At 38.9% G+C, this 57,671-nt stretch carries 51 protein-coding genes, 4 tRNA genes and 1 other annotated feature (1 of these 56 cut by a window edge); of the genes, 48 read left to right on the forward strand and 7 right to left on the reverse strand.

Translation table 11 applies throughout. The annotated features are described in order from the left end of the window. The first annotated feature begins 119 nt into the window (after positions 1-119). From ftsA to ACFSTH_RS09085, 32 genes are all read left to right on the forward strand, one after another. Positions 120-1,370 (forward strand): cell division protein FtsA, encoded by a 1,251-nt coding sequence (ftsA, locus tag ACFSTH_RS08930; protein ID WP_377772183.1) that lies wholly within the window; start codon positions 120-122, stop codon positions 1,368-1,370. Positions 1,371-1,387: 17 nt separating this feature from the next. Next, positions 1,388-2,503: a cell division protein FtsZ gene (gene ftsZ, locus ACFSTH_RS08935; RefSeq protein ID WP_377772181.1), complete on the forward strand. Its 1,116-nt coding sequence runs from the start codon at positions 1,388-1,390 to the stop codon at positions 2,501-2,503. Between the two features lie 267 nt (positions 2,504-2,770). Next, positions 2,771-3,706 (forward strand): sigma-E processing peptidase SpoIIGA, encoded by a 936-nt coding sequence (gene spoIIGA, locus ACFSTH_RS08940; protein ID WP_377772179.1) that lies wholly within the window; start codon positions 2,771-2,773, stop codon positions 3,704-3,706. Positions 3,707-3,741: 35 nt separating this feature from the next. After that, on the forward strand, positions 3,742-4,464 hold the full coding sequence (sigE, locus tag ACFSTH_RS08945) for an RNA polymerase sporulation sigma factor SigE (protein ID WP_377772177.1): 723 nt from the start codon (positions 3,742-3,744) through the stop codon (positions 4,462-4,464). Positions 4,465-4,612: 148 nt separating this feature from the next. Beyond that, a complete protein-coding gene (gene sigG / locus ACFSTH_RS08950) occupies positions 4,613-5,395 on the forward strand; it encodes an RNA polymerase sporulation sigma factor SigG (RefSeq protein WP_377772175.1) in 783 nt (260 codons plus the stop codon). Positions 5,396-5,546: 151 nt separating this feature from the next. Next, the gene (locus tag ACFSTH_RS08955; RefSeq protein WP_377772173.1) at positions 5,547-5,831 is read left to right on the forward strand and encodes a PRC-barrel domain-containing protein; all 285 of its coding nucleotides are present in this window, start codon (positions 5,547-5,549) and stop codon (positions 5,829-5,831) included. A 66-nt stretch (positions 5,832-5,897) separates the two neighbouring features. Continuing rightward, positions 5,898-6,752, forward strand: coding sequence for a peptidoglycan editing factor PgeF (gene pgeF, locus ACFSTH_RS08960; RefSeq protein ID WP_377772171.1), 855 nt, complete (start codon positions 5,898-5,900; stop codon positions 6,750-6,752). A gap of 3 nt (positions 6,753-6,755) precedes the next feature. Continuing rightward, the gene (locus ACFSTH_RS08965; protein WP_377772169.1) at positions 6,756-7,466 is read left to right on the forward strand and encodes a YggS family pyridoxal phosphate-dependent enzyme; all 711 of its coding nucleotides are present in this window, start codon (positions 6,756-6,758) and stop codon (positions 7,464-7,466) included. A 2-nt stretch (positions 7,467-7,468) separates the two neighbouring features. Then, entirely contained in the window at positions 7,469-7,954 is a 486-nt protein-coding gene (locus ACFSTH_RS08970; RefSeq protein WP_377772167.1) for a cell division protein SepF, read from the forward strand. 10 nt (positions 7,955-7,964) lie between these two features. Next, on the forward strand, positions 7,965-8,246 hold the full coding sequence (locus tag ACFSTH_RS08975; RefSeq protein WP_377772165.1) for a YggT family protein: 282 nt from the start codon (positions 7,965-7,967) through the stop codon (positions 8,244-8,246). 21 nt (positions 8,247-8,267) lie between these two features. Continuing rightward, positions 8,268-9,050 carry a YlmH family RNA-binding protein gene (locus tag ACFSTH_RS08980; protein WP_377772163.1) on the forward strand — a complete coding sequence of 261 codons (783 nt, stop codon included), beginning with the start codon at positions 8,268-8,270 and terminating at the stop codon, positions 9,048-9,050. Positions 9,051-9,148: 98 nt separating this feature from the next. Then, positions 9,149-9,652: a DivIVA domain-containing protein gene (locus ACFSTH_RS08985; protein WP_377772161.1), complete on the forward strand. Its 504-nt coding sequence runs from the start codon at positions 9,149-9,151 to the stop codon at positions 9,650-9,652. 59 nt (positions 9,653-9,711) lie between these two features. Then, positions 9,712-9,990, forward strand: a binding site (T-box leader). Between the two features lie 45 nt (positions 9,991-10,035). After that, complete coding sequence (gene ileS, locus ACFSTH_RS08990) at positions 10,036-13,122, forward strand: isoleucine--tRNA ligase (protein ID WP_377772159.1); 3,087 nt, start codon at positions 10,036-10,038, stop codon at positions 13,120-13,122. Between the two features lie 156 nt (positions 13,123-13,278). After that, complete coding sequence (locus ACFSTH_RS08995) at positions 13,279-13,581, forward strand: DUF5665 domain-containing protein (protein WP_377772861.1); 303 nt, start codon at positions 13,279-13,281, stop codon at positions 13,579-13,581. 88 nt (positions 13,582-13,669) lie between these two features. Next, positions 13,670-14,182, forward strand: coding sequence for a signal peptidase II (lspA, locus tag ACFSTH_RS09000; RefSeq protein WP_377772157.1), 513 nt, complete (start codon positions 13,670-13,672; stop codon positions 14,180-14,182). After that, complete coding sequence (locus tag ACFSTH_RS09005; protein ID WP_377772155.1) at positions 14,175-15,119, forward strand: RluA family pseudouridine synthase; 945 nt, start codon at positions 14,175-14,177, stop codon at positions 15,117-15,119. The genes lspA and ACFSTH_RS09005 overlap by 8 nt, the downstream gene beginning before the upstream one ends. Before the next feature lie 276 nt (positions 15,120-15,395). After that, positions 15,396-15,953 (forward strand): bifunctional pyr operon transcriptional regulator/uracil phosphoribosyltransferase PyrR, encoded by a 558-nt coding sequence (pyrR, locus tag ACFSTH_RS09010; protein ID WP_377772859.1) that lies wholly within the window; start codon positions 15,396-15,398, stop codon positions 15,951-15,953. Next, the gene (locus ACFSTH_RS09015) at positions 15,950-16,849 is read left to right on the forward strand and encodes an aspartate carbamoyltransferase catalytic subunit (RefSeq protein ID WP_377772153.1); all 900 of its coding nucleotides are present in this window, start codon (positions 15,950-15,952) and stop codon (positions 16,847-16,849) included. The genes pyrR and ACFSTH_RS09015 overlap by 4 nt, the downstream gene beginning before the upstream one ends. 66 nt (positions 16,850-16,915) lie before the next feature. Then, positions 16,916-18,202 carry a dihydroorotase gene (locus tag ACFSTH_RS09020; protein WP_377772151.1) on the forward strand — a complete coding sequence of 429 codons (1,287 nt, stop codon included), beginning with the start codon at positions 16,916-16,918 and terminating at the stop codon, positions 18,200-18,202. A 26-nt stretch (positions 18,203-18,228) separates the two neighbouring features. Next, a complete protein-coding gene (locus tag ACFSTH_RS09025; RefSeq protein ID WP_377772149.1) occupies positions 18,229-19,374 on the forward strand; it encodes a carbamoyl phosphate synthase small subunit in 1,146 nt (381 codons plus the stop codon). Next, complete coding sequence (gene carB, locus ACFSTH_RS09030) at positions 19,361-22,576, forward strand: carbamoyl-phosphate synthase large subunit (protein WP_377772147.1); 3,216 nt, start codon at positions 19,361-19,363, stop codon at positions 22,574-22,576. The genes ACFSTH_RS09025 and carB overlap by 14 nt, the downstream gene beginning before the upstream one ends. Positions 22,577-22,624: 48 nt before the next feature. After that, positions 22,625-23,350 carry an orotidine-5'-phosphate decarboxylase gene (pyrF, locus tag ACFSTH_RS09035; protein WP_377772145.1) on the forward strand — a complete coding sequence of 242 codons (726 nt, stop codon included), beginning with the start codon at positions 22,625-22,627 and terminating at the stop codon, positions 23,348-23,350. Beyond that, positions 23,340-23,981 carry an orotate phosphoribosyltransferase gene (gene pyrE, locus ACFSTH_RS09040; protein ID WP_377772857.1) on the forward strand — a complete coding sequence of 214 codons (642 nt, stop codon included), beginning with the start codon at positions 23,340-23,342 and terminating at the stop codon, positions 23,979-23,981. The genes pyrF and pyrE overlap by 11 nt, the downstream gene beginning before the upstream one ends. A 214-nt stretch (positions 23,982-24,195) precedes the next feature. Further along, entirely contained in the window at positions 24,196-24,933 is a 738-nt protein-coding gene (locus ACFSTH_RS09045) for an ABC transporter ATP-binding protein (protein WP_377772143.1), read from the forward strand. Further along, positions 24,899-25,972 carry an efflux RND transporter periplasmic adaptor subunit gene (locus ACFSTH_RS09050; protein ID WP_377772141.1) on the forward strand — a complete coding sequence of 358 codons (1,074 nt, stop codon included), beginning with the start codon at positions 24,899-24,901 and terminating at the stop codon, positions 25,970-25,972. The genes ACFSTH_RS09045 and ACFSTH_RS09050 overlap by 35 nt, the downstream gene beginning before the upstream one ends. A gap of 3 nt (positions 25,973-25,975) precedes the next feature. Then, entirely contained in the window at positions 25,976-28,873 is a 2,898-nt protein-coding gene (locus ACFSTH_RS09055; RefSeq protein ID WP_377772139.1) for an ABC transporter permease, read from the forward strand. A gap of 5 nt (positions 28,874-28,878) precedes the next feature. Then, positions 28,879-29,790: an ABC transporter ATP-binding protein gene (locus ACFSTH_RS09060; protein WP_377772137.1), complete on the forward strand. Its 912-nt coding sequence runs from the start codon at positions 28,879-28,881 to the stop codon at positions 29,788-29,790. Further along, positions 29,765-31,291 carry an ABC transporter substrate-binding protein gene (locus ACFSTH_RS09065; RefSeq protein ID WP_377772135.1) on the forward strand — a complete coding sequence of 509 codons (1,527 nt, stop codon included), beginning with the start codon at positions 29,765-29,767 and terminating at the stop codon, positions 31,289-31,291. The genes ACFSTH_RS09060 and ACFSTH_RS09065 overlap by 26 nt, the downstream gene beginning before the upstream one ends. Positions 31,292-31,627: 336 nt before the next feature. Continuing rightward, positions 31,628-31,704, forward strand: a tRNA-Met gene (locus tag ACFSTH_RS09070). Between the two features lie 41 nt (positions 31,705-31,745). Continuing rightward, positions 31,746-31,822 (forward strand) — tRNA-Ile (locus tag ACFSTH_RS09075). A 21-nt stretch (positions 31,823-31,843) separates the two neighbouring features. Continuing rightward, positions 31,844-31,932: transfer RNA gene (locus tag ACFSTH_RS09080), tRNA-Leu, on the forward strand. Between the two features lie 429 nt (positions 31,933-32,361). Continuing rightward, positions 32,362-34,233: an S-layer homology domain-containing protein gene (locus tag ACFSTH_RS09085; protein ID WP_377772133.1), complete on the forward strand. Its 1,872-nt coding sequence runs from the start codon at positions 32,362-32,364 to the stop codon at positions 34,231-34,233. A 429-nt stretch (positions 34,234-34,662) separates the two neighbouring features. Here the strand turns inward: ACFSTH_RS09085 and ACFSTH_RS09090 are convergent. After that, positions 34,663-34,738, reverse strand: a tRNA-Val gene (locus ACFSTH_RS09090). A gap of 318 nt (positions 34,739-35,056) precedes the next feature. On the opposite strand from ACFSTH_RS09090, the gene ACFSTH_RS09095 reads away from it, so the two are divergent. Then, positions 35,057-35,320, forward strand: a complete 264-nt coding sequence (locus tag ACFSTH_RS09095) for a DUF3892 domain-containing protein (RefSeq protein ID WP_377772131.1) — start codon at positions 35,057-35,059, stop codon at positions 35,318-35,320. 144 nt (positions 35,321-35,464) lie between these two features. On the opposite strand, the gene ACFSTH_RS09100 is transcribed toward ACFSTH_RS09095, so the two are convergent. Further along, positions 35,465-36,196, reverse strand: coding sequence for an MBL fold metallo-hydrolase (locus ACFSTH_RS09100; RefSeq protein ID WP_377772855.1), 732 nt, complete (start codon positions 36,194-36,196; stop codon positions 35,465-35,467). A 266-nt stretch (positions 36,197-36,462) separates the two neighbouring features. On the opposite strand from ACFSTH_RS09100, the gene ACFSTH_RS09105 reads away from it, so the two are divergent. Beyond that, the gene (locus ACFSTH_RS09105; RefSeq protein ID WP_377772129.1) at positions 36,463-37,032 is read left to right on the forward strand and encodes a copper amine oxidase; all 570 of its coding nucleotides are present in this window, start codon (positions 36,463-36,465) and stop codon (positions 37,030-37,032) included. A gap of 103 nt (positions 37,033-37,135) precedes the next feature. Further along, positions 37,136-37,444, forward strand: coding sequence for a DUF1292 domain-containing protein (locus tag ACFSTH_RS09110; RefSeq protein ID WP_377772127.1), 309 nt, complete (start codon positions 37,136-37,138; stop codon positions 37,442-37,444). Between the two features lie 65 nt (positions 37,445-37,509). Here ACFSTH_RS09110 and ACFSTH_RS09115 read toward each other — a convergent pair whose 3' ends face one another. Further along, a complete protein-coding gene (locus ACFSTH_RS09115; protein ID WP_377772125.1) occupies positions 37,510-38,979 on the reverse strand; it encodes an aminotransferase class I/II-fold pyridoxal phosphate-dependent enzyme in 1,470 nt (489 codons plus the stop codon). Between the two features lie 167 nt (positions 38,980-39,146). Here ACFSTH_RS09115 and ACFSTH_RS09120 point away from each other — a divergent pair, with 167 nt between their 5' ends. Next, a complete protein-coding gene (locus tag ACFSTH_RS09120; RefSeq protein WP_377772123.1) occupies positions 39,147-40,337 on the forward strand; it encodes an MFS transporter in 1,191 nt (396 codons plus the stop codon). Positions 40,338-40,416: 79 nt separating this feature from the next. Here the strand turns inward: ACFSTH_RS09120 and ACFSTH_RS09125 are convergent, their stop codons facing one another. After that, positions 40,417-41,043 (reverse strand): DUF1054 domain-containing protein, encoded by a 627-nt coding sequence (locus tag ACFSTH_RS09125; protein WP_377772121.1) that lies wholly within the window; start codon positions 41,041-41,043, stop codon positions 40,417-40,419. Positions 41,044-41,273: 230 nt separating this feature from the next. Between ACFSTH_RS09125 and ACFSTH_RS09130 the strand changes: the two genes are divergently transcribed. The 7 genes from ACFSTH_RS09130 to ptsP all read left to right on the forward strand — a co-directional run bounded on the left by ACFSTH_RS09130 (position 41,274) and on the right by ptsP (position 49,669). Then, on the forward strand, positions 41,274-41,870 hold the full coding sequence (locus ACFSTH_RS09130; protein ID WP_377772119.1) for a hypothetical protein: 597 nt from the start codon (positions 41,274-41,276) through the stop codon (positions 41,868-41,870). A 148-nt stretch (positions 41,871-42,018) separates the two neighbouring features. Continuing rightward, a complete protein-coding gene (gene gndA, locus ACFSTH_RS09135) occupies positions 42,019-43,431 on the forward strand; it encodes an NADP-dependent phosphogluconate dehydrogenase (RefSeq protein WP_377772117.1) in 1,413 nt (470 codons plus the stop codon). A 230-nt stretch (positions 43,432-43,661) separates the two neighbouring features. Continuing rightward, positions 43,662-44,189 carry a shikimate kinase gene (locus ACFSTH_RS09140; protein WP_377772115.1) on the forward strand — a complete coding sequence of 176 codons (528 nt, stop codon included), beginning with the start codon at positions 43,662-43,664 and terminating at the stop codon, positions 44,187-44,189. Positions 44,190-44,214: 25 nt separating this feature from the next. Beyond that, positions 44,215-45,507 carry a 3-phosphoshikimate 1-carboxyvinyltransferase gene (gene aroA / locus ACFSTH_RS09145; protein ID WP_377772113.1) on the forward strand — a complete coding sequence of 431 codons (1,293 nt, stop codon included), beginning with the start codon at positions 44,215-44,217 and terminating at the stop codon, positions 45,505-45,507. Between the two features lie 20 nt (positions 45,508-45,527). Beyond that, on the forward strand, positions 45,528-45,953 hold the full coding sequence (locus tag ACFSTH_RS09150) for a CoA-binding protein (protein WP_377772111.1): 426 nt from the start codon (positions 45,528-45,530) through the stop codon (positions 45,951-45,953). A 96-nt stretch (positions 45,954-46,049) separates the two neighbouring features. Then, positions 46,050-47,936, forward strand: a complete 1,887-nt coding sequence (locus ACFSTH_RS09155; RefSeq protein ID WP_377772109.1) for a glucose PTS transporter subunit IIA — start codon at positions 46,050-46,052, stop codon at positions 47,934-47,936. Continuing rightward, the gene (ptsP, locus tag ACFSTH_RS09160) at positions 47,933-49,669 is read left to right on the forward strand and encodes a phosphoenolpyruvate--protein phosphotransferase (RefSeq protein ID WP_377772107.1); all 1,737 of its coding nucleotides are present in this window, start codon (positions 47,933-47,935) and stop codon (positions 49,667-49,669) included. Before ACFSTH_RS09155 ends, ptsP begins: the two co-directional genes overlap by 4 nt. A 59-nt stretch (positions 49,670-49,728) precedes the next feature. On the opposite strand, the gene ACFSTH_RS09165 is transcribed toward ptsP, so the two are convergent. Next, entirely contained in the window at positions 49,729-50,259 is a 531-nt protein-coding gene (locus ACFSTH_RS09165) for a type 1 glutamine amidotransferase domain-containing protein (protein ID WP_377772105.1), read from the reverse strand. Between the two features lie 64 nt (positions 50,260-50,323). Here ACFSTH_RS09165 and ACFSTH_RS09170 point away from each other — a divergent pair, with 64 nt between their 5' ends. The 4 genes from ACFSTH_RS09170 to ACFSTH_RS09185 all read left to right on the forward strand — a co-directional run bounded on the left by ACFSTH_RS09170 (position 50,324) and on the right by ACFSTH_RS09185 (position 54,168). Beyond that, on the forward strand, positions 50,324-50,773 hold the full coding sequence (locus ACFSTH_RS09170; RefSeq protein WP_377772103.1) for a VanZ family protein: 450 nt from the start codon (positions 50,324-50,326) through the stop codon (positions 50,771-50,773). Positions 50,774-51,059: 286 nt separating this feature from the next. Further along, positions 51,060-51,437 (forward strand): hypothetical protein, encoded by a 378-nt coding sequence (locus ACFSTH_RS09175; RefSeq protein WP_377772101.1) that lies wholly within the window; start codon positions 51,060-51,062, stop codon positions 51,435-51,437. 127 nt (positions 51,438-51,564) lie between these two features. Next, positions 51,565-52,575 (forward strand): catabolite control protein A, encoded by a 1,011-nt coding sequence (ccpA, locus tag ACFSTH_RS09180; protein WP_377772099.1) that lies wholly within the window; start codon positions 51,565-51,567, stop codon positions 52,573-52,575. A gap of 168 nt (positions 52,576-52,743) precedes the next feature. Continuing rightward, the gene (locus ACFSTH_RS09185) at positions 52,744-54,168 is read left to right on the forward strand and encodes an alpha-L-fucosidase (RefSeq protein ID WP_377772097.1); all 1,425 of its coding nucleotides are present in this window, start codon (positions 52,744-52,746) and stop codon (positions 54,166-54,168) included. A 68-nt stretch (positions 54,169-54,236) separates the two neighbouring features. Here the strand turns inward: ACFSTH_RS09185 and ACFSTH_RS09190 are convergent, their stop codons facing one another. After that, positions 54,237-55,505, reverse strand: a complete 1,269-nt coding sequence (locus tag ACFSTH_RS09190) for an acetoin utilization protein AcuC (RefSeq protein WP_377772095.1) — start codon at positions 55,503-55,505, stop codon at positions 54,237-54,239. Positions 55,506-55,531: 26 nt separating this feature from the next. Beyond that, positions 55,532-56,167 (reverse strand): GNAT family N-acetyltransferase, encoded by a 636-nt coding sequence (locus ACFSTH_RS09195; RefSeq protein ID WP_377772092.1) that lies wholly within the window; start codon positions 56,165-56,167, stop codon positions 55,532-55,534. A 173-nt stretch (positions 56,168-56,340) separates the two neighbouring features. Here ACFSTH_RS09195 and acsA point away from each other — a divergent pair, with 173 nt between their 5' ends. Next, positions 56,341-57,671, forward strand: the 5' portion of a protein-coding gene (acsA, locus tag ACFSTH_RS09200; RefSeq protein ID WP_377772090.1) for an acetate--CoA ligase. The gene runs 394 nt beyond the window's last position; 1,331 of the gene's 1,725 nt are visible here — the first part of the coding sequence; the start codon lies at positions 56,341-56,343; the stop codon falls past the right edge of the window.

Here is a 57,671-nt window from a genome sequence, read left to right on the forward strand (position 1 = left end):
CATATTCATGTACAATATGGTGCAAACAAAACTATCAAACACAAACTTGTATATCAGCCACTATTCGTAGAGGTTGATTATAAATTGTGATAAAAAATGGGAAATGGAGGTGCCGCAAGTTGAGCAACAATGACATAATCGTCAGTTTGGACATCGGTACATCCAAAGTTCGAGCTATTATTGGTGAATTGAATGATGGAGCCATTAATATTATTGGAGTTGGATCAGCTGACTCAGAAGGTATCCGTAAAGGTGCAATCGTAGATATTGATCAAACGGTAAAGTCAATTCGCAATGCTATCGAACATGCGGAACGAATGGTCGATATACAAATATCCGAGGTTTATGTGGGCATTCAAGGTAATCATATTGCTTTGCAGACGAACCATGGTGTTGTAGCGGTATCGAATGAGGATCGTGAAATAGGGGAAGAAGATATAGAAAGAGTACTACAAGCGGCGAAAGTGGTAGCTCTACCACCAGAGCGGGAAATTATTAATCTTGTTCCAAAACAGTATTTGGTAGATGGATTAGAAGGTATTGCAGATCCACGTGGTATGATTGGTGTAAGATTAGAAGTAGAAGCGACTATCGTAACCGGTACGAAAACAGCCATCCATAATCTAATGAGATGTGTAGAGAAGGCCGGACTTCGTATATCGGGCGTTATTTTGCTGTCATTAGCTTCTGGTATGATGACTCTATCGAAAGATGAAAGAATGGTAGGCACTGTACTTGCTGATATTGGGGCAGGATCTACAACGGTTGCTATCTTCGATCAAGGAGGGTTATCTGCTATTTCTACGATACCAATCGGTGGTGAATATGTAACGAATGATATTGCATACGGATTACGAACACATACAGACCATGCAGAACGATTGAAAATTAAGTTTGGCGGTGCATCTGTAGAAGAAGCGGATGAAAGTATTACTTTCAAAGTAACGAGAATGGGTAGTAATTTGGAAAAAGAATTTACACAACAAGATTTAGTTAGTATTATAGAACCGCGTATGCAAGAAATATTCCATTTAATTCGACAAGAAGTAGATCGACTTGGATACGGAGAAAAAGAAACTGGTTATGTACTTACGGGAGGAACGGTATCTCTGCCTGGAACTGCCCAGCTTGCCCAGCGAGAGTTAGATGCGTCGGTGCGCATTGCTTTGCCGAATTACATAGGCGTGAAGGATCCGGCATATAGCAGCGGAGTCGGTATGATCCAGTATGTTTCGAAGTATATGGGAGCAGGTAGCGGTAGTGGCGGAACGGAGAAAAAAGCTGCTCCTAGCCGGAAAGCTAGTCCCGCAGCATCATCTAAACCCGGTATGATTGAGCGATTAAAAAATATGTTTAATGAATTTATTTGACTGGGGGACAAGGAAAGATGTTAGAATTCGATCTAGAGCTGGAACAACTAGCTCAAATAAAAGTAATCGGCGTAGGTGGCGGCGGTAGCAACGCTGTTAATCGAATGATAGAGAATGGTGTTAAGGGTGTAGAGTTTATTACAGTAAATACAGATGCTCAAGCACTTCACTTAGCAAAATCAGAACATAAATTACAAATTGGTGATAAACTAACTCGCGGCTTAGGAGCCGGAGCAAATCCAGATGTAGGTAAAAAAGCAGCAGAAGAATCCCGAGAAATCATTATGAATCAATTAAAAGGTTCTGATATGGTTTTTGTTACTGCTGGTATGGGCGGTGGAACAGGAACAGGAGCTGCTCCCGTTATAGCAGAAATTGCTCGTGAGTGTGGTGCGCTAACTGTTGGTGTTGTCACTAGACCGTTTACATTTGAAGGTCGCAAACGTTCTAGCCATGCCGAGCTTGGAATAGAAGCGTTAAAAGAAAAAGTAGACACGCTTATCGTTATTCCTAATGATAGATTGCTTGAAATTGTAGATAAGAAAACACCAATGCTAGAAGCTTTCCGTGAAGCAGATAACGTACTAAGACAAGCTGTACAAGGTATATCTGATCTTATTGCAGTGCCAGGGCTTATTAACCTTGACTTTGCTGACGTAAAAACAATTATGACAGAGCGTGGTTCAGCATTGATGGGAATTGGTGTTGCAAGTGGCGAGAGCCGAGCGGCAGAAGCAGCACGCAAAGCAATTATGAGCCCATTACTAGAAACATCTATCGATGGAGCTCGTGGTGTTATTATGAATATTACGGGTGGAAGCAACTTATCACTTTACGAAGTAAATGAAGCTGCTGAAATCGTTATTTCAGCTTCTGATCCTGAAGTGAACATGATTTTTGGTGCAATTATTGATGAAGATATGAAAGAAGATATTAAAGTTACTGTTATTGCGACTGGATTCGAACATAAAGCGCCAACACCAGCACGCAAACCATCATCGGGGCAACAAGATGGCGGCGAGTCAGGCGGTACATCTTCACAATCTAGCGTCCGACCTTTTGGATCTAGCCCATCCAGTGATCAACTGGAAATTCCAGCATTTTTACGTAAACAACCGCGTAATGATCGTTAATAGAAGGATAAGTGAAAAAAGCAATTCGTTTAGACGATATCTAAGCGAATTGCTTTTTTTGTGTTTTAAAGCTGTAATTTTCTTTTAAACAAATACTGTTTACAACAATCGTCGTTTCTTATTTGTTCACTCGACAAAACTAGAGGAATTGAGTCGCCAAATTAAGACAGACTTTGAATTCATAGTTTACTATACTGTATGCAGTTGCTTTATTTAAGACGTTATTATTACTTATGTCTAAGACCGATAGACAGGTAGGTGAATGAATTGGCGGTCTACATAGACATCTTGTTTTTACGAGAATTGTTAGTAGATATTGCGGTACTATGGACAACAGCTTGGGTACGGCAGCAAAAAATAAATCGCTGGCGTTTACTTGCTGCCGCACTTCTTGGAGCATGTTACACCATTGTTATGCTATTTCCAACATTATCGTTTTTATTTTCGTTTTTAATTAAAGTTGTATTCTCATTAGTTATGTTATTCATAGCATTTGGTTTTCATTCATTACAACATTATTTGCGCACAATAGCTGCTTTTTATGCCGTCAATTTTGTAGCTGCGGGTGCGATTATTGGGATTTATTATATGTTATTGAAACAATCAGATCAGGTTTGGCGATCGATCATTAGTACAGGAAATAGTTGGAGTGTGGAATTAAAGTTTGGTTTATTTTATTTTTTTGTAGCTTTTTTTATCGGTATTTATTTATATCGAGCAGTATTAGTCCAAAAAAGAGAACGGGAGATGATAGAAACTCATTTGGCAACAGTAGAAATTGTAATTAAAAATCAACAATGGAAATGTACTGGATTGATCGATACCGGTAATCAACTGTATGATCCATTAACTCGCACACCAGTAATGGTAACAGAAATATCGCTTTGGAAAGAAGATTTGCCGGCAAATTGGGTTGCAACGATTGTAAATGGCAATGTGGATCAACTGGTGATGAAGATGAATGATGAAGATACTGTACATCAATTTTCCGATCGATTACGATTTGTTCCTTACCGCGGTATTAATCGGAATGGACAATTTATGTTAGCTTTAAAACCAGATTACGCTGTAGTCAATATCAATGGACAACTGATTCAAACGGACAAAATACTAATTGGTTTGGACGGTGGGAAACTGGCACAAGACGGTAGTTATCAAGCGATTATCCATCCTGCAATGGTGCAATCAGCTACAGCAGGTTAATGGAATTAAAACAATTACTAGGAGGATTAAACAACATGCTCGTGAAATATAGATTATCATTGCAACTATTTTACTATCGCATTTTATTTTTATTTGGACTGAAAAGTGAAGAAATATATTACATAGGTGGCAGTGAAGCACTCCCTCCTCCATTAACGAGAGAAGAGGAGCAGTATTTGCTAGATCGATTGCCATCTGGTGATTCTGCAATACGAGCAATGTTAATTGAACGAAATTTACGACTTGTTGTTTACATTGCACGAAAATTTGAAAACACTGGCATTAATATTGAGGATTTAGTTTCTATTGGGGCGATTGGGTTAATTAAAGCGGTTAATACGTTTGATCCAGAAAAAAAGATTAAATTGGCAACCTATGCATCGCGGTGTATTGAAAATGAAATTTTAATGTATTTGCGTCGTAATAATAAAACTAGATCAGAAGTATCTTTTGACGAGCCACTTAATATTGATTGGGATGGTAATGAATTGTTATTATCTGATGTATTAGGAACAGAAAACGATACTATTTATCGTAATATTGAAGAGCAAGTGGATCGCAAATTGCTTCATAAAGCGTTGGATAAGCTGACGGAACGTGAGCGAGTCATTATGGAGCTCCGTTTTGGTCTTAGTGATGGGGAGGAAAAAACACAAAAGGACGTAGCTGATATGTTAGGTATTTCACAATCGTATATTTCACGTCTAGAAAAAAGAATTATTAAAAGATTACGAAAAGAATTTAACAAAATGGTGTAACGCTTACAGCTATAATTGGTAACGGAATTTTTGTTTTTTGACGTTGGATAGTACTCTGAATTTGGTCGATGCTTACTTTATTTCAGGAATAAAATACTTCTTCGGGGAAATAATGAACTTTAATGTTTCTCCTTAGGAGGTAGTCACGTTGACCCGAAATAAAGTAGAGATCTGTGGAGTGGATACCGCTAAGCTGCCTGTACTCACTAACGTTGAAATGCGTGAATTGTTCACTGCATTACAAACTCGTAATGAATTGGCGGCTAGAGAAAAATTGGTAAATGGCAATTTGCGGTTAGTATTAAGTGTAATTCAACGATTTAACAACAGGGGGGAGTTTGTCGACGACCTATTTCAAGTCGGGTGTATTGGGCTGATGAAAGCTATCGATAATTTTGACCTTGGTCAAAATGTCAAGTTTTCAACTTATGCCGTACCGATGATTATAGGTGAAATAAGACGATACTTACGCGATAATAATCCGATTAGAGTGTCTCGAAGCTTACGAGATATTGCTTATAAAGCGTTACAGGTAAGAGATAGTTTAACGAATCGCTATTCTCGAGAACCGACGATATTTGAAATATCAGAAGCACTTAATGTTCCGAAAGAAGATGTTGTATTTGCACTTGATGCTATCCAGGACCCTGTTTCGTTATTTGAACCAATATACCACGATGGTGGAGATCCGATATATGTGATGGACCAAATTGGTGATGAGCGAAATAAAGATGTCACATGGATTGAAGAAATTGCACTGCGTGAAGCGATGCAACGATTGAATGATCGTGAAAAAATGATTCTATCTATGCGTTTCTTTGAAGGTAAAACACAGATGGAAGTGGCGGACGAAATTGGTATTTCGCAAGCTCAAGTTTCACGTTTAGAGAAATCAGCCATTAATCAAATGCAAAAATATGTAAAATCGTAATAATTGACAAAATTAAATAACAGTAAAAAAGTTGAGCGAAAAGAAATCTCTTTTTCTGCTCAACTTTTTTGTTTTTGTAGCGTACATAATGGGCAAATATCTCATATAGTATAGAGAGGTGGAGTAGAAGTTTGTGAAATGAGGTGCTTTTATGAAAATATCGGATTTCCAGACGAAGGATGTTATTAATATTGTAGATGGAAAGCGGCTTGGTCAAGTTACTGATTTGGAATTAGATTTAAGGCAGGGGAGAATAGAAGCTATCGTTGTGCCACAAATGACCAAGTTTTTAGGTATCTTTGGAAATGGTGGTACAGAAATAATTATTCCTTGGCGTAATATAGTGAAAATTGGTACGGATGTTGTGCTTGTTCGGTTAGATGAACAAAAAACGATTCGCGATGAACAAGAAGAAGATTTGCATGCACGCACATAACAAGGTAAAATTAAGGTTGAAACCAGTTTATAGCAATAATGATAGGTAAATAAGGAGCTGACATGTGTGGAGCCTTTTGTGCCAATGGAATCTGCAGAGCGAATTTCGCTTTTTAATATTGATAAATGGATGCAGCATAATAAGCGGCTTACTGTAGGTTTTACAGGACGGCAAGGCGGTAGTAGCAGTGGAGAGTACAGATCACTCAATATGGGATTACATGTTGGAGATGATGCTCCGGATGTTATTGCTAACCGGAAATTAGTAAGTCAAGCAATAATGTGGCCCTTTACTGCATGGACATGTACAGAGCAAGTGCATAGTAATCGTGTTTGTGTTATTGATCAAGCGTTACGGGGGAAGGGGAAAGACAGTCATCATGACGCAATTAAAAAGTGTGATGCGTTAATAACGAATGAAGTTGGCACATTACTTGTATCCTATTATGCGGACTGTGTGCCTTTGTTTTTTTATGATAAAGTACATAGTGCCATCGGTCTTGCTCATGCAGGCTGGCGAGGTACGGTACAAGAAATAGCGAAAGAAACGATTGAGGCGATGACGAAACATTACGGGACTGATCCGGCACAATTACAAGTTGCTATCGGACCTTCCATCGGACAATGTTGTTATGAAGTAGATCAGTCGGTCATTAGTGAGGTGGAGCGGTTAGCAAACCGTTACCAAGTGAATCCAGCGGAACAAAAGTGGATCGAAACGACTAATTCAAGTGGAAAAGCGCAAATAGACTTGAAAGAAATAAACCGACAGATTATGATGGAAGCAGGAATTTTGCCGATCCATATCGAATTAACAACATATTGCACAGGATGCAGAACGGATTTGTTTTTCTCACATCGTATGGAAAATGGTAAAACTGGTCGAATGGCTAGCTGGATCGGACTTACAGAGGGAGAGTAAACTATGTTAATTGCTGCTAAGCTCGAACAAGTGAGTAAACGTATTGCAGATGCTTGTGAGCGAGCCCATCGTCATCCATCAGAAATTAATGTCATTGCTGTAACAAAGTATGTAGCTTTAACAAGGGCGCAAGAAGCATTAGATAATGGCATTGTACATTTGGGCGAAAATCGTTGGCAAGATGCAAAAGAGAAGTGGGAGCAGTTACCACTTTCTTCAGCAGTCTCATCGGACAAGCCAATATGGCATTTTATCGGATCGCTTCAAAGTAATAAAGCGAAAGATGTTGTAGGTAAGTTTGATTATATTCATTCATTGGATCGTCTTTCACTTGCGAAAGCTATTGATAAACAAGCGGAGCAGCTTGATATCGTTGTTCCTTGTTTTATCCAAGTCAATGTTTCGCAAGAACTAACCAAACAAGGAATAATGGAAGGTCAAGTCTATGATTTTTTAAACGAACTGAAAAATTATCGACATATTAAACCAATTGGTTTAATGACAATGGCACCATTTGAAGTTGAACCAGAAGCGACAAGACCTGTGTTTCGTAAACTAAGACAATGGCGAGATGATATTCAAAATCGAAGCGATGGGACAAGTTCAATTACGGAATTATCGATGGGAATGTCTAATGATTTTGAAGTTGCGATTGAAGAAGGAGCGACATGGATTAGATTAGGCACGATATTGGTTGGGGAAAAGGAGGAATAACGATGAGTGTTATGAATAAGTTTATGAATTTATTAGGTTTGCATGAAGAGGAAGAAGTGGTTGAGCGGGAAAAGATTAACGATTCTACAGACGAGTCTGAACAAGAACAAAGTATATTTGAATCGCGCAGACAAGCGAAAGCTACGCAGGTGCATAGTGGTAGTACTGCTGCCGCTAATAATGTTGTAAGTATTCATTCGCAAAAAAATATGCGAGTTGTTCTTAACGAACCACGTTCGTATGATGAAGCGCAAGAAATTGCCGATCATTTGCGAGCAAGAAAATCGGTTATCGTCAACTTGCAACGAGTACGTGGTGACCTAGCACTAAGGATTGTTGATTTTTTAAGTGGTACGGTGTACGCTTTAAATGGCAGCATATCGAAGCTTGGACCTAATATCTTTCTGTGTACCCCGGATTCAGTAGAAATTCAAGGTGCCATTACGGAAATGCTGGCAGAGGATAATGATTACAACAAAATGAGGTGACCTTGAATTTATGCAGGTGCAAATGTTTTTAACGATGATAATGAGTGTTGCGTTAGAGATTTATAGTTATTTAATTATTGGTTATGTGTTGCTATCTTGGTTTCCGAATGCGAGAGAAAGCTCGATAGGACAATTTTTAGGTAAAGTTGTAGAGCCTTATTTAAGTGTTTTCCGCAGGTTTATTCCTCCGATAGGTGGAGTACTTGATTTGTCTCCTATATTAGCATTTATTGCACTACGATATATTAGTGTTGGGATAATATGGATTATACAATTAGTTGTTAAATTTTAGTAGTGGATAGGTGAGACGAAGTTGAAAGAAGGTTTATATGATCATTTTCATGCAGACGAAAAAATTTATGTTGATCGTGTGTTAGATTGGCTAGTTCAATCTAGTGATCAACATAAAATTATTTTGACTGAATTTCTCGATCCACGGCAAGTACAAATATTGCTGAGTCTGTCTAATCGTTATCCAGATGTGCAAGTGAAGGCAGATGGAGGTTTTCCAGCGGCAGAAAGGAAGCGCGTACTACTTGCTCCGGAATATATTGACGTGGAAAGCGAAAGTAGCGAACTTACAGTATTAGAAGTGAAACTTGATAATGGTATGTTGTTTGAAGCCGATCATGGTGACTTTTTAGGATCAGTGCTTGGGCTTGGCATTAAGCGAGATCGAATTGGTGATATTCATGTTCATGATCGATTTGCCCATATCGTCGTTACACAAGAGATTGCGGTTTACTTGGACACCCATTTGCGCCAAGTACACCGACATGCCGTTTTTACTTCCATACTACCAGTTGACCAGTTAGTACCAGCTGTACAAGAAATGCAAACCGTTCATATTACTGTTGCTTCCATGCGACTGGATGGTGTTGCTAGCGACGTATATCGTTTAAGTCGAACGAAAATTATGCCGCCTATTCGAGCGGGCAGGTGCAAAGTGAACTGGAAACCTGTCGAAGATCCATCACACCAGCTTTATGCTGGAGATGTTGTTTCTATGAAAGGTTTTGGACGATTTAAAGTATTAGAAGTAGATGGTGTTACAAAAAAAGGGCGAATTCGGGTACAAGTCGGTACTTATTTGTAAAAAACATGTTATTTTTAAGATTACAAGCAGGATTTTTCTGTTTTTTTGTAGAATACTTAACGTTAACGAAGTAACGAGAGTTTCTAGGAGGTGCTCCGATGCCGCTAACGCCATTGGACATACATAATAAAGAGTTTTCACGCCGATTGCGTGGATATGATGAAGATGAAGTGAATGAGTTTCTGGATCAAGTCATTAAAGATTATGAAACGATCATTCGTGAAAACAAAGAACTTCATAATGAAATGTTATCTTTGCAAGAAAAACTTAATCATTTTGCTAATATAGAAGATACGTTAAGCAAAACGATTATTGTTGCACAGGAAGCAGCGGATGAAGTTCGACACAATGCCAAAAAAGAAGCACAGCTTATTGTCAAAGAAGCAGAAAAAAATGCGGATCGTATAGTTAATGATTCACTTAATAAAGCGCGCAAAGTATCGCTGGAAGTAGAAGAGTTAAAGAAACAAGCTTCGATTTATCGCGCTCGTTTTCGTACACTAGTCGAGGCGCAACTAGAATTATTGAGTCAGGATGGCTGGGAATCACTAGAGCAACCAGGTGCATTAAGTGACATGGAAAAAGAGTTATTGCGTAGCTAGTTGACAATGGCATTTCTTTTTTGTTATAACTGTAGTAATATTCAGATGAAGTAGTTATATTATATTCCTTGACGAGAACAGTACACTATTTAAGTCATAACTTAGAGAGCCGGAAGTAGCTGAAAATCCGGATTATGCCAAATAGTGGAATATCATCTCCGAGAATCTGTACCTAACATGATGTTGTTATTAATGTCATTATTAAGTACCGACGGCAATCCTCCGATAGCAGGATAATGAATAAACTTTATTCATTACCAGAGAGTTGTTTCTTCAAGTCGTGCTGATGCGATAGAAGCAAAAATAGGGTGGTAACGCGAGCATACCTCGTCCCTTTGTTATAGGGATGGGGTTTTTTATTTTTCTTATGGAGGGAATTTGACATGAAGAGAGTCGACGTAAAAGAGCCAGCAAGAACAAGAGAACTACGTGTGTTAAAGCAATGGGAAGTAGAAGATACTTTTAAGCAGTCGATTGCTAATCGAGAGGGGAAGCCTAATTACGTATTTTATGAAGGACCACCAACAGCAAATGGAGCGCCACATATCGGGCACGTGCTTGGGCGAGTCATTAAAGATTTTATCGGACGCTATAAGACGATGGCAGGTTATCGTGTTGTTCGTAAAGCCGGTTGGGATACGCACGGATTGCCGGTAGAGCTAGGAGTAGAAAAACAACTAGGTATATCTGGTAAACAAGAAATTGAGCGATATGGTGTGGAAGCTTTTATTAACAAATGTAAAGATAGCGTGTTTGAATACGAAAAACAGTGGCGCGAGCTTACAGAAGCGATTGGTTACTGGACAGATTTGGACGATCCATACGTAACATTAAACAATCAATATATTGAAAGTGTTTGGAACATACTAGCAACAATTCATCGTAAAGGGCTATTATACCAAGGCCATCGAGTTAGCCCTTATTGTCCTTGTTGTCAAACGACACTGAGTTCACATGAAGTTGCACAAGGGTACGAAGATGTCAAAGATTTAAGTGCTACTGCAAAATTCAAATTGATTGATTCAGGTGAATTTGTTTTAGCTTGGACAACAACTCCGTGGACATTGCCGGCTAACGTGGCACTCGCAGTCCATCAAGATTTGAGCTACGTGCGAGCTACAAAAGATGGAGAAGTCTACATTGTAGCTGAAAATTTAGTAGAAGCGGTATTGCAGACAGATTATGAAATTTTGTCAGTGATGAAAGGTAGCGAGCTGGTAGGTAAAAAATATGAGCCGCCATTTGCTTATGCTACGGTTGACAATGGTCATGTTGTTATATCTGGTGATTTCGTAAGTGATACAAGTGGTACGGGTATTGTCCATATAGCACCTGCACACGGGGAAGATGACTACCGAGTAGCACGTCAACATCATATCGGTATGCTATCTGTCGTTGATAACGCTGGTAAGTATACAGAAGAAGTAACAGACTTTGTAGGTCGCTTTGTGAAAGATTGTGATGTAGACATTGTACGGGCACTTAGTGAAAAAGGATTGTTATTTTCAAAAGAACGGTATGAGCATAGCTATCCATTCTGTTGGCGTTGTAAGTCTCCATTACTATATTATGCTACAGAAAGCTGGTTTATCGAAACAACGGCAGTTAAAGAACAGTTGATTGCTAATAACAACACAGTGGACTGGTACCCTGGTCATTTGCGCGACGGTCGCTTCGGTAAGTTTTTGGAAGATTTAGTGGATTGGAACATTAGTAGAAATCGCTACTGGGGTACGCCGCTTAATGTTTGGATTTGTGAAGCTACGGGCAAACAATATGCACCAGACAGCATAGCTGACTTGCGTGCTAGAGCAGTTGGCGATGTGCCAGAAGATATCGAACTACACAAGCCTTATGTTGATGCTATCCAATTAAAATCACCATTTGCTGAAGGTGCAGTAATGAATCGCACATCGGAGGTAATCGATGTATGGTTTGATAGTGGGGCAATGCCTTTTGCACAATATTTCCACCCATTTGGTGACGAGGCACAATTTAACGATCAATATCCTGCTGATATGATTTGTGAAGGTATCGATCAAACACGTGGTTGGTTTTATAGTTTGTTAGCAATATCAACACTATATAATGGGAAAGCTCCTTATAAAGCTGTTATATCTACAGGGCATATTTTGGATGAGAACGGTCAGAAAATGTCTAAATCCAAAGGGAATGTTATCGATCCATGGGAAATAATTAATGAGTTTGGTACGGATGCTTTCCGTTGGGCATTACTTGCAGATAGTGCGCCATGGAACAGTAAACGGTTTTCTAAAACAATCGTTGCCGAAGCAAAATCAAAAGTAATAGATACAATTGTAAATACCCACGCATTTTTTGCGTTGTATGCTTCCATTGATGGCTATGATCCTAATCAGCATAAAGTTGATGTTTCTGAACATCAATTGGATCGTTGGATTACATCTCGACTGAACAGCTTAATTGAAACGGTAGTCAAAGGGTTAGACCAAAATGATTTCTTGAATCCGGCACGAGCGATAGAATCATTTGTTGATGAACTCAGTAACTGGTATATTCGTAGATCACGTGATCGCTTCTGGGGCAAAGGATTGCCAGTCGATAAAATTGCAGCTTACCAGACACTCCGTTATGTATTATTAACGTTGTCTCGTATCATTGCTCCATATGCACCACTTTTAGCTGAGGATGTATATCGCAACTTAGGTGGCGAAGGAAGTGTACATTTATCTGATTATCCAGTCGCATCGGTTGAAGCAATTGACGTTACTTTGGAGCAAGATATGGACAGTGCAAAACAAATGGTGGAATTAGCTCGAAATGTTCGGAATGAAACAGCGATAAAAACACGTCAACCATTGTCAGAATTAATCGTTTCATTAGATCGCGATTTTGTGCTTGCGCCTTATGAGTCCATTATTAAAGATGAGGTTAATGTGAAGCAAATTATTGTACAATCTGGTGATAGTGGCTTTGTTGACTTTACACTAAAGTTAAACTTGAAGCTAGCTGGGAAAAAGTACGGCAAACGAGTAGCGCCAATTCAAGCAGCATTGAAACAACTGACAGCGGAGCAAACAAGTCAAGTTGTTGCATCAGGTGAATGTCATTTGGAAGTTGATGGTGAGCAGTTGACGATTACAACGGAAGAACTATTGATTGAAAAGCAAGCGAAAAGCGGATTTGCATCAGCATCCAATGGTGGTATAACTGTTGCTCTTAATACAGAAATTACGCCGGAGTTAGAGATGGAAGGTTGGGTGCGAGAAGTTATTCGTGCTATACAAGATACAAGACGGAAACTGGATTTGCCAATTGAAAAGTACATTGATTTAACTGTTGATGTTGATAAGCAACTGCAAGCGGCACTTGTACAGTTTGACAGTCTGTTGCGTGAAAATGTATTGCTTCAATCGATCACTTTTGCCCAAAATGATCAAATGGAAATAGTGACATTAGGTGAGAAGCAAATGGGGATTTTCATCGCTTAATTGGGTCATACTAAGCAATAGACCCGCCTATCTTCTCTACAAAAGAGACAGATAGGCAGGTCTATTTTAAACATATCGTGTAGTAACAGGGCAGGAGGATGAACGATGAAACGACGCACCAAAGAGGAAAAACAGCATTCAGAAACAGAAGCGGATATGCCTGTAGAAACGAGATTGCGTAGACTAGATCAGCAGCTTGAACGAATTGCTTCTGATATGGAGAAGACGAAAATGGCAGAATACGTAGATCTGCTTAATCGACCGATGTCTTTAATATGGCGTAATCTGTTAGCAGGAACAGCTCGTGGTGTTGGAATAGCGATCGGTTTCACTTTCTTTGCTGCTACGATATTATATTTTTTGCAAATATTAGGTGCGTTGAATATACCGATAATTGGAGATTATATTGCGGATATTGTTAGAATTGTTCAAATTCAATTAGAGGGTAAAGCTTATTAATAATTGAATTTCTCGTTGCTGGCTTGCTAGTACATATATGTGTTAAACTATACTGCGTAATGAATATCGCTGAATAGGGAGAGATGAAATGCGTTTTTATTATTATATTATCGCAATTATTGTATTAGTTATTGATTTTATTACAAAATTAGTAATAAAAACACAATTGAATCTTGGCGATGAAATAAGTGTAATTGGCAATTTTTTTCTGATTACTTCTCATCGTAATCGTGGTGCGGCATTTGGCATATTACAAGATCAACGAACATTTTTCATTATTATAACCGTTATCATTGTAGCCGGACTAATTTGGTATACACAAGTAATGCGCAAAACTGGTGCTCACCCTAGATTACTTAGTGGACTTGGGCTTGTCTTAGGAGGAGCAATCGGTAATTTTATCGATCGTGCTCGGTTCGGTGAAGTAGTAGATTTTTTTAAATTTAATTTTGGCAGTTATGGTTTTCCGATATTTAACATTGCCGATTCAGCAATCGTCATTGGTGTAGCTTTAATATTGTTGGATACACTTATTACGACTAGGCAAGAAAGCAAAGATGCAGCAAAGTCAGAACATAAAGGAATGCAAGAGAATGAATAGTGATATTGAAAAAGACGAGCAGTACGGTTGGGTTGTTTCACAGGAAGAAGCAGGGGAAAGACTAGATAAGTGGTTGTTGCAACAACTAGATGATCCCGCTTATTCTCGGACGCAAGTGCAAGAATGGATTAAGAGTGGTGCAGTGACAGTAAATCAAATCACAGTAAAAAGCAATTATAAAACGAATGCATCAGATCAGATCGAGCTTGAGCTTCCAGAACCGGAAAGTTTAGAAATTGAAGCAGAAGATATTCCTTTAGATGTATTGTACGAAGATGCAGATGTTATTGTCATTAACAAAATACGGGGAATGGTCGTTCATCCCGCAGTAGGTCATCGAAGTGGAACAGTAGTTAATGCTTTATTACATCATTGTAAAGATCTATCTGGTATTAATGGTGTTATGCGTCCTGGTATTGTTCATCGGATCGATAAAGATACTTCTGGATTAATGATGGCAGCCAAAAATGATTTGGCTCATCTATCACTTACTAACCAACTAAAAGAACATACCGTAATACGTAAGTACATTGCTATTGTCCATGGTAATATTAGTCATCATACCGGTACTATTGATGCACCAATCGGTCGTGATCAAGCAGATCGTAAAAAGTTTGTAGTGACGGACAAAAATAGTAAACACGCCATTACTCATTTTGCAGTAATAGAACGACTCGGTGATTATAGTGTAGTGGAATTGCAGCTTGAAACGGGAAGAACACATCAAATACGAGTGCATATGAAATATATTGGGCATCCACTTGTCGGCGATCCACAGTATGGACTTGCGAAAGCTAAAGGGCTACAGTTTAAAGGACAGGCACTTCATGCTGTTGCTATTGGATTTGTACATCCACGAAGTGAAGAAAAATTATTGTTTGATTCTGAGTTACCGGCTGATATGAAGTATCTATTACAACAATTGCGCAGTCGTTAATATTTTGTAGAAAAATGTTGACAAGCAACTTTTGACATGGGATAATATCAAAGAATTAAAGCAGTACCTTTAACTCAGTCCAGAGAGGCTGGCAAGGTAGCGTGATAATTGATATTGGTATATTGGCTACGTGTAGGCACGCAATTTAGGCCTATTTCATGGTGCCCATTATTTATCAACTTTCAAGCTCCTTGCAGTTAGCTGCAAGGAGTTTTTTGTTACCTGTACTGCCAAGTTTCAACTACAAAATATTGATGGAGAAAGGAGTTGTATGAATTGCAGGAAGAGAGTCTTGTCATTATGGACGAGCAAGCGATTCGCCGGGCATTAATAAGAATTGCCCATGAAATTGTTGAACGGAATAAAGGCATTGAAAATTGTATTATCGTGGGTATTCGGACGAGAGGTATTTATCTGGCTCGTCGAATTGCAGAGAAGATTAGTGAAATCGAAAGTAAAGCGGTTGACTACGGGGAGCTTGATGTAACAGCATATCGCGATGATCGAGAAACAAATGCAACGAAATCAAATCAACAAGTGAATAATAGCAATTCATTACCGGTGCAAGAGAAGAAAGTCATTTTAGTAGATGATGTACTCTACACTGGTCGGACTATTCGTGCAGCTATGGACGCGATTATGCATATGGGTCGTCCAGAAAATATTCAATTGGCTGTTCTCGTAGATCGAGGACATCGCGAATTGCCGATCAGGCCTGACTTTGTGGGTAAAAACGTTCCTACTTCAAAGCAGGAAGAAATTCATGCAGCTCTAAGCGAAATTGATAATGAGGACAAAGTTACCATCATCCACAATAGGGGGCAGTCGGTATGATTACGACAAAAATAGCTGAACGAAGCTTGCTAGGCTTAAAAGATATAAGTAAAGAGGAAATTGTATCCATTCTGGATCGTGCATTGCATTGGGAATATCATCAAGACAAAGTACACAACGTACTGCATGGTAAATTTGCTGCTAATATGTTTTTTGAAAATAGTACGCGTACTCGCTTTTCATTTGAAATTGCTGAGAAAAGACTTGGTGCAGATGTCGTTAATTTTTCGGCAGCAACTTCAAGTGTAGAAAAAGGGGAGTCCATCTATGATACAGTCAAGACATTGGAATCCACTGGCGTAGATGTTGGTATTATTCGGTTGAAACCGATCGGCGTTCTTGCTGAAATTGCGCCAAAGTTAAATATTCCACTTATTAATGCTGGTGATGGTAATAATGAGCATCCGACACAAGCTTTACTCGATTTGTACACGATGCGAAAACACTTTGGATCACTAGAAGGATTGAATGTTGCTATCGTTGGTGATGTGCTGCATAGTCGTGTCGCTCGCTCTAATGTATTTGCATTACGAAAGTTCGGTTGTAAAGTTAGCTTCTGTACGCCTCCCAATATGCGTATGTCAGATCTTGATGTACCATATATTAGTATGGAAGATGCTTTGAAGGCGGATGTAGTAATGATGCTTCGAGTGCAGCTAGAACGACATGAAAGTGGTATGCTAAGTTCAGCAGAAGGTTATCGCCAAAATTATGGTTTAACGAGTGAACGTGCAGCGCAAATCGGCAAACATGCAATTATTATGCATCCGGCACCTTTCAACCGTAATGTGGAGATTGACGATGCGGTTATCGAATCAGAACAATCCCGTATTTTTCCACAAATGAGCAATGGTGTACCGATTCGGATGGCAGTCGTGGAACGAGCACTTAGTTAGGGAATAGTTAAAGTTATAATATGTTCTTTTAAAATATAATGATGATCTATAATGGAGGGTTTGCAATTGTCACTATGGATAATGAACGGTCAAGTATGGAATGAGACAAAACAAGCACTTGAGGTGAACCATGTCTATGTTGTTGATGGCAAAGTCGCTCGTATAGTTACAAATGGTGAGTCGGTAGATACGGCTGGAGCAGAAGTAATTGATGCTACTGGAAAGCTAGTAGCACCTGGTTTTATTGATATGCACGTCCATTTGCGTGATCCTGGTTTTGAATACAAAGAAGATATTGTGACGGGTGCGTTGTCAGCGGCAAAAGGTGGTTTTACAACAATTGCTTGTATGCCTAACACTCGTCCAGTAACAGATACAAAAGAAACGGTGCAGTATATTGTAGAAAAAGCACAGCAATCAGCTGTTGTGAAAGTATTACCATACGCTGCAATTACTAAAAATGAATTGGGTCGAGAATTAACGAACTTTGAAGAACTAAAAGAAGCAGGTGCCATTGGATTTACGGATGATGGTGTCGGTGTACAAAATGCACAAATGATGAAAGATGCGATGTATTTGGCAAAATCGTTAGATATGCCTGTTATCGCACACTGTGAAGATGATACGCTTGTAAAAGGAGCTTGGGCTTCCGAAGGAGCATTTTCACGTAAGTATGGTTTGAAAGCAATCCCGAATGAGTCGGAGGCGATTCATGTTGGACGAGATGTACTGTTAGCTGAAGCAACAGGTGTTCACTATCATGTCTGCCACGTTAGTACCGAACAATCGGTTCGATTAATTCGTCAAGCAAAGCAAGTAGGAGTTCGTGTTACAGCAGAAGTTTGCCCACATCATTTAATTTTATCTGATGAAGATATTCCAGGGCTTGATGATGCAAATTGGAAAATGAATCCACCGCTGCGTACTCCACGTGATGTACAAGCAATGATCGAAGCTCTTGAAGATGGTACGATCGATATGATCGTGACCGATCACGCACCGCACAGCGCAGAAGAAAAAAATAAAGGCGTTGATTTGGCGCCATTCGGAATTGTTGGTTTAGAGACAGCATTTCCATTATTATATACAAAATTTGTAGCGACAGGTAAATGGACACTAGGATTTTTGCTACAACGGATGACAGCTGATCCAGCAAGAGTGTTCCGCTTGAATACTGGTTTACTAGCTTTAGACGCACCAGCAGATTTGACGATTGTAGATCTAGATCTTGAAAAAGAAGTAGACCCAGAGCAATTTGCCTCCAAAAGCAATAATACGCCTTTTGGTGGCTGGAAGCTGAAAGGATGGCCAACGACAACTATTGTTGACGGGAAGGTCGTTTGGACAGAATAGAGACAATAAGTAAAGGAGCGAGTGGAATGCAGGCAAGACTAATATTAGAAGACGGCACGATATTTACTGGGAAGTCATTCGGCGCACAAACAGAGCATACAGGGGAAGTTATTTTTCATACCGGAGTAACAGGTTACCAAGAACTGATTACGAGCCCGTCCAATGCAGGTCAAATTGTTGTAATGACCTATCCACTAGTAGGAAATTACGGAATAACACGTGAAGATTTCGAAGTGATGATTCCGCAAATTCAAGGGCTAATTGTGAAAAGTTATGAAGCTTACCCTAGTAACTGGAGAGCGCAACACTCGCTGGAACAATTGTTAGTAAAACATGGCATACCTGCCATTAGCAATATTGATACAAGAATGTTAACACGAAAAATTAGAGAATATGGCACAATGCGAGGCATTATTACAACAAGTACGGAAGCGTCAGAGGTGTTAATAGCAAAACTACAGCAATCACAGCAGCTTGATGCGATAGCATTGATCGAACGTGCGGCTACCAAAACAATGTATTTTAATCCTGGTCAACGTGAACGAGTAGTTTTACTTGATTTTGGCACGAAAAAATCATTGTTGCAGCAGCTTGCTAAGCGAGAATGTGATGTTGTTATTGTTCCTTACGATACATCCGCAGCAGAAATTGATCAGCTTGCACCAGATGGGATTGTCTTATCAGATGGACCAGGAAATCCGGAACAATTACTTCATATCGTTGAAACGGTAAAACAATTGTTAGTGAAATATCCGTTGTTCGGCATCGGATTAGGGCATTATTTGTTTGCACTAGCAAGTGGCGCACGTACGGAAAAGATGAAGTATGGTCACCACGGTGGAAATTATCCTGTGAAGCAATTAGCGAATAATCGTTGTTATATTACGAGTCAAAATCATAATTATGTCGTGTACAAAGATTCTGTACAAAGTACTGATTTAGCTATTAGTTACATTAATAACAATGATGGTACAGTTGAAGGATTACAGCATTTGAATTATCCTGCATTCTCTGTACAGTTTCAACCAGGTGCAGGGTCACATGATACATTGTTTTTGTTCGATGAATTTATTGATATGATGAATAATCATAAACAATCTACGAAAGATGCTATGCCACAAGCTAAACTGTTGCAACAATTGAAAGGAGCGCTTCAACATGCCTCGAAATAATAAACTAAAAAAGATACTAGTCATCGGTTCGGGTCCTATCGTTATTGGTCAAGCGGCTGAGTTTGATTACGCTGGCACCCAGGCATGTCAAGCACTAAAAGAAGAAGGATATGAAGTTGTTTTAATAAACAGTAATCCGGCAACGATTATGACCGATACGAATATGGCAGATAAAGTATATATCGAGCCTATCACATTAGAGTTTGTTACACAGATTATTAGACAAGAGAAGCCTGATGGATTGCTTCCGACACTTGGTGGTCAGACGGGGCTTAATATGGCGGTTGAGCTAGCCCGTGCAGGTGTATTAGAGAGAGAAAATGTTCAATTACTTGGTACGCAGTTATCTGCTATCGAAAAAGCGGAAGATCGCGACTTGTTCCGTGAACTAATGCGTGAACTAGATCAACCTGTACCAGAAAGTGATATTGTAACAACAGTTGATGCTGCTGTTTCATTTGCAAGTACAATCGGTTATCCAATTATCGTACGTCCTGCATTTACACTGGGTGGTACTGGTGGCGGAATTTGTCATGATGAAGAAGAGCTAAGAGAAGTTGTTGCCTCAGGTATTCGTTACAGCCCGATCAATCAATGTTTGATTGAAAAGTCGATTGCGGGAATGAAAGAAATTGAATATGAAGTTATGCGAGATGCTAACGATAACTGTATTGTTATTTGTAACATGGAAAATATCGATCCAGTCGGTGTGCATACTGGAGACAGTATTGTAGTGGCACCAGCGCAAACGATGTCTGACCATGAACATCAAATGCTAAGAACTGCTTCGCTAAAAATGATCAGTGCACTTCAAATCGAAGGCGGTTGTAACGTACAATTTGCGCTTGACCCTTTTAGCTTCCAATATTATGTTATTGAAATTAATCCGAGAGTAAGTCGTTCCTCTGCTCTAGCTAGTAAAGCGACTGGTTATCCTATCGCTAAGATGGCTGCAAAAATAGCAGTAGGTTATACGTTGGATGAAATTGTAAATCCTCTAACGGGGAAAAGCTATGCTTACTTTGAACCAGTAATCGATTATATTGTGTCAAAAATTCCACGTTGGCCATTTGATAAATTTGTCAATGCTAATCGCAAGCTTGGCACACAAATGAAAGCAACTGGAGAAGTTATGGCAATAGGACGTACACTGGAAGAATCACTTCATAAAGCAGTTCGTTCTCTAGAGATCGGGACACATCGTATGAACTTGCCTGAAGCGAGCTTATTAGATGAAGAAACGTTAAATTATCGTCTAAAAACTCCTGATGATGAACGATTGTTTCTTGTGTTTGAAGCTTTACGACGGGGCTATGATGTGCAACAGCTATATGATTTGACGCAAATCGATTGGTGGTTTTTAAATAAATTTGAGCATATTGTTCAGTTTGAACGTTTGCTTGCCAGTGAAGAGCAGCTAACAGTTGAACGATTGTATGAAGCGAAACAAATCGGTTTAACCGACCGCTCTATCGCTGAAATTCGTCGAGCTGCTTTCCCACAAGGACAGCTTATTGACGAAGCAACAGTAAGAGCATATCGCTACGAACAAAAGATAATACCTGTTTATAAAATGGTAGATACGTGCGCGGCGGAATTTGAAGCACAAACTCCATATTATTATTCTACGTACGAGCAAGAAAATGAAGTTACCATTTCTGAGAAAGAAAAAATTGTTGTACTCGGTTCAGGACCAATTCGTATCGGTCAAGGGGTAGAATTTGACTATTCAACGGTACATGCGGTGTGGGCTATTCAAAATGCCGGATATGAAGCAGTAATTATTAATAACAATCCAGAGACTGTATCTACAGACTTCAGCACTTCTGATCGACTATACTTTGAACCACTCTTTCTAGAAGATGTTATGCATGTTATTGAACAAGAAAAGCCGAAAGGTGTTATTGTGCAGTTCGGTGGACAAACAGCAATTAATCTTGCTGAACCACTTGCTGAAGCGGGTGTACAAATTCTTGGTTCCAGTTTGGAAAGCATTGATGCAGCGGAAGATCGTAAAAAGTTTGAAGCATTGCTACGTAGTTTAAATATTGCTCAACCAGAAGGAAAAACAGTAACATCTGTTAACGAAGCAGTCGAAACAGCAAGAAAAATTGGTTATCCAGTTCTTGTACGTCCTTCGTACGTACTTGGTGGTCGAGCGATGGAGATTGTTTATTCTGATGAAGAATTGCTAAGTTATATGGAAGTGGCTGTGAAAATTAATCCAGAGCATCCGGTATTGATCGATCGCTACATGTTAGGTCAAGAAGCGGAAGTAGATGCGATCTGTGATGGAGAAACCGTACTTATTCCTGGCATTATGGAGCATATAGAACGAGCGGGCGTTCACTCCGGTGACTCGATAGCGGTCTATCCTCCACAATCATTAACGGAAGCAGTGAAACAAGAAATTGTAGATATGACGATCAAAATATCGAAAGCTCTTGATGTTGTTGGACTAGTGAACATTCAGTTTGTTATTCACCAACAAAAAGTTTATATTATCGAAGTTAATCCAAGATCGTCTAGAACGGTACCGTTTTTGAGCAAAGTAACTACTTTGCCGATGGCGAACTTAGCTACTCAAGTCATTCTTGGTAAAAAGCTTGCTGATCTTGGTTACACCACTGGCTTATGGCCAGAAGATAAATATGTCTCTGTCAAAGTTCCTGTATTTTCCTTCGCTAAGCTACGCCGAGTGGATCCAACGTTAACGCCGGAGATGAAGTCGACTGGGGAAGTAATGGGACGAGATGCATCTTATGCCAAAGCACTGTACAAAGGATTACTTGGAGCAGGTATGAAAATTCCGACTGCGGGATCTATTATTGCAACAGTGGCTGACAAAGATAAGCAAGAAGCTGTCGAATTATTACGAGGGTTTTACAACATAGGCTATACAATTTATGCTACTGGTGGTACAGCAGCTGCGCTGGAAACTGGAGGAATTAACGTTACTCCTATCCACAAATTAAGTGAAGGTTCACCAAATATACTTGACCTGATTCGTGAAGGAAAAGCTCATTTTGTAGTGAATACTTTAACTAGAGGTAAAGCGCCAGAGCGTGATGGATTCCGTATTCGCCGTGAAGCGGTAGAAAATGGGGTAGTTTGTTTAACTTCTTTAGATACAGTACGCGCATTACTAGGCATGCTGCAAACTATTAACTTTGCTTCAGAAGCGATGCCTGCCAACGTGTAATACAAAATACAGTTAAATAAATATAGGATATGGAAGGATGAAATGTAATTGAGCCTAACTAGGGAGCAAGCAGCTAAAAAGGTGATGGTGGCGCTAGATTATGCTAGTGCAGATGAAGCAGAACAATTACTTTCACAACTTTCAGGTATTCCTTGTTATATGAAAGTGGGGATGCAGCTATTTTATGCTGCAGGCCCTGCTTTTGTAACAAAACTTAAAGAAGCTGGTTATGCGGTATTTTTGGATGTAAAAATGCATGATATTCCAAACACTGTCAAAGGTGGAGCGAAAAGTATCGCTTCTCTTGGTGTAGATATGTTTAATGTGCATGCCGCAGGTGGCAAGGCAATGATGGAAGCAGCGAAAGAAGGGGCGGCAATAGTCGGTGGATCTATGCCCGTCATTATTGCAGTAACACAACTGACCAGTACGAATCAACAGGTGATGAATGAAGAAATCGGCATTGCTGGTTCTGTAGAGGATGCTGTTATTCACTATGCGCTGCAAGCAAAACAAGCAGGTCTAGCAGGCGTAGTAGCTTCTCCGGTAGAAGTGAAAAACATTAAAGAGCGTTGTGGCTCGTCATTTGTAACGGTAACACCTGGAATTAGACCGGTTGGAGCTAACCGAGACGATCAATCGCGTATTATGACGCCGAAGGATGCATTGCTAGTAGGAACAGATTATATGGTTATAGGTAGACCAATAACGCAAGCTGAAAATCCGAGAGAAGCAATCGAAACTATTATTGAGGAGATGATTTCTGTTGAATAAAGAAGAGCTAGCAGGACAAATTGCTACAGACTTATTAGATATTGGTGCGGTTGCACTTCGCCCAGAAGAGCCTTTTGTTTGGACATCAGGGATTATATCCCCGATTTATTGTGATAATCGTTTAACGATGGCTTATCCTGCTATTCGTACTAGAATTGCAGCCGGATTTGCTGCTATTATCCGAAAAGAGTATCCAGAAGCAGAAGTGATTGCTGGAACAGCTACTGCTGGCATTCCGCATGCAGCGTTTGTTGCGGAACAACTACAGTTACCGATGGCCTACGTTCGTGATAAAGCAAAAGGACACGGGAAACAAAATTTGATCGAAGGCTTAATTAAGCCAGGTCAAAAAGTAATTGTTATCGAAGATTTGATCTCTACAGGTGGTAGTTCATTAAAAGCAGCGCAAGCTATTGAAGCGGCAGGAGCTACTCCGCTAGCTGTACTAGCTATTTTTTCTTATCAATTTTCCCATGCAGAGGAATTGTTTTCTCAAGCAGGCATTCCGCTTCAAACATTATCTAATTATTCTGCTCTTATTACTACTGCAGTAGAAAAAGGGATAGTAAAAAATAGTGATATTGCTAGTTTACAACAATGGCGAGAAACACCACAAACATACGGAAAATAGTAGTATTGGTATAAAAAATAAAGCATCTCTTCGCAGTTATTGAAGAAGAGATGCTTTATTTTTGTGAAAAATGCGATTTATATCCGAAATTTGTAAAATAAAGTGGTATAATATTAAAAAACTCGTAACTTTTTATACATTTTGTGCGTCTATGGTATAAGATTAGAAATATGAAAATATTACAACGAGAGAATAGGGGGTAATGGTTGCTCTTATGAAAGTAAAAGAGAAACTGTCAGAACAGGTTTCTGATGCTGCCGCTGTAACTTCTGTCGAACAGCCACACAAACTAATGGATGTTCGCCAAGTGGAACGTACATTTCAAGTCGGTGGCAAGCCGCTACACGTTTTAAAAGGAATTAATATGAGTTTAGAACGTGGTCAATTAGTCATGTTACGGGGCCGATCAGGATCGGGAAAAACAACACTGCTCAATTGTTTAGGGGGGTTAGATATACCTAGCAAGGGAGAAGTGTGGTTTAATGGAAAAAAGTTTAGCGGGATGGGTGATGATGAGAGAACTGCTATTCGTCGCTCTCAGCTTGGTTTTATTTTTCAAGCTTACGCGCTGATGCCACTATTATCTGCTTGGGAGAACGTTGAGTTATCACTGCGGATGGCAGGTGTGCCTCGCGGTGAATGGAAAGCTAGAGTAACAGAATGTTTGGAAATGGTTGGGCTCGGGAAACGAATGAAGCATCGACCATTTGAGATGTCTGGTGGAGAGCAGCAGCGGGTAGCAATAGCCAAAGCAATAGCTCACCGCCCTATCTTGCTGCTTGCAGACGAACCTACAGCAGAACTAGACTCGAATATGTCTGCCCAGGTGATGAATTTATTTCAACATATTATTAAAAATGAAAAAGTTACAATCTGTATGACTACACACGATCCTACAATTATGGAGGTTGCCGATCATGTCTATGAAATGGTGGACGGGAAGTTCATTTAAACGTTCATTAGTCGCTACATCAATAGGACTATCAATGATATTAGTTAGTGGCTGTGCATTATTGCCATCGGAAGGGGAAGAAGAAGTATTGCCAACGATTAAGCCGGCAGCTATTTCAAAAAAACCCGAATATCCGGTGACAACTGCTACATTGGAATCAAAAATTCAAGTGATGGGGAAATACATTTCACTAGAAGAAGAAACTCTTTATTTCACTGCTGAAAACCGTCACATTAAAGATATTTTTGTTAAAAACGGAAGTAAAGTGGAGGCAGGTCAGGTTATTGCTGAACTTGACGTAGAAGATTTAGAAAAAACATTGCGTAATGAAAGACTTGCTTTTAAACGTGAAGAAACATTGATGAAAGAAACATTGCGTAATAGTGATGAGATGGACCCGGTGGAATTTGAGGAAAAGCAAATTGCTTTTGAAGAGAAGAGACAAAAATTAGTCGATTTGGAAGAAGAGATAGCGAAATCTGTTTTGACTGCTCCATTTAGTGGTACGGTCGTAACCGTGTCGGTTGAAAAAGGGGCACAAGTAAAAGCATATGATCCTATAGCTATTATTGCCGATACATCGCAGTACGTTCCAGCAGCTAAATTAAGTAAAAATGATTTAGAAAAAGTTGCTGTTGGCTTGGAAGTGGTTGTTAGTATGAATAATGTTGGCAAAGTAAAAGGGAAAATTAAATCATTACCAGAACCAAAAACAGAACAAGAAAACAATAATAACAATCCAGGAAATAATGCGAATAAACCGGAACGACCAGAAGATTTTATGATTATCGAAATTGCTGAAGCGCCTAAAGAAGTAACACGAGGTATGCCGATTGCAGTGGATATCATTACGAGTCGAACTGAAAATGCTATTGTTATTCCGCCGTCTACACTACGTACTATTGGTTCCCGCACCTATGTACAGGTCATTGAAAATGATACGAAACGTGAAGTGGACGTTGAAGTTGGTCAACAAACGCCAACGCAGGTGGAAATTTTGAAGGGGCTTGAGCCTGGTCAGAAAGTAGTAGGTCGCTAAAACATGGGAATGCCATTATTTCGTTTTCTGTTCCGCAAAATGTGGAACACAAGATGGTTAACGCTTAGTACACTAGCTGGTCTAGCACTGGCAGTCGCTTTTGCTACAAGTATACCGATGTATGCGGATGGTGCGTTAAAGCGAGTAGTGTCGGAATCTTTAAAGGAAAATAGTGCGGGACTTCCTGCGGGTTCATTATTGATGCGTTATCAGGCACCTCCAGGAGCTAAGACAGATATTGCTGCAATACAAGATGTGGAGAAATATGTTACGGAAGAAATACCGAATAAAATTGAGTTTCCATATGATAACTTTGTCCAATCCTATTCCTTACGTGGTGCTAACGTCAAGCCGGAAGATCCGAGCAAAGTAGATGCTGGACGTAATCGTCAGTTTTCTATCGCTTCTATGACGGGGATGCAAGACAAAGTAGAGCTAGTACAAGGACAATGGTATAGTGATCAGCTAGCTAGTGATGGAACAGTTGAAGCAGTACTTTTGGAAGAAGCTTTATTTCGTAATGATTTGCATATTGGAGATGTACTGATTTATCCAGTACAAGGGATGCAAAATTTAAAACTGCGCATTAAAATAGTAGGTGCTGTAGAACCATTAGATGAAAATGATCCTTATTGGTATCAAGGTTTAGAAAACTTATTATCAACGTTACAAATTAGTGATCAAGCATTAACCAATGGTCTTCTAACTGAAAAAAAGATACCGCTACATAGTGCAGGTTGGTATTATTCTTTTGATCTTAGTTCTATCCAAACAAGTCAATTGGCTCCACTTAGCAGCACGCTGGATAGAATCGATATAGATTTATATCAAAAGTTGAAAGATGCAAGAATTGAAATATCCTTTGCCGATTTATTGTCAGATTTTAAAAAGCAAAGTATTCAGTTACAAACATTGTTGTTTACTCTAGCAGCACCGATGATTGCGATGGTATTTTTCTTTATTGCAATGAATGCTAGACAAGCACTGGATAAGCAACGGAGCGATATTGCTGTTTTACGTAGTAGAGGAGCGCGCACTAGTCAAATTATTATGATTTATTTGACCGAGAGTGTTATTCTCGGCGGAGCTGCGCTTATAATAGGCCCTATGTTGGGCTGGTTTATGGCGAAAAGTATTGGATCAGCCAACGGTTTCTTATCATTTGTTAACCGTAAATCAATTCCGATAGGTTTTTCAACAGAGGCTATTATAGCAGGCGGAGCAGCAGTTCTTCTAGCGATCTTAGCTACTGTTATTCCGGCAATTATTTATGCGCGGTCGTCTATCGTTAATTATAAGCAAAGCTTGGCTCGTGCTGATCGTAAACCGGTGTGGCAGCGGTGGTTTTTTGACATTATCCTATTAGCAGTAGCGGGATATGGCTGGTACTTATTTGAAGAGAGACAGATGATTACATTTCAAACTGGTATGACTACTGACCAGCTTAATGTGCAGCCATTTTTATTTTTCGTACCAGCGTTAGCAATATTTGCAATGGGACTATTCTTTTTACGTATTTTCCCATGGCTACTGAAATTATTTAATTGGTTAGGTCGTAAGTTTTTACCTGTCCCACTGTATTTAACTTTAACGCAATTATCACGTTCATCTCGCGGTTATTATTCACTGATGATATTGTTAGTTTTGACACTTGGATTAGGCGTTTATAATGCGTCTGCTGCAAGAACAATCGAATTGAACTCTACAGAACGACTTTTGTACAAACATGGAACGGATGTAGTTATTCAAACGGTTTGGGAAGGTACACCAGAGATGCCTAAGCCTGGTGAAGGTGGAAATTCTGGCGGAGGACAAGGCGGTAACAATCCAGGTGGAAACACAGGAGGACCTGGAGGTCCGGGTGGACCAGGGGGCAAGCCTCCACAACCACCATCCAAAATATTGTATAATGAGCCGCCATTTGAAGTCTTCAAAGCAGCTGAAGGTGTGAAAGCTGTTTCTAGAGTATTAAAAACAAAAGGAAATGTTATTATTTCTGGAAAATCAATTGGACAAGGATCTATTTTAGGTATCGAAAACGATAAGTTTTCACAAGTAGCTTGGTTCCGTCCTGATTTATTTCCAGCTCACCCGTACAATTATTTGAACTATTTGGGTTATTATTACGAGCATGGCGCACTTATCTCCTCCAATGTAGCCGAAAAATATCAGTTACAATTAGGAGATAGTATTTCCGTAGGTTTTGCGGATGGAATGGTAGAGTTTGGTATCGTTGGTATACTGCCTTATTGGCCGTCACAATATCCTGATGAAATGCCATTCGTTATTGCCAATCTTGATTACATTTACGATCAATTACCAATTATGCCGTATGAAGTATGGATGAAGATGGAAGATGGCGCCAAATTAGCTCCAGTAGTGGAATACTTACAGGAAAATGGCATTGAACTAGCTTCGGTTACGGATGTCCGTAGTGAACTTTTAATACAATCGAAGCATCCATCTCGTGGTGGAGTGTTCGGTATACTAAGTTTAGGATTTTTAGTATCTGTCGTTATTACACTGGCAGGATATATTTTATATTGGTTCTTCAATTTGTCTGGTCGCGCTGTGCAGTTCGGAGTATTGCGTGCGATGGGCTTGTCTCGTCGACAACTAACAGGAATGCTGTTGCTTGAGCAGTTATTTACAGCGGGTCTGGCGATTGGTTTAGGAGTCCTTATTGGTCGAGTTGTCAGCTTGTTATTTTTACCGTTTTTACAAACGACAGAAAATGTCGCGGAAACTGTTCCACCGTTTAGAGTTATCTTTAATTCGAATGATACAAATCAATTATTTATCGTTGTTGGAGTAATGATGGCGATAGGGGCATTGATATTATTTATGCATATTCGTAGCTTACGAGTCCATCAAGCAGTCAAAATGGGAGAGGAGCGTTAAAACAGATGATTGAATGTGAAGGTCTAGTTAAAATTTTTAAAACGGACGATCTAGAAGTTGTAGCGCTTCAAGGGCTGAACTTGAAGGTAGAAGCAGGAGAACTAATGGCCATTATCGGTAACAGTGGTAGTGGTAAATCTACGCTATTGAACACATTGGGCGGTCTAGACCGTCCTTCAGCTGGAACAGTTAAAGTAGGGGAATGGGATCTGCTCAAAATTACGGAAGAAGACCTAGTTCAATATAAGCGGGCTACTGTAGGGTTTATTTGGCAAAACAATGCTAGAAATCTACTACCGTATTTAACTGCACTTGAAAATGTGGAAATGCCGATGATGCTCTCGGGTAAGGTAGATCGAGATTATGCGAAACAACTTCTGGAATGGGTAGGGCTGAAAGAGCGGATGCACAATAAATTGCACCAGCTCTCTGGTGGTGAGCAACAGCGTGTGGCGATCGCCATATCGCTTTCTAATCGTCCGAAGCTACTGCTGGCTGATGAGCCAACGGGATCTGTCGATACAGCGACATCCGACTTGATTATGGGCATATTTCGCCGCTTGAATCGGGAGTTAGGCGTTACTATCGTCATTGTTACACATGATCTTACACTTGCTAGTAAAGTCGATAGAGTAGTAGCTATTCGAGACGGATTAACTAGTACGGAATTTATTAAACGAAATCCCAATATGGATGCTCAAAAAGGATTTGAAGAGCAAACAGGTGGGCTTCAAGAAATCCATGAAGCTTATGTTGTGGTCGACCGAGTGGGTAGATTACAAGTGCCTAAGGAATATTTGGATGCGCTAGGAATTAGCGACAAAGCATCGATGGAGTTTGATGGCGAGAAGATTACTATTTCTTCACCTAAAAAATTAGGGGGCGGCCAAGATGAGGAACAAAAGCAGAGTATTTAAACTAACTCGTCAAATGACAGTAGTATCGTTAGTTTTAATCTTTTCGATTAGTTTGTTATCCGCTTGTAGTAAAGCTAGCCCAAAAGATAACCAAAATTCCGTTATTCGGATTGGCATGTTATACGGGGATGGTGTAGATAACCATCCTCACTTCCGTCAGCAGTATACAGATGCTTATGAACTGTTGAATAATGGAAAAGTAACATTTGAAATTGTAAGTGCATTGAACGATCCCAATCAGCGATTTGACTATTTAGATCCCAACAAACAAAACGAGCGATTGGATCTGTACGAACAGATGAAGCAGCTAGTGACAGGGGAGAATCCTGTTGATGTTGTAGTGATGGATTACGAAATGCTACCAAAAATGTATCAAGATAATTTATTGCAATCACTAGATCCACTTATCCAGCGAGATAAATTCGATACATCAGCTATAGTGCCTGCTGTAATCGAAGGTATAAAAGCAGTGGGAGATAATAGCTTGTATGCTTTAACACCAACCTTTTCATCCTCTGCTTTGTTTTATAATAAAAAGTTTTTTAGTGATCTTCAGATAGAACCACCAACAGATAATATGACGTGGGAAGAAGTATTTAATCTTGCTCGCCGTATTACGAAGGTAGATTCCGAAGATCCTAGATTTGGTTTTGCCTTTGATATGTGGGCGAATGGTGATTCAGCTAGAAATATGTCCGAATATGTTTCGGCATTACAACTTGCTTATTTCGATGAAACTGCTGATAATATGCTAGTGAATAGTGATCGGTGGGTTAATGCTTGGGAATTAATTGTAAATATGAACAAGGAAAATGTATTCCCAACTCGTGAATATACAGATCAACTTTTTAACTCGGAGCAAAACAATGAAAATACCAATCCCTTTTTGGGAGACTTATTTCTTTCAGGAAAACTGGGCATGGTCATCGGACAATATTATTATGTGAATGAACTACGACTTGCCGCTGATAATGCCTCTAGGGTTGACGGATTCGAAATGATTGACTGGGATGTCGTGACGTTACCAACGGATGCTGCTAATCCTGGAGCGAGCAGTGGCGTTTATTTGCAACAATTAATGGGAATTAATGCGAAAGCACAAAATCCAGATGGTGCGTGGGATTTTATTAAATTTATTAATGGCGAAGATTGGGCAAAAATTAAATCGAGAAGTATTCATGATTTAGTTGCTAGAAAAGATTATATTAAACCAGTAGGTGAAATGCAGTATAATATTGATGCATTTCTAAACATTCGTCCATTAACTCCCCGATCAGAAAATATCGATCAACTATACGAAACAAAACCGGGCATTTGGGAAGCTAGAAATTTTGGGTATGAATTGTTCGAACGCGTAGCGAAAGACGAAATGACAGTCAGAGAAGCTCTTGCAGAGTGGGAAACAAAAGGTAACCAGGCATTACAGGCAACCGCAGAAGAAATTGAGGTTCCAGATATGACGACTAAAGAAGCGTTAAAAGAGGCGGCTGGAATAGAGTAAGATTTTATTACAACCGATGATCTAAATAGTATAGAACCAGTTTATTTGTAGTTTTGAATGAAAGTTAAATAATTTGAACTACAGTAAACTGGTTACTTTTTGACGATAAACATGAGGAAAAATAGCAATTATTCTGTATAAATAAACTATGTTTTATAACTTTTAAAAAAAGATTTTAAATTCTTTTTTAAAAACGCTTGACTCTTTATAGTGATCTGTAGTATATTAATTTATGTCGCCGCAACAAATAAAAAAACTTCTAAAGTAACTAAGCATTTGGTAAGTTACTAAGGAAACAAAAGTTACTTTAAAAAAGATCAACTCAATATTATGTATCGCGGGGTGGAGCAGCTCGGTAGCTCGTCGGGCTCATAACCCGAAGGCCACAGGTTCAAATCCTGTCCCCGCAACCAATTATCAATTCGGTTCTGAGCTGGTAAGATATACATATTGAGGGCCCTTAGCTCAGTTGGTTAGAGCAATCGGCTCATAACCGATTGGTCGGGGGTTCGAGTCCCTCAGGGCCCACCATAAAGTAACAAATCACTCCATGCCGGGGTGGCGGAATTGGCAGACGCACAGGACTTAAAATCCTGCGGTAGGTTACTACCGTACCGGTTCAAGCCCGGTCCTCGGCACCATACTTAATCATTTAAATCCCTTGATAATCAAGGGATTTTTTTCATGTTCAAATACAATTAAATCTTCATCTGACGTTCGATGTTAGTAATGCTAACATTGATTAATGGTAGTGCTACTCCAAGCATTAATGAACGCTAGAACAGCTCGTGTCATCTCGTCTCCTACGTAGAAACATGTTAATCGTAATCTTATGTCATTTTTGATTACGTGCTGTTCTGGGAGCGTTTGAAGACGTTAGAATGAATGGTGTTTACTGACTTTTGACCACCATTTTAATAGTGGTTTTTTTAATCTTAATAGAAAAGGGACGATATCAGATGACTAATTATTCAAAAAATACTGAAATTCAAAATTTAGATATGTTTACCAAAAGATAGTTTGATGATAGACTGTTGCTATTAATAACTATATAAAGGAGATAATTTGTAATGAAAAAGGTTTTGTTTTTTGTAGCAGCATTATTGTTCTTTGTTACTGCGATAGCCAATCCGTCTTTTGCTGATAGTGAATATACTTTTAAAGACGTTAGTGAAACGCATTGGGCGAAAGATGAGATTAGTAGTATGGTTCAATTAGGTGTCATTGAAGGTTATGCTAATAATACATTTCAACCGGATAAAAAAATAACAAGAGAAGAGTTTGCCAAGTTGATTACGAGTTCGTTTTATTTAGATTTACCACCTGCTGACGAGCAGCCAACCTTCGTAGATATATCCGTTGAGAGATGGTCATTTGCCGCGATAGAAGCAGCCAAAGATTTCTTAACTGGTTATTACCCACCATCTGGAAAAGCGTTTTTTGACCCGAAAGGGATGGCTACACGTGAAGATGTTGCTGTTGCACTAGTTAAGATTTTAGGTTATCAACCCAACGACTTAATAAATGAATGGATATTGAATCGTTTTCGAGACGAACATTTAATTTCACCAAATGTAAAAACTTATATTGCACTGGCGGTAGAAAATAAGTTGATGGTAGGCGATCACAACAAGAATTTTAACCCAGAAAAAGGATTAACACGCTCAGAAGCTGCTGTATTGTTGTATCGTGCGATAAAAGGTGCTGTTGGGGATGGACAGCAAGAACTTAAATTAAACGTCAGTGCTCCTGAAACAATATCATCTCCATCTTTTTATATAACGGGAGATACAGCCAACAATGCTAAAGTATATATTAATAATAAAGAAGTTGAAGTTACAAGTGGACAGTTTCGGATTGGCTTTAGATTATCAGAAGAGGGAGCGTACACGTACAAAATTACTGCTCGTATTGCGGGAGGTAAATCAGAGACTATCACCAAAAAAGTGACTTTTCAAAAAGGAGCTCCAAGCTTGGAGGTAACTGGAGTACCGGAAAAAACTTCGAAGCAAGTTATTACCGTTAATTGGAAAGTTAAAGATGATAATGATGCTTATCCGACTGTATATGTTAATGGGAAAAAACAATCCGGCTCCAATAACAGCTCGTCTACACAAATTTCTTTAGAAGAAGGAGTAAATGAAATAACAGTTGAAGCGGAAAATGCTGCGGGAAAAACAACTAAAGTAGTTAAAAAAGTTATATTTACGGGTGAAGGACCACAAATCGTTGTGCAGAATGTTCCTAATAAGACGGATAAAGAATATTTAACTTTAAATTGGACGGTTACAGATGCAAACGATAATAAACCATATGTTTATTTGAATGATCAACTACAATATGGCTCATCATCACAAATAAAGTTAAAAAAAGGCTCTAATGTTGTGACATTCAAAGCAGTAAATAAGTTTGGTAAGGTTACAGAGAAGTCATATACTGTAGTCTTTGAGAACGAAGGACCTACTTTGAAAGTAAATTCCATTGCTGCAACTACGGATAAACAACAACTAACAATAAGCTGGACAGTAAACGATCAAAATGACTATTCTCCGATTGTGACAGTAAACAATAGTAGAATGTATGATACACAAACGAGTATTACTTTAAAGCCCGGTTTAAACACGATTACTGTAAAAGCGACGAATAGTCATGGGGATAGTACGGAAGAGACGTTGACCGTTTCTTTTGAACCACCAGCACCAACTTTAACGCTGAAATATGCTCCAGAGACGACAAATTCAGAATCTATTTCATTATCTTGGACAGTAGACGATCTCAACGATTACTCTCCAATTGTATATGTAAATGATAAAGTGGTATCGTCCAACCAATTATATGTAACATTAGTGTCAGGGAAAAATACCTTTAAATTTGTAGCAAGTAATAAATTCGGCAAAAATACAGAACTAATATATAACGTTACTTATAACCCAGTGCAATGATCTTGTATTAAAATAGAGTTATGAGTGTGTTTTTATTGAAGTCTACCTACATGGTAGGCTTCTTTCTTTGCTAATATTACAATAAAATTAAGGGGGATTCCATGAAAAAACACTTTATTGGTGTACTTAAAGTTATTTATGTAGTCTTGTTGTTGTAACTGCGAGAAAATAATAAACGAATTGGAGAGCGCATGGGGTGGTCGAGTGTGAAAATGCTTAATAGATAAGCCCATATATCTCCTCATATGCAGGAAGATACTGCTGAGACATGGAGAAGTGCTCTATAGCAAGAGCGAAAAGATTGTTTGAAATCGATAAACGAAACGCACCCAATCTACATCATTTAAAAAAAAGGATTCATGGGGATTCCATGAAAACAAAAAAATCCAAAAAACCCAGTGTTCACAAGGCATTCGGCATTATGTTCTATGGTGATCTGAGCAGGGTTCGAACCTGCGACCCCCACCCTGTCAAGATGGTGCTCTCCCAGCTGAGCTATCAGATCAATAAACTATGTATAGCAAAATATAATATATCAAATATATGATTTGCTGTCAAGAGTATATCGTTTCCATTGTTTCCATTCTTGTTTTCAATCTACCATAACGATACTATATGAATCTACTCATTAAGAAGTCTAACAGATAGAATAATGGAAATGCCAATTATTTTGCAATAACTAATAAAGCACTAACATTGTAATAAAATCTCCTTCCTAATTTTGTGTTATTATCCGCAGTATAGAAAAAGAAGGTCGATGGTATAGTAAGGAATACAGCGGAAGTGGCTGTGGAATAAGTGTGAAATGGAAGGAGGGGTTGAAATGGAAACGACAGAACATTATTCGAATGAGGATATGCCAAGAAGAGCGCATTTCGTTGCCGTTCAGAAAAATGGAGATGGAGATTTAACCGCCTTTAAAACTTCTGATGATCGCGTATTAGATTATGAAGCAGCGAAGCAAGAAATTAATGCAGGAAAGATTAGTGGTGTTAATTTGTTTAAAGGTAAGGACGGAGAGCTGTATATTCGTGGGGACGCTGATGGTGATCCAACGAATAATCTTGATCAACTTCCGTTGTTTTAAATAGTTTCAATGTAAATAAACTATGTCTTAATATAAAGTTGTTGCAACAACAACTAAAACGCCTACCAGACATGTGTTGATGGAAGAGCAAATTGCTCATCGATGTCTGGAGGCATTTCTTATGATCCATTAAATTAAATTAAATTAAATTAAATAACGTGTTCCTTGTTCTACGATCTGCATCAGTCCTGTATTTCCTCGGAAGTCGTCCATACTATCGCCATAGTGCATTAGCCACACTTTTCGTTGTATTTCTTCTGGTAAGGTTAACAGCTCGTTTAATGAAGCATGGACAGGCGATGGTTCTTCTAGTTGGCAATCATGAAATATAGTTTGGACACCTTGTTCATGCAGTTGCGTCAGCAAAGGTGCATTGAATTGCATATCAGCTGAATAAAAAAAGTGATCATTAATAATAAAGGAATAGCTTGATTTCCCTGGAATATGTAAAGTTTGCATTGCAGTAACGGTAAATCCAGGAACGATTTCTGTTGGTTCATTAGCAATTAATGGGTGCACGTCAAAGTAATGTTCCAGTTTATGATGTTCTTGTTGGGTCATACTTCCTCGCAAAGTATGTTCCCAAAGTGGTTCTACTAAGTCGCTAGCAATGTATAATTTTGGTTTGCGATTGGTGCGAAATAACATTTGAAAGGCAAGTTCTTCTAGTCCACCGATATGATCTCCGTGAATGTGACTAATAAGTATAGCGTCTAATTGATCAAATTGATAGCCTGCTTGATGGAGAGCTAAAGGTAAAGTAATGCCACAATCGAGCAATATTTTTTTATTAGAAATTTCGATCAATGCGTTGTTGTTGTAATATTTTTTGGCGAAAGCACTACCGGTTCCGAGCATTTGAATATTCAAATAAATTTCCTCCAATATTCGCTTTTGTTTTCTTTAAGTCTAATGTATCAAAATCTAACGTGTATTCAAAGTATTACTTGAAAAATAATGGTGGGAAATGTGAGTAATTATTATCTCTATTTCCCGGGGAAGCGCAGTAAGTAACATTTTGCGACAATCGAAAATGAGCAACTTTATTTTTTTACTAACAAATCTATAGTATGAGCGCAACTTTAGCCGTTATGTGCAGTATATATGTACAACGTGAATATTTGGACGGAGGTTCAAGCTTAATGTCTATGAAGAAAAAAGTTGCTGTCGCACTATTATTGTTAACCGTTTGGGGAGGTAGTATGGCGTTTGCCAACTCAACTGCAACTAAAGTTCAAGTGTGGGTTAATGGTAGTGCAGTAAGTGAATCAGGTATGTTATTAGACCAAAAGTCATATTTGCCATTACGTGAATTAGCGAGTTCGTTTAAAGCGATATTGATTTGGGACGAAAATAATAAGACTGCAAAATTATTTGCTCCAAATGTACATATGTTTGTATATCAAGGCAATAAACCATTTGGAGAAGTTGTTCGTAGTTCGCAAGCGCAAAAGTTTAAAGTTTTTTCACAAATCGACAATTTAAAAACGGACATATCTTCCGTAAAAGTATCTATTGCTGATCCAAAAGGCAAAGAAACGATGATTCAAACGCAATCGGTTACTTCAAAAAGTGATAATTTTTGGTTTGTTACCGAAGAAATTGATTACAAATTTGATACTACAGGAAAATATACGATTCGCTTTTCAATGAAATTATCGGCTAATGATGATTGGACTGTTGTTTCCGAAAAAATGATTAATGCTCGTTAACTATTCTTGAAAATAATTGTTGGTAATTTCATTTGACCTGTTAATTGTATACATGGTAGGATGGACGAGATATTAATTTATGATTGAAATGGGGTAAATTTGCATGAGCGAACATCAACATGGACCAGATTGTGATCACGATCATGATCATGAGCATGAAGAGCACGTTTTTGTTGTAACAGATGATGATGGTCAAGAGCGAGAAATGGTAATGGTATATACTTTCGAATCTGAAGAAAAAACCTATGCTATCTTACTTGATCGTAATGAACCAGAAGAAGATGGCGTAATTTTCCGGATTGAAGAAGAAGGGGAAGAAACGTTCCTTGTAGGTATTGAAGATGACGAAGAATGGGAGCGCGTTGCTGCCATTTACGAAGAAATTGCTCGTCAAGAAAATGAAAGTTTATAATTATGTAAACTACAAAGCAAGGATGCCTTTGGTCATATAAAAAACCGAAGGCATCCTTTTATGTGTTAAAATATAGCGGTTTCTTCTACGATTACTTTTACAAATTCGATGCTACGATCCTCGGGACCTTTGACTGGTAAGCCAACTTCAACGTGATCGATAATATAATCAATATTTTCTTGTGAAATGACTTCACCTGGTAGTAAAATTGGTATACCTGGTGGATAAACGTAAATAAATTCTGCGATAATACGACCTGCCGATTCTTTGAAGGGCACGATTTCTGTTGCTGCATAGAATGCATCCCTTGGAGTCAAAGATAGCTGTGGAATTTCCGGAATTTTAATAACTAGTTCTTTAGTTTGAGCGTCTGGGTAAAATTGATCAGATAATTGTCGCAATGCTGTTATTAATTTCTGCACGGAATCATCTGTATCACCAGGAGTAACCAGACAAAGAATATTGTACATATCGCTTAGTTCAATTTCAATATTGTGATTATCGCGTAACCAGTTTTCTGTTTCATATCCAGTAATACCGAGATGACGTACATGAACCGTTATTTTAGTAGCGTCATAGTCGTAAGTAGCTTCGTCACCAAGAATATCACTACCCAAACAATATAAACCTGGCATTTCGTTAACAGCCATTCGAGTCATATCAGCTAGTCGGAGTACATTTTCCGCAATTTTATAACCGTTTAAAGCGAGATTGCGTCTAGAGGTATCTAGTGATGCTAGTAATACATATGATGTGGAAGTAGATGTCAGCATACTCATAATAGTTTGTACACGTAAAGGGTTGATACGTCCTTTTTTTACATTTAACACAGAGCTTTGTGTCATGGACCCACCTAGTTTGTGCACACTTGTTGCTGCCATATCTGCTCCTGCTTGCATCGCTGACATTGGCAGTTTATCATGGAAATGGATTAATACGCCATGGGCTTCATCTACAAGTACTGGTATATCGTAACTATGTACTAAATCTACAATTTCTTTTAAGTTAGCACAAATTCCATAGTACGTAGGATTAATAACAAGAACTGCTTTGGTATCAGGGTGTCTTTCTAGTGCTCGACGTACAGAGCCTGTAGTGATGCCATGATCAATTCCAAGGTTACTATCGCGAGCTGGAGAGATAAATACTGGTCTTGCGCCAGCGAATATAATGGCAGCCATGATTGATTTGTGAATATTTCGTGGCACGACAATTTTATCGCCTGGAGAACATACTGCCATAATCATTGTCATAATTGCTCCACTAGTACCCTGCACGGAAAAGTACGTGTAGTCCGCACCAAATGCATTTGCAGCTAATTGCTGTGCTTCTTCTATGACACCGGATGGTTGATGAAGATCATCAAGTGGCGCTATATTAATAAGGTCGATAGCTAGTGTATTGTCTCCGATGAAATCACGGAATTCCGGGTCGCTACCGATTCCTTTTTTATGTCCCGGTATATGAAATTGAACCGGATCGTGCTCCGCATGGTTGCGTAAAGCTGTAAAAAGAGGTGTTTTATTATGGTCCATTGCGAGCATTCCTGCCTTTCTTCTGATGTACAAACAATGTAGAGTATAACAAAAAAAAGGGGGAATGCAAGCATCATTTTTTTATGTCTGTGATATTTGTTCTTGAAATGTTCAATACTGTTCTATTCGACTATATGGTAGGATGTAATAATGGAGGGATTTGTCACATGGAAAAGACTCGTATGGTCATAGTTATGGCAATATTGATGATTACATTTGTAGGTTTTGGGATTATCATCCCTGTTATGCCGGAAATTATTAAACAAGCGGATCCGCTTGGAGCAGAAATACATACAGGTCGCATGTTAGCGCTCTACTCAGCAGTATCTTTTATTTTATCTCCACTTTGGGGATCGTTGTCCGATCGTCTTGGACGTAGAAAAATTATTTTGACAGGTTTAGTTGGTTTTTCAGCAAGTTTTATGATGTTTGGTTTAGCAGGTGAAAGTTTAATTTTAATGTATTTATCACGTGCGTTTGGTGGGTTATTTTCCGGAGCCGTTTCATCGGTTATCGTCGCTTATGTTGCAGACATTACGCCACCTGAACGTCGAACGAAAAGTATGGGGCTTGTAGGAATGTCGATCGGTTTAGGGTTTACCTTTGGCCCTGGGTTCGGTGGGCTACTAAGTGACATATCATTGAGCGCACCATTTTTTGCGGCAGGAATATTGGCATTAATTACTTTTACACTAGCGTTTTTTAAATTACAAGAATCGCTTACCCCTGAAGAGAGAGCACAGCGTAAACAAGAGAAACGTGTATCACGTTGGAAAGCTTTTCAAGGTCCGCTTAAATATTTGTATGTATTAGCTTTTTTTGTTACCTTTACACTAGCAAGTATGGAAGGGACATTACAATTTTTTGGTATGAGAAGATTTGATGTCACTCCTAAGCAAGTTGGATATTTATTCTTTATTGTTGGTTTAGTAGGGGCGATCATTCAAGGTGGAGTAGTTCGTCGGTTGATTAAACGAGGACAAGAACCAATGTATATTAGTATTGGACTAATCTTTTCTGCTGTAGGCTTCTTTATGTTATTGAATGCATATACACTTGCATGGACGATTGCATCGTTGGCAGTGTTCGGTATAGGTAATGCTTTAATCCGTCCTTGTGTTACTTCATTAATTACACAGAAAACAACGGTCGGACAAGGGGTCGCTTCAGGATTAAGTTCATCAATGGATAGCTTTGGTCGAATATTAGGACCATTGATGGGTTCTGCACTATTAATGCAGCAAACGGAACTTCCATATTTAGTCGCAGGTATATTATGTGTCGCTGCTTTAATATTCGTTGTTGGTTTTGTGCAGGCAGACAAGCGTGTCACAGCAGCAAGTACTAATGTAGAATAATTGGTTATAAAAAAACACGGGCTCTTACTGAAAAGTAAAGAGATGCCGTGTTTTTTCGTATTTGGAATAGTTAGTTGCACTAGTTCCTTGCATGACGACAACCAAACGTATAGAGAGGTAGTAATTGCTGGTAAGTTTGTTCCGCGAAAGCTAGTAGCGTTTGTTCATTGGTTAAATAGTCACTACTAGGCAATAGTTTTTGTCCAATGAGCAGTTCGCATTTTTTTACATCGCGAAATCGAATCAGTAATTGCTCCCAATCATCTGTCGTTAAATCGGCTACGTGTAGATGATCTTTTTTCATATGATCGAGCGAAATAACATAGTTACTGGGAATTTGCGATACAATATCATCTAACTGATGGAGCATGGTGTCAGCCACTCTGGATTTACCAGGCAACTCATAAATAAAAGCAAGCCAAACGAAAAGATGATCGTCAAACATGCCAAGCTGGAAGTGAGGATGTGCTTTGTAGCCTCGTTTGTTATCACAAATGGCTAGCCACGTATCATTTGGCGGATTTACTGTACGTCTTGCATGTTTAGCAATATGTAAATACATTGGTTTATTTAAGTTTATGGTGAGACCACTGGATAATGATTGACCAATAGAATGAAATTTGGGCTGAATACATTGTTGAATGGCACTCATTCGTTCAGCAAGTCCAGGAATACGAAACACATTAAAATCAGTTTGTGTAAACATATGAAAGTAACTCCTTGTATTTATAATGATAATGTTGTAGCAAAAATTTTATAAAATACTACGGTATATTGTGAACTATTGCACAAATACAGTATAACATATGGTGATATATTCCGGTGAATTAAAGTAAATAAACCAAGTTGCCAGATCATAAGATGAAGTATAAGATAGTAACAAGACCATTATTCTGAACTTTCAGATAACTTGTTTTGTTAAGAGGAGGAATTGCCGTGCAAAAAGGATATGTAGTCGAGTTCTGTAATTTGGAGTTGCGATTCGAACGTCGGCAAATCCAAAGTTTTGTTCGCGAACTTATACAGGAAGGTTATTCATTGTATTGGAATGAGTCAGAAGGAGAATTTTTTATTTCTATCCGCATGGGTCGCAAATTACTTAAACTATATTTTCAAAAATTGCATGATCGCTACAAAATGATAGGTGATTACGTTGTTCGTGATGAAAGACTTACAGGAATGTTGGAAAAGTTAATTAATACTACTCGTGGTCATGCGGTAGTAAAGCGAGTGAAAGAAAGACAAACGGTAATCGAGAATATAATGTTTGGAGAAATTATTCGTTCAGTCGAGGTGATAGGGATGGAACAGAAAATTATTTTTCAAAAAAAACCAACCGTAACGACAGAGGATATGATGCAAGCATTTCAATCCAAACGAGCAGAAGAAAGAGTGATCGCAGTTCGAGAAGAGCTTGATCGTGAATTAATGATACTGCACGAGGCGATGATATTAGGGGACACGAATGCAATCTTACAATCGAAGGGTAAGTTAGAATTACTCCGCATAGAAATGTTGCGTTTGGAAATGTAAGTGTTTTAACGACCTGCTTGTTGCGAAATTATTGCAACAATGGGTCGTTTTTTGATGAATTTGTCTTAAACAGTTTTCATATTGCATTAAAAAGAGTAGAATATTATATAGTATAACTAATTATATTATAGAAGGATGGAATACGCTAATGTCAAAACAACAAATTGGTGTTATCGGTATGGCCGTTATGGGCAGAAATTTGGCGCTTAATATCGAGAGCCGTGGATTTACAGTGTCTGTTTTTAATCGCTCACGAGAAAAAACAGATGATTTGATGAATGAAGCAGCGGGTAAAAATTTAGTCCCGACTTATACAATTGAAGAGTTTGTTCAATCTTTGGAAGTTCCGCGAAAAATATTGATTATGGTACAGGCAGGAAAAGGTACGGACGCTACAATCGATGCACTTGTTCCTCATCTAGACAAAGGAGATATTATTATCGATGGTGGTAATGCTTATTTCCCAGATACGCAACGTCGTAGCAAAGCTCTAGAAGAACAAGGCTTCCGCTTTATCGGAACAGGTGTTTCTGGTGGAGAAGAAGGTGCTCTCAATGGTCCATCTATTATGCCAGGTGGTCAACGCTCTGCTTATGAGTTAGTGGAACCAATTTTAACTGCTATTTCGGCAAAAGTAGGTAATGACGCTTGTAGTACTTATATAGGTCCAGATGGAGCAGGTCATTATGTAAAAATGGTGCATAACGGCATCGAATATGGTGACATGCAACTTATTTGTGAAGCTTACGACTTACTTAAAAATGTACTTGGACTTACAGCGGAACAATTCCACGACATATTTGCAGAGTGGAATAATGGTGAGCTAGATAGCTACTTGATCGAAATTACACGAGATATCTTTGCTAAGTATGATCCAGAGACTGGTAAACCAATGGTTGACGTAATTTTAGACTCTGCTGGTCAAAAAGGTACTGGAAAATGGACAAGCCAAAGTGCACTTGATCTAGGCGTTCCACTTTCCATTATTACAGAATCTGTATTTAGCCGTTTCCTATCAGCAATGAAGGAAGAGCGAGTTGTAGCAAGTAAAGTATTGAATGGTCCAGCTAAGGTTCCATTTACAGGAGATCAAGCAGCATTTATTGAAGCAGTACGTAAAGCGTTGTTTGCAAGTAAAATTTGTTCTTATGCCCAAGGTTTTGCTCAAATGCGCGCGGCTTCCGATGAATATAACTGGGACCTACAATACGGTGAGATAGCGAAAATTTTCCGTGGTGGTTGTATTATTCGTGCTCGTTTCCTACAAAACATTATGGATGCGTACGATCGTGATCCAGCTCTTAAAAATTTATTGCTTGATCCGTATTTCCAAAACGTTGTAGAAACATATCAAGGCGCATGGCGTGATGTTATTACTACGGCAGTTCAACAAGGAGTACCGGTTCCTGCCTTTGCAAGTGCATTAGCATACTTCGATAGCTACCGTACAGAACGTTTGCCAGCGAACTTGTTGCAAGCACAACGTGATTACTTTGGTGCTCATACGTTTGAGCGTTTAGACAAAGAAGGTAGTTTTCACTTTAACTGGATGGACAACTAATCTTAAATACGATATAGTGTTTCGTTATTTGTGCGTTCAAAAGTGAGTAATACAGTTGTGGCTGTGGGAAATCTAGTGACGCTAGAATCCTATTAGCCACATTTTTTTTAACTAGTCGTAATTGTTACTATCATCCAGCCATTATAAATCGCTTTTATATACACTGCTAATAAAAAAAATGCTATGATAGCAATAGTAAAGCTGAAGATATACATAAGGGAGAACAGACTATGAGTCATTCTGTTATGAAAAAAATCGTTTTAATTGGTTTTATGGGTACTGGAAAATCGACTGTAGCTACTATATTGGCTAATCGTCTGGGATGGAATACAATTGATGTTGATTATGAAATTGTCCAAGTAAGCGGCATGCCAATCTCTCAAATATTCGAAGAGCAGGGTGAAGCTGTTTTTCGTCAATATGAATCAGATGTGCTACATCAATTGTTAACTTCAGATGAACGAAGTTTAGTTGTTGCAACAGGCGGTGGAGCAGTATTACAGCAAAAAAATCGACAATTAATGCTGGAGCATAGTTTTGTTGTCTGGTTACAGGCTAGTCAGGAAATTATAATTGAACGAGTAAAACATGATACATCTAGACCTCTATTAGCTGGTGATTTGGAAGAACGGGTAGCGCATTTGCTAGAAGAGAGAAAAGATGTTTATCGCTTTGCTCCTTTTTCTATTGATACGACAGATTTAACTGCTACTGAAGTGGCTGACGCAATTATAAATGAGATAAATATTTCGCAATAAATAAAGTTTAGGGGGATTTTCATTCATGGACGTTATTGTATCACCTACACCCAAATTAAGCGGTACTATTCAAGCACTTTCATCAAAAAATTACACGACACGCTATTTGTTAGTAGCTGCCTTAGCTGAAGGAACGAGTACAATCTATTATCCGGCTCATAGTGAAGATAGTGACGCAATGCGTCGTTGTATACGTGACCTTGGTGCGGTTGTTGAAGAAGATGAAGAGAAAATAGTGATTACTGGATTTGGTAACCAGCCGAAGCCAGTATGTGAACTTGATGTTGGTAATGCTGGTGCTGTTTTGCGTTTTTTGATGGCAGTTGCGGCAATGGGAGAAGAGATAACTTTCATTAATCGCTATCCAGACTCGCTTGGAAAACGACCGCATGATGATTTAATTGAAGCGTTGCAAAGTATAGGTGTGACAGTGGAACATAATGATGGCAAGCTACCTATTACGATCAAAGGTGGACAAGCTAAAGGCGGCAAGATCAAAGTATCGGGTAGTATTAGTTCGCAATATTTGAGTGCGTTGTTATTTTTGACACCGTTGTTAAAAGAAGATAGTGAGATAGAAGTGTTACATGATTTAAAATCAAAAGTTGTAGTTGGTCAAACATTAGAAGTGTTGGCTCAAGCAGGGATTGAAATAGAAGCTTCCGAAGATTACATGTATTATCGAATAAAGGGTGGACAAAGCTATCAAGCCAAAACGTATCATGTACAAGGTGACTATCCTGGGTCGGCGGCAGTACTTGCTGCTGCAGCGGTGACGAATTCTAATATTCGAATTAATGGTTTGACAGAAGATAGTAAACAAGGAGAACGTGCGGTTATTGATGTATTACAAGCGATGCAAGTTCCTATGACACATCAAAATGCGGTAGTGGAAGTAAATGGTAACGGAAAATTGCAAGCTGTGGAATTTGACGGAGATCAGTTTACGGACGGAGTGCTTGCGATGGTCGCAGCAGCAGTTTTTGCAGAAGGCACTTCACGTTTCTACAATGTAGAAAATTTACGTTATAAGGAATGTGACCGAATTACGGATTACCTGAATGAATTGCGCAAAGCAGGAGCTAATGTGGAAGAAAAGCAAAGTGAAATTATTGTACATGGACGACCAGAAGGAGTAGAAGGTGGAGTGGAAATTAATGCTCACTACGATCATCGTGTTATAATGGCACTAACTATCGTGGGATTACGTTCCAAGCAACCACTACGTATTAAAGATGCTCATCATGTAGCAAAATCGTATCCAATCTTTTTTGATCATATGAAGACGCTTGGTGCACTTGTGGAATGGGTAGACTAATACTGTAAGGAGGATGGGACATGACTTTTGAAAATCCAGATCGCTCACAGATTAAACAGGTATTAGAAAGTAGTAAAACGATCGCTGTTGTCGGTTTATCTGACAATCCTGACAGAACTTCCTACATGGTTTCGGAGGCTATGCAAGCAAAAGGGTATCGAATTATACCGGTTAATCCTAATGCATCTTCGATATTAGGTGAAACGAGTTATGCTACTTTGCAAGATATACCGGAACACGTAGATATTGTAAATGTTTTTAGACGCAGTGAATATACGCCGGATATTTCACGTGCTGCGGTAGAAATTAAGGCGAATACGATATGGCTACAGCTTGGCGTATGGAATGATGAAGCAGCCCAAATCGCAATAGACGGTGGTTTAACTGTTATTATGGATCGTTGCATTAAAGTAGAAGATTCTATTTTATTACCTAACAAAGCCTAAAAGAAACAGGATAAGAGCGAGTCAATAATAGCGGCTCGCTCTTATCGGCTTTTCATCTGTTCATAATGCAAAATGTAGTAATAAAGGAGGGCTAGAATGGCATTTGTAGGGAATCTGCAACAACTTGGAAGAGCTTTTATGTTGCCTATGATCGTACTTCCGGGAGCAGCACTTTTTATGAGCTTAAGTAAATTACCTTGGGAAATAATAGGTATTCCTGGGATGTCCGATCACCTACAGGCTGCCAGTGAAGCGATTTTTCTTTTCTTGCCCTATATATTTGCATTAGGAATTTCGCTCGGATTAAGTGGTAACGCCTTAAGTGCAGCAATTGCAGCAATGGCTGGCATGGTCATATACGGAGGGATTACAAGTGCCGTACACCCAGAGATTGAACCTAGTGTACTGATCGGAGTACTAATGGGGATATTGGCGGGATATAGTCATGAACGCTTAAAAGGGTTGAGGTTGCCGGAATACATTCAGTTTTTTGGAGGACCGCGCTTTGTACCATTATTCGTAAGTTTTGTATCCGTGTTATTCTCGATTTTTATCGTAAATTTAGCACCATTTTTGCAAAATTTTTTAATTGATCTAGGGCATATTGTTGCCTCTGGAGAAGGATTCGGCGTTTTCTTATATGGTTTTGTTCATCGTATATTAGTTATATTTGGACTACATCATCTTGTCAGTCATATTTTTTGGTTCCAAATCGGTGGTTATGAACTAGATTCTGGCGCAATCGTCTATGGAGATTTACCACGTTTTTTTGCCGGTGATCCTACAGCGGGCGCTTTTATGGCTGGTTTATATCCGACGATGATGTTCGCATTACCAGCAATAGCTTTTGCTATTATTCATGAGGCTAGAGAAGACTTAAAGCCAAAAATACGCAAAACCTTTTTGTATGCAGCATTAGCTTCATTTTTAACAGGTGTATCCGAACCAGTAGAATTTGCATTTTTATTCGTAGCTCCTTACTTGTATGTCGTTCATGCGCTACTTTCAGGAGTTATTATGTGGGTTACTTTCGAATTAGGTATTAAACATGGTTTTTCTTTTTCAGCGGGTGCGATTGATTTTATTATAAACGAACATTTGGCTACTAAAGGCTGGTTAATTATTCCTATTGGTATTGTGGTGTTTATCGTCTATTACTTTTTGTTTCGTTGGGCCATTCGTAGGTTTAAAATACCGACACCTGGTCGCGATGAAGGATCACAGCTAGAGGATTGGGCAGAGGATATTCCATATCGTGCTCCACTTATATTACAAGCAATTGGTGGCAAACAAAATGTTGTCCGAATGGAATCATGCATTACTAGATTACGGTTAAAATTAGAAAATGAAAAAGAAATTGATGTAAATGCTTTACGAAATTTAGGCGCTGCGGGAGTAATCAATCTCGGTGGAGGACATGTACAAGTTGTGTTTGGTACGTACTCTGAATTAATTCGGGAAGAGATGATTAAAACGATACAAAAGGATCAAGCACAAGTATTGTTTCATTCACCAATGCAAGGTAAAATGATTCCTTTGGATGAAGTGCCAGATCCGATATTTTCAGGAAAACTGGTTGGTGATGGAGTGGCGTTTATTCCAGAGCGAGGGGAGCTTGTGTCTCCTGTACATGGAATTGTTATTCATCTATATCCAACGATGCATGCTATTGGAATTCGTACACCGGAAGGGTTAGAGGTGTTAATCCATATTGGTATTGATACATCGCAATTAAAAGAAGATAATATTTTTCAAGCTTTTGTGGAGGAAGGAGATGAGGTAGTGCCAGGTACATTATTAATTCGTTTTAATTTACAGCGGATTAAACAAGAAGGGAAGTCGCTAGCGACTCCGATGGTAATAACTAACTCTGATCTGATCCGTTCTTGGCGCTATGCTCCATTTAAAGCTGTGAAAAAAGGACAATCATCTGTTATGTCTGTCATACTTAAAGAGAGTAATGTTGGAGGGGAAACAGAATGATTCAAGGGATGGGGGCATCTTCAGGAATCGCTATTGGCAAAACATTTGTATTGCCGAACTGGGAGTGGGAAGTGCCGGATCAAGAAATTGTTGTAGCTGATTTTGCAAAGGAATTCGATCGTGTTTCTGAAGGTATCCGAACTAGTAAGTCCGAAATAGAGCAAATTAAAGATGAATTGCGCGAAGTAGTTGGAACGGAAGAAACAATGATTTTTGATGCACATTTAGCTATATTGGATGATCCGGTATTTATGAACGAAATTCAAGGGATTATACAAAGGCAATACAAAGCAGCTGAAGTAGCGGTGAAAGAAGCAATTGATCATTTTGTAACGATGTTTGACCTGCTTGATGATGAGTATATGAAAGAAAGAGCTATTGATATAAAAGATGTGGGTAATCGATTATTAAAGCATTTACTTGGTGCGCCAGAAATTACATTACCAAAAGACACACAGCCTTTTATACTAGTAGCAAAAGAGTTATCACCATCACAGCTTGTAAATTTAAACCCTGATCATGTACTTGGTATTGTAACTTTGGTAGGTAATACAACGTCACATACTGCAATTATGGCAAGAGCACTTGGTATTCCGCTTGTTGTTGGTATTGAGGCGGAACTAGATAGATCTATTCAAACTGGTGAGATGATGGTTATTGACGGAACAGAAGGACACGTTTTTTTAAATCCAATGCGTTCATTGGTTGAAGAGTATACAGCTAAACGATTGCAAGATGAAGAAGAAAAACAAAAGCTAGCCCATGTTGTTAACTTGCCATCCATGTCCACAGATGGTAAGACGATTACTTTTTCGGCTAATATTAGTTCTATCAAAGAGATGGATATAGCTCTTGCGTGCGGTGCACAAGGAGTGGGATTGTTCCGAACGGAATTTTTATATATGGACCGCAAATATTTTCCACAAGAAGAAGAGCAGTTTGAAATATATCGAACGGTTGCCGAAAAAATGCAAGGCGCTCCACTCGTTGTTAGAACACTTGATATTGGTGGAGATAAGCAGTTAGATTATTTTCAATTAGCGGAAGAAAACAATCCTTTTTTAGGATATCGGGCTATTCGAATTTCGTTAGCTCGACCAGATTTGTTCAAAACGCAGTTGCGTGCAATATTACGAGCGAGCTTTTTCGGACCAGTAAAAATAATGTATCCATTAATAACTTCTTTAGAAGAAGTAAGAGCTGCTAACCGAATATTAGATGAAGTAAAGCAAGAATTAATGGAGCAGCAAATTCCATTCGACACTAGCATTCCTGTTGGCGTCATGATTGAAGTTCCTGCTGCTGTCATGTTGGCTGATTTTTTGGCGGAAGAGGTTGACTTTTTCAGTATAGGCACTAATGATTTACTACAGTTTACGTTGGCGGTAGATCGAATGAATGAACAAATTGCTCATTTATATGAACCATTTCATCCGGCGCTGTTACGTATGATTAAAATAACAGTAGAAGCGGCAAAGCGAGCCAATATCCCAGTTTCTGTATGTGGAGAATTAGCCGGTCATCCGTGGGCGCTTCCTATTTGGCTCGCGCTTGATGTGGACAGCCTTAGCATGTCTGCTCATTCTATACTACCAGTCAAAAACCGTTTATTATACACTAGCCAACAAGAGAGTAAAGCGATTATGGAGCAAATGCTAGCATGTCGGACGAGTGAAGAGATTAAAGCGATTTTGTCATCATTCCAAGTTGTAATTGATAAGCAGCATCAGTAAATTAATTTAGAACGAGCTAGTAGTTTATAGGAATAAAGGATGAAAAAGAGCGAATGAAATTAATTCATTCGCTCCATCAATGCATCGACAAAAGCTTTTGCATATGGTGGTAAATCTGGTGGACGACGTGCTGAAATTAAATTGCCATCTACAACTACAGGCTCATCAAACCAAGTAGCTCCGGCATTTTCCATATCATCGCGAATTCCTGGTGTGGAAGTTACTTTGCGATTGTTTAATATTTTGGCAGAAATAAGTACCCAGCCAGCATGACATATTTGTCCAATTGGTTTATTTGCTTTATCCATCTGTTGTACTAATTCTAATACTTCAGGATAGCGACGCAATTTATCTGGAGCCCAACCGCCAGGGATAAGTAATCCACTAACTTTACTACTATCTACTTCAGCAAATGAAAGATCGGCAGTTGCAGGCACACCATATTTTCCAATATGTGTTTTTCCTTTTTCAGGTCCAGCAAATAGAACAGTCGCACCAGCTTCACGTGTTCGATATACAGGATACCAAAGTTCTAAATCTTCACATTCATCATCTAATAAACAAATGACCAATTCATTATGTAAACTCATTTGTAAACTCCTCTCAAATAAAACTGTATACTTCTATTGTATCGTAGGAAGGTTTGGTAGACAAATGAACGATAAATCGAAGCGAATGATTTTAGACAAATATACCAAGCTACATCGCGTTTGGCGCTGGTTGCCCGCTATTACTTGGATGCTTGTCATTTTTTTGTTATCAGCAAGAACGGGACACGAAATAGATCAAGCACTTCCGTTTTTTCAACGTTTTTTTCCTTGGATTACTGATTTTAATTGGGGTCACTATCTTTCTTACTTTATTTTAGCAGCTACTTTTGATTTTGCTTTCGGTCGCTTTAGTCGAACAATATGGGGAAAAATATTAATCGTTGTATTATGTGGTTTTTATGGCGTGACAGATGAATGGCATCAATCTTTTATTGGCGGGCGTATGATGGACTGGCTTGACTTACGAAATGATGTCATTGGAGCAATATGGTGGGTGGTAATAATTAGTTTTCCATTTATTCAAAAATATTGGACGAAAATGACGAATTATTAACAATTGCTATTTTTTCGTTACTTTTTACCGAAATGTTCGTATATTCAATAGGAGGCAACAGCTAACAAAGTATCAGAAGAAATAGCTTAACATTATTTATGTGAAGACAACGATGTGTATAACAAAAATTACATATCAGTAAAAGCAGGATTTTTGACGAATTAAGTCGAATTATTCTCTTGTAGAAATAACGCGGTAAAGTTAATGCTATTTTATTTACCGCTTTTGTTTACTAAAGGGAGTGAAATAGTTGCAAAAGCATTGTAAGTGTGGAGATATAATGAAAATGAAGCTAAGAACTGTTATCTACTCTGGTAAAGTAGAAATAAATAATGTTCCGGTATATTCTTGTGATAGTTGTCAACATAGTGAAGTAATACCTGAAGTGAAGACTGATCTTACTAGTTTGTTAGCACAACTAGGAAATAAACCGCCAAAACAAAGTTTTTTGTTTAATGAGTGCAATGAATGGGCAGATTTATTAGTAGAGGCAAAAGAAAAAACAAAAAAACTAACAGAAACGGACGTAGCTGTTTTAACAGAGTCTCGAGTTAATGCGTTATTAGATTTATTTTTACTTGCTCAGTCGCTACAGAATGATGAATGGATGGAAGATATTACAAAGAGGCTAGAGCAACTCAGCCGAAGTAAACAGCTTACATAAGTTGAAATTGGTTCGTTTATATTGCTAGATATGTGCTAACATTGCGAAATAGTATTTTTTGTCGTATTATAAACCTAATATACGATGTACGTATCAAACTAAATTTGGAGTAATGGAGAGAAGGATCGTGACGGTAACCATTTATGATGTAGCAAGAGAAGCTGGAGTGTCAATGGCAACAGTTTCACGGGTTGTAAACAACAATCCAAACGTTAAACCTGCCACTAGAAAAAAAGTATATGAAGCTATAGAGCGGCTTGGATATCGTCCAAATGCGGTTGCCCGTGGTTTAGCAAGCAAAAAAACTACTACAGTAGGTGTCGTTATTCCGGATATATCTAACGCAATATTTGCTGAAGTAGCTCGTGGTATTGAAGATATTGCTAATATGTATCATTACAATATTATATTGTGTAATGCTGACAAGAAGAAAGATAAAGAAATTCGTGTTATCAATACATTGTTAGAAAAACAAGTGGACGGCTTACTATTTATGGGCGGAGCTGTTACGGAAGATCATCAGCAAGCATTCAAGACAGCTAACGTACCGATTGTATTATGTGCAACATCAGATGAAAGTGAAGAGATTCCTTCCGTAGATATTGACCATGAGTCAGCTGCATACGATGCTGTAATGAAATTAATTGAGAATGGGCATAAGCGCATCGGTATGATTAGTGGAACATTACAAGATCCGGCTAATGGTTATGCTCGATTCCAAGGATATAAGCGAGCGCTAGAATCATCAGGTATAGCATATGATGAAAACCTAGTTAGAATTGGTAACTATCGTTATGAATCAGGATCAGAAGCAATGCAGCATTTTATCGATATGGAAGTTCGCCCATCGGCAATTTTTTCAGCGACAGATGAAATGGCTATAGGTGCAATTCACTGTATTCAAGATAATGGATTACAAGTTCCAGAACATATATCTGTTATTAGTGTTGATAATAGTAGAATGGCATCGATGGTACGTCCGCAACTAACTGCTGTCGCTCAGCCAATGTATGATATCGGAGCGGTATCGATGCGTTTGCTTACGAAGTTAATGAAAAAAGAACATGTTGAGCAATCAAAAGTTATATTGCCACACGATCTTATTTCACGTCAGTCAGTTGCTAATATTAGTAAATAATCAAACCATATGTGAAGTAGCTATAGCTGCTACTTTCCATATGGTTTTTTGTTGTGAAGAGAGTACACTAGTTTAAGTGAAATGAATAAAATATTCTGAAAATGGATTGCAATTGGAGATTAATACTTGCATAATCGAAAGGAACGATGAAAAAGAGGAGGGTTTTGATTGACTGTGTCAATAGATAGGGCTGCCAGAGTACAGCCGTCGCCAAGGCAAGTTGCTTTTCAAGAAATGGAGTTTTATGCATTTGTACATTTTTCTATGAATACGTTTACTGGACAGGAATGGGGAAGTGGGCAGGACGAGCCTAGTATTTTTCATCCGACTGCCTTTGATGCCAATCAGTGGGTTGCAGCTTGTCAAGCTGCTGGGATGACCGGTTTAATATTAACCTGCAAGCATCATGATGGATTTTGTTTGTGGCCAAGTCAATATACAGATTATTCTGTAAAGAATAGCCCATGGAAAAATGGAGAAGGTGATATCGTTAGAGAAGTTGCGGATGCGTGTCAACGAATGGGCATGAAGTTCGGTGTATATTTATCACCATGGGATAGACATGAAACGACATATGGGGACTCGCCAGCATATAATCAATTTTTTTTAAACCAATTACGAGAATTGCTAACCGCCTACGGGGACATCTTTTGTGTATGGTTTGACGGTGCTTGTGGTGAAGGTCCAAATGGAAAAAGGCAACAATACGACTGGGATAGTTATTTTTCGTTAATTCGTGAGTTACAGCCAAACGCTGTTATTTCAGTTTGTGGTCCTGATGTACGTTGGTGCGGTAATGAAGCTGGACATTGTCGAACTTCGGAATGGAGTGTAGTTCCTGCATCAGTAGCTGATAATGAAAAGATTCAAGAAAAATCACAACAAGAGGATAATAGAGAGTTTGCAACAAATTACAGTTCAAGTGAAGAAGATTTGGGTAGTAGAGCAATAATTGCTAATGAACAACATTTGATCTGGTACCCAGCAGAAGTGAATACTTCTATTCGACCTGGATGGTTTTATCATCAAGAGGAAGATGAAAAAGTTAAGTCACTAGATGAATTACTACGAGTATATTATGGATCGGTAGGAGGAAACGCATCTTTCTTATTAAATATACCACCGGATCGACGAGGATTATTTCATGAACATGATGTACAACGGTTGCGACAATTAGGTGACAAGTTACGTCATATTTTTGCTCAAGACTTGGCAGAAGGGAAGATGGCTACAGCAACAGAAGAAAAACTAGGTTATAACGCACAACATGTACTAGTAACTGATAAGGAAAAATATTGGGCTCCAGAAGAAGGAACGGAATCGGCTGCTATTACGATTGATTTGGGTGAACAGTTGCTGTTTGATCATGTTGTATTACAAGAACATTATATGAGCCAACGTGTAGAAAAATTTGAGTTGGCATATGAAAATACGGCAGGTCAATTCGTGACGTTATATGTAGGAACGATCATTGGACGAAAACGGATATGTGAAGTGCCAGCAACTACTGCTCGCAAATTACGAATGACGATTTTACAATCTCGTTGGTGGCCAAACATTGCTAGTATTCAAGTGTATAATAGTACAATATAACAAAGGGAACTAATCGGATAGAAGAGTATGCTGTTATGTGATTAGTTTGTAATTCTATCCGATTTATATTATTTAATGTCTTGGATGGCAATCGTCTGTGTAGCTCTATTTTGCTTCGTAATTTCTTGACGGCGCGGAATATCACCGATGTGTTGCGGTAAGTCGAGCCAATATTGTGGTAATGGTACTGGGCTTGCTGGTTGCCATAGCTTTCGCCATTGTTCTGGTAACAATAATTTAGGCTGCATCGAGAAATCAACGTCTTTCATCTGATATATTTGTTCCATCACAGCATCAATACTTAATAAATCTTGTTTTACTTGTTGCTTGCTCGCTTCACTACCTGAGAAGATCGGCTGATCATTCATTTCTAACCAAACTAACGACCATGCACGCGGTACAACTCGCCAAATATCATATCCACCGCCACCGAGAGCAACCCATCGTCCATTCGTATATTGATGTGCTAATCGATGAATAATAGCAGGAATGGCGTGGTATATATTCATACTACAGTGCAGATGAGAGAGTGGATCGAAAGCATGGGCATCACAGCCATGTTGACTGACGATAATATCTGGTTGAAAAAAAGAAATAACTGCTTCAATCGTTGTTTGAAATGATTCAAGCCAGGATTCATCTTCTGTATACGGTTCCAACGGAACGTTAAAGCAAGTTCCATAACCTTGTTCCAATCCTTTTTCATAAACAAAACCAGTGCCTGGAAATAAAAACTTACCTGTCTCATGAATGGAATAGGTACATACGTCAGGATTATCATAGAATGCCCATTGTACGCCATCGCCATGATGGACGTCTGTATCAATATAAAGCACTCTAGCGCCGTAGTTTTCTTTTAGATGGGCGATAGCGATTGCTGCATCATTATATATGCAAAACCCACCTGCTCGCTCTGGGAAGGCGTGGTGAAGTCCACCCGAAATATGGTAAGCATGCTGTGTTGTTCCGTTCATCACTGCATCCGCAGCAGCTACTGATCCAGATACGATTGCAAGTGCAGCTTGATGAAGTCCGGGAAACGGTGGAGTATCCTCGGTGCCGATACCATATTTTTCAATAAACGTTGGAGTTACAATTTGTTGTCCTGCATCGCTAGCTGCTTGAACTGCTTGAATATATTCTGTTCGGTGAATGGAAGTAAGGATATGATCGTCAGTTATTAATGTCGGTTGCACGATCTGTTGTTTTGTTAACGCTAGCTGCGCTTGCAGAAGTTGTATCGTTAAATCTGCGCGTAATGGGTGAAAGGGATGCTCATCATTAAATTTATATGTTTTTGCAGCGGGATGATGAAAAAATAAAGCGTTTGCAGACATAGACTATACAAATCCTTTCTAACGATTCAATACATGAATCTTCGTTGAAATCGAAGTTGATCGAATTGTTCGATGGAACTCATAGGCACCTCTGGACCGATACGAACCATTAAACAGTTAGCAGGATGAGAACAGATTTCTGGATCATCTGTTGCGTGCCAAGTCATACCGACAGTTTGCATTAGTCGTTCCATCATTTTGCGGTAATCCCAAACGTTTAATTTTGTACCATCTAGATCCCAGTGCCAATAATATTCGGTAGCAAATACAATAGCATTGTCCAGTTGTTGCTCGGCGAAGGCTAGCTGAATCGCTCGTTTGCCGATTCCATAAGAACGGTATTCTGTAGCAATTTCGATAGCTCCCAGTTCAATTAGATCATTCATTTTAGCTGTAGACCACCGTTCTAGCTCGTCTGGGTAATGAAAAGTGACATATCCCACTAATGTATTTTCTTCGATGACGGCAATAATTCTGCCTTCTGGTAATTGAGCAATTTCAATTAATGCTTCATGTTGCTCATTTGGACGACGAAAAGCATGGAGTGAGGAATGAATCGTGAGAGCAGCAAGTTTATCAGGATCTATAGGGCCTTCAATAATAACTTGTCTTTGATCTGGTAAAGGGATAATGCTGGTTTGTAAAATTTTACGGTGTTCCACGGTGTTGTCCCCTTTCAAAGGTAATTCAGAAATTTATGCTTACTAATCTTTATAGCAAACTTTTAGACAAATGAAAAGCGTAGTATTAATGAAAAGGAATATGTTATAATAAAAAAGCAAATGAAAGCGTATTCTTGTTTTAGTAGCGAGAGATAATATAGGAGAGTGATTCCATGACTAATTTACATGAAGAACGAATGGTTGCTACAGCAATCGAACCAAATTTAGAAAACTACGACAAAGTAAGAGAAAATTTCGACTGGACAGCAGTAGAACAACAATTTAGCTGGTATACAACTGGCAAAGTAAATATGGCCTATGAAGCGATCGATCGTCATCTAGATGAGAACAGAGGCAACAAACTTGCACTATTATATAGCGATAGTGAGCGTCAGGAACAATATACATTTGAGCAGATCAGCAAGCAATCGAATCGATTTGCTAACATATTACGAAAACTTCATATTGACAAAGGTGATCGCGTATTTGTATTTATGCCTCGTACACCAGAATTATATTTTGCGATTTTTGGAATATTGAAGGTTGGTGCAGTAGTTGGTCCGCTATTCGAAGCATTTATGGAAGGAGCGGTAAAAGATCGACTGAAAGATAGTGAAGCTACAGCAATCGTAACGACTAAAGCTTTACTACATAGAATTAAACGAGATGAATTGCCTCATCTGAAACATATTATAGTGGTAGATGGGGATGCTGATGAGTCGGCTGGTATTTATAACTTTGCAGAAGAAATGGCACAATCCTCCGATGAGACGGAGATAGAATGGCTGACTCGTGAAGACGGATTAATTTTACATTATACATCGGGTTCTACAGGCAGTCCAAAAGGGGTATATCATGTACAAAATGCAATGGTTCAACAAAAGTATACCGGTCAAATTGTGCTCGATCTGAAGGAAGATGATGTTTACTGGTGTACAGCTGATCCTGGTTGGGTAACTGGTACAGCATATGGCATATTTGCTCCTTGGCTGAATGGCATTACGATCGTCGTTCGTGGGGGAAGATTTAGCCCTGCTGATTGGTATCGTGTATTGCAAGAAAACAAAGTAACCGTTTGGTATAGTGCGCCTACTGCTTTCCGGATGTTAATGGGAGCAGGCGACGAATTGGTGAAGCAGTTTGACTTATCTGCACTTAGACATGTGCTTAGTGTTGGAGAACCGCTTAATCCAGAAGTTGTTCGTTTTGGGATGAGAGTATATAATCATCGGATTCACGATACATGGTGGATGACAGAAACAGGTGCACAAGTGATTTGTAATTATCCAAGTATGGATATTAAACCAGGCTCGATGGGGAAACCAATACCAGGAGTAGAAGCTGCTATTATTGATGATAGCGGTAATGTTCTACCGCCATATCGAATGGGGAACTTGGCTATAAAAACACCATGGCCAGCTATGATGCGTCAAATTTGGAATAACAAAGCAAAATATGAAGAGTACTTTCATTTAACAGGTTGGTACATTTCGGGCGATTCTGC

The sequence above is a fragment of the Paenibacillus yanchengensis genome (genome assembly GCF_042684845.1).
Classification (GTDB): domain Bacteria; phylum Bacillota; class Bacilli; order Paenibacillales; family Paenibacillaceae; genus Pristimantibacillus; species Pristimantibacillus yanchengensis.

Bases quoted from the DNA above. Each gene is read 5' to 3' on its own strand.
- ftsZ (WP_377772181.1), top strand. From the start codon at position 1,388: ATGTTAGAATTCGATCTAGAGCTGGAACAACTAGCTCAAATAAAAGTA.
- sigE (WP_377772177.1), top strand. From the start codon at position 3,742: ATGCTCGTGAAATATAGATTATCATTGCAACTATTTTACTATCGCATT.
- ACFSTH_RS08955 (WP_377772173.1), top strand. From the start codon at position 5,547: ATGAAAATATCGGATTTCCAGACGAAGGATGTTATTAATATTGTAGAT.
- ACFSTH_RS08965 (WP_377772169.1), top strand. From the start codon at position 6,756: ATGTTAATTGCTGCTAAGCTCGAACAAGTGAGTAAACGTATTGCAGAT.
- ACFSTH_RS08970 (WP_377772167.1), top strand. From the start codon at position 7,469: ATGAGTGTTATGAATAAGTTTATGAATTTATTAGGTTTGCATGAAGAG.
- ACFSTH_RS08975 (WP_377772165.1), top strand. From the start codon at position 7,965: ATGCAGGTGCAAATGTTTTTAACGATGATAATGAGTGTTGCGTTAGAG.
- ACFSTH_RS08985 (WP_377772161.1), top strand. From the start codon at position 9,149: ATGCCGCTAACGCCATTGGACATACATAATAAAGAGTTTTCACGCCGA.
- ileS (WP_377772159.1), top strand. From the start codon at position 10,036: ATGAAGAGAGTCGACGTAAAAGAGCCAGCAAGAACAAGAGAACTACGT.
- ACFSTH_RS08995 (WP_377772861.1), top strand. From the start codon at position 13,279: ATGCCTGTAGAAACGAGATTGCGTAGACTAGATCAGCAGCTTGAACGA.
- lspA (WP_377772157.1), top strand. From the start codon at position 13,670: ATGCGTTTTTATTATTATATTATCGCAATTATTGTATTAGTTATTGAT.
- ACFSTH_RS09005 (WP_377772155.1), top strand. From the start codon at position 14,175: ATGAATAGTGATATTGAAAAAGACGAGCAGTACGGTTGGGTTGTTTCA.
- ACFSTH_RS09015 (WP_377772153.1), top strand. From the start codon at position 15,950: ATGATTACGACAAAAATAGCTGAACGAAGCTTGCTAGGCTTAAAAGAT.
- ACFSTH_RS09025 (WP_377772149.1), top strand. From the start codon at position 18,229: ATGCAGGCAAGACTAATATTAGAAGACGGCACGATATTTACTGGGAAG.
- carB (WP_377772147.1), top strand. From the start codon at position 19,361: ATGCCTCGAAATAATAAACTAAAAAAGATACTAGTCATCGGTTCGGGT.
- ACFSTH_RS09045 (WP_377772143.1), top strand. From the start codon at position 24,196: ATGAAAGTAAAAGAGAAACTGTCAGAACAGGTTTCTGATGCTGCCGCT.
- ACFSTH_RS09050 (WP_377772141.1), top strand. From the start codon at position 24,899: ATGTCTATGAAATGGTGGACGGGAAGTTCATTTAAACGTTCATTAGTC.
- ACFSTH_RS09055 (WP_377772139.1), top strand. From the start codon at position 25,976: ATGGGAATGCCATTATTTCGTTTTCTGTTCCGCAAAATGTGGAACACA.
- ACFSTH_RS09060 (WP_377772137.1), top strand. From the start codon at position 28,879: ATGATTGAATGTGAAGGTCTAGTTAAAATTTTTAAAACGGACGATCTA.
- ACFSTH_RS09065 (WP_377772135.1), top strand. From the start codon at position 29,765: ATGAGGAACAAAAGCAGAGTATTTAAACTAACTCGTCAAATGACAGTA.
- ACFSTH_RS09085 (WP_377772133.1), top strand. From the start codon at position 32,362: ATGAAAAAGGTTTTGTTTTTTGTAGCAGCATTATTGTTCTTTGTTACT.
- ACFSTH_RS09095 (WP_377772131.1), top strand. From the start codon at position 35,057: ATGGAAACGACAGAACATTATTCGAATGAGGATATGCCAAGAAGAGCG.
- ACFSTH_RS09105 (WP_377772129.1), top strand. From the start codon at position 36,463: ATGTCTATGAAGAAAAAAGTTGCTGTCGCACTATTATTGTTAACCGTT.
- ACFSTH_RS09110 (WP_377772127.1), top strand. From the start codon at position 37,136: ATGAGCGAACATCAACATGGACCAGATTGTGATCACGATCATGATCAT.
- ACFSTH_RS09115 (WP_377772125.1), bottom strand. From the start codon at position 38,979: ATGGACCATAATAAAACACCTCTTTTTACAGCTTTACGCAACCATGCG.
- ACFSTH_RS09120 (WP_377772123.1), top strand. From the start codon at position 39,147: ATGGAAAAGACTCGTATGGTCATAGTTATGGCAATATTGATGATTACA.
- ACFSTH_RS09125 (WP_377772121.1), bottom strand. From the start codon at position 41,043: ATGTTTACACAAACTGATTTTAATGTGTTTCGTATTCCTGGACTTGCT.
- gndA (WP_377772117.1), top strand. From the start codon at position 42,019: ATGTCAAAACAACAAATTGGTGTTATCGGTATGGCCGTTATGGGCAGA.
- ACFSTH_RS09140 (WP_377772115.1), top strand. From the start codon at position 43,662: ATGAGTCATTCTGTTATGAAAAAAATCGTTTTAATTGGTTTTATGGGT.
- aroA (WP_377772113.1), top strand. From the start codon at position 44,215: ATGGACGTTATTGTATCACCTACACCCAAATTAAGCGGTACTATTCAA.
- ACFSTH_RS09150 (WP_377772111.1), top strand. From the start codon at position 45,528: ATGACTTTTGAAAATCCAGATCGCTCACAGATTAAACAGGTATTAGAA.
- ACFSTH_RS09155 (WP_377772109.1), top strand. From the start codon at position 46,050: ATGGCATTTGTAGGGAATCTGCAACAACTTGGAAGAGCTTTTATGTTG.
- ptsP (WP_377772107.1), top strand. From the start codon at position 47,933: ATGATTCAAGGGATGGGGGCATCTTCAGGAATCGCTATTGGCAAAACA.
- ACFSTH_RS09165 (WP_377772105.1), bottom strand. From the start codon at position 50,259: ATGAGTTTACATAATGAATTGGTCATTTGTTTATTAGATGATGAATGT.
- ACFSTH_RS09170 (WP_377772103.1), top strand. From the start codon at position 50,324: ATGAACGATAAATCGAAGCGAATGATTTTAGACAAATATACCAAGCTA.
- ACFSTH_RS09175 (WP_377772101.1), top strand. From the start codon at position 51,060: ATGAAGCTAAGAACTGTTATCTACTCTGGTAAAGTAGAAATAAATAAT.
- ACFSTH_RS09190 (WP_377772095.1), bottom strand. From the start codon at position 55,505: ATGTCTGCAAACGCTTTATTTTTTCATCATCCCGCTGCAAAAACATAT.